General features: G+C 72.3%; 46 protein-coding genes, 1 tRNA gene, 2 rRNA genes and 3 pseudogenes (1 of these 52 cut by a window edge). 30 read left to right on the forward strand and 22 right to left on the reverse strand.

Features of this window, described 5'->3' with window-relative positions:
- From ACZ5DC_RS00005 to ACZ5DC_RS00020, 4 genes are all read left to right on the forward strand, one after another.
- A 23S ribosomal RNA gene (locus ACZ5DC_RS00005) occupies window positions 1–97 on the forward strand; the annotation flags it as partial.
- An 85-nt stretch (window positions 98–182) separates the two neighbouring features.
- Window positions 183–299, forward strand: a 5S ribosomal RNA gene (gene rrf, locus ACZ5DC_RS00010).
- 114 nt (window positions 300–413) lie between these two features.
- Window positions 414–1076, forward strand: coding sequence for a DegT/DnrJ/EryC1/StrS family aminotransferase (locus ACZ5DC_RS00015; protein WP_468649869.1), 663 nt, complete (start codon window positions 414–416; stop codon window positions 1074–1076).
- 84 nt (window positions 1077–1160) lie between these two features.
- Window positions 1161–1236: transfer RNA gene (locus ACZ5DC_RS00020), tRNA-Thr, on the forward strand.
- A 43-nt stretch (window positions 1237–1279) separates the two neighbouring features.
- On the opposite strand, the gene ACZ5DC_RS00025 is transcribed toward ACZ5DC_RS00020, so the two are convergent.
- A complete protein-coding gene (locus tag ACZ5DC_RS00025; RefSeq protein ID WP_468647755.1) occupies window positions 1280–4039 on the reverse strand; it encodes a SpoIIE family protein phosphatase in 2760 nt (919 codons plus the stop codon).
- Between the two features lie 410 nt (window positions 4040–4449).
- On the opposite strand from ACZ5DC_RS00025, the gene ACZ5DC_RS00030 reads away from it, so the two are divergent.
- The 10 genes from ACZ5DC_RS00030 to ACZ5DC_RS00075 all read left to right on the forward strand — a co-directional run bounded on the left by ACZ5DC_RS00030 (window position 4450) and on the right by ACZ5DC_RS00075 (window position 19397).
- Complete coding sequence (locus tag ACZ5DC_RS00030) at window positions 4450–9909, forward strand: HAMP domain-containing protein (protein WP_468647757.1); 5460 nt, start codon at window positions 4450–4452, stop codon at window positions 9907–9909.
- Between the two features lie 294 nt (window positions 9910–10203).
- Window positions 10204–10884 (forward strand): response regulator, encoded by a 681-nt coding sequence (locus ACZ5DC_RS00035; protein WP_366748420.1) that lies wholly within the window; start codon window positions 10204–10206, stop codon window positions 10882–10884.
- Window positions 10885–11040: 156 nt separating this feature from the next.
- On the forward strand, window positions 11041–13785 hold the full coding sequence (locus ACZ5DC_RS00040) for a DNA translocase FtsK (RefSeq protein WP_468647759.1): 2745 nt from the start codon (window positions 11041–11043) through the stop codon (window positions 13783–13785).
- A gap of 286 nt (window positions 13786–14071) precedes the next feature.
- A complete protein-coding gene (locus ACZ5DC_RS00045; RefSeq protein WP_468647761.1) occupies window positions 14072–14914 on the forward strand; it encodes a helix-turn-helix domain-containing protein in 843 nt (280 codons plus the stop codon).
- Window positions 14915–15009: 95 nt separating this feature from the next.
- On the forward strand, window positions 15010–16482 hold the full coding sequence (gene rimO / locus ACZ5DC_RS00050; RefSeq protein WP_468647763.1) for a 30S ribosomal protein S12 methylthiotransferase RimO: 1473 nt from the start codon (window positions 15010–15012) through the stop codon (window positions 16480–16482).
- Complete coding sequence (pgsA, locus tag ACZ5DC_RS00055; protein ID WP_468647765.1) at window positions 16479–17249, forward strand: CDP-diacylglycerol--glycerol-3-phosphate 3-phosphatidyltransferase; 771 nt, start codon at window positions 16479–16481, stop codon at window positions 17247–17249. Before rimO ends, pgsA begins: the two co-directional genes overlap by 4 nt.
- Window positions 17246–17791, forward strand: coding sequence for a CinA family protein (locus ACZ5DC_RS00060; RefSeq protein WP_468647767.1), 546 nt, complete (start codon window positions 17246–17248; stop codon window positions 17789–17791). The genes pgsA and ACZ5DC_RS00060 overlap by 4 nt, the downstream gene beginning before the upstream one ends.
- A 109-nt stretch (window positions 17792–17900) precedes the next feature.
- Window positions 17901–18275, forward strand: a complete 375-nt coding sequence (locus tag ACZ5DC_RS00065; protein WP_014675397.1) for a helix-turn-helix domain-containing protein — start codon at window positions 17901–17903, stop codon at window positions 18273–18275.
- Window positions 18276–18484: 209 nt separating this feature from the next.
- Window positions 18485–18955 (forward strand): Dps family protein, encoded by a 471-nt coding sequence (locus ACZ5DC_RS00070; RefSeq protein ID WP_366748414.1) that lies wholly within the window; start codon window positions 18485–18487, stop codon window positions 18953–18955.
- A 163-nt stretch (window positions 18956–19118) separates the two neighbouring features.
- Complete coding sequence (locus tag ACZ5DC_RS00075) at window positions 19119–19397, forward strand: hypothetical protein (RefSeq protein ID WP_468647769.1); 279 nt, start codon at window positions 19119–19121, stop codon at window positions 19395–19397.
- Here ACZ5DC_RS00075 and ACZ5DC_RS00080 read toward each other — a convergent pair.
- From ACZ5DC_RS00080 to ACZ5DC_RS00090, 3 genes and pseudogenes are all read right to left on the reverse strand, one after another.
- Window positions 19345–19574, reverse strand: a pseudogene (locus ACZ5DC_RS00080) (SDR family oxidoreductase); the annotation flags it as partial. The gene ACZ5DC_RS00075 and the pseudogene ACZ5DC_RS00080 overlap by 53 nt on opposite strands.
- A 32-nt stretch (window positions 19575–19606) precedes the next feature.
- Complete coding sequence (locus tag ACZ5DC_RS00085) at window positions 19607–20452, reverse strand: Fpg/Nei family DNA glycosylase (protein ID WP_468647771.1); 846 nt, start codon at window positions 20450–20452, stop codon at window positions 19607–19609.
- Between the two features lie 114 nt (window positions 20453–20566).
- Window positions 20567–25603: an ATP-dependent helicase gene (locus ACZ5DC_RS00090; protein WP_468647773.1), complete on the reverse strand. Its 5037-nt coding sequence runs from the start codon at window positions 25601–25603 to the stop codon at window positions 20567–20569.
- 170 nt (window positions 25604–25773) lie between these two features.
- Between ACZ5DC_RS00090 and ACZ5DC_RS00095 the strand changes: the two are divergent.
- A pseudogene (locus ACZ5DC_RS00095) lies at window positions 25774–25950 on the forward strand (AzlD domain-containing protein); the annotation flags it as partial.
- Window positions 25951–26068: 118 nt separating this feature from the next.
- Here the strand turns inward: ACZ5DC_RS00095 and ACZ5DC_RS00100 are convergent.
- A complete protein-coding gene (locus ACZ5DC_RS00100; RefSeq protein ID WP_468647775.1) occupies window positions 26069–27013 on the reverse strand; it encodes a hypothetical protein in 945 nt (314 codons plus the stop codon).
- A gap of 80 nt (window positions 27014–27093) precedes the next feature.
- Here ACZ5DC_RS00100 and ACZ5DC_RS00105 point away from each other — a divergent pair, with 80 nt between their 5' ends.
- Entirely contained in the window at window positions 27094–27288 is a 195-nt protein-coding gene (locus ACZ5DC_RS00105; RefSeq protein ID WP_468647777.1) for a DUF3046 domain-containing protein, read from the forward strand.
- 180 nt (window positions 27289–27468) lie between these two features.
- The gene (locus tag ACZ5DC_RS00110; protein WP_468649871.1) at window positions 27469–28719 is read left to right on the forward strand and encodes an AI-2E family transporter; all 1251 of its coding nucleotides are present in this window, start codon (window positions 27469–27471) and stop codon (window positions 28717–28719) included.
- A 73-nt stretch (window positions 28720–28792) separates the two neighbouring features.
- Here the strand turns inward: ACZ5DC_RS00110 and ACZ5DC_RS00115 are convergent.
- A pseudogene (locus tag ACZ5DC_RS00115) lies at window positions 28793–29540 on the reverse strand (hypothetical protein).
- 409 nt (window positions 29541–29949) lie between these two features.
- Between ACZ5DC_RS00115 and recA the strand changes: the two are divergent.
- From recA to ACZ5DC_RS00130, 3 genes are all read left to right on the forward strand, one after another.
- The gene (gene recA / locus ACZ5DC_RS00120; protein WP_468647779.1) at window positions 29950–31077 is read left to right on the forward strand and encodes a recombinase RecA; all 1128 of its coding nucleotides are present in this window, start codon (window positions 29950–29952) and stop codon (window positions 31075–31077) included.
- A 3-nt stretch (window positions 31078–31080) separates the two neighbouring features.
- Window positions 31081–31953 (forward strand): recombination regulator RecX, encoded by an 873-nt coding sequence (gene recX / locus ACZ5DC_RS00125; RefSeq protein ID WP_468647781.1) that lies wholly within the window; start codon window positions 31081–31083, stop codon window positions 31951–31953.
- A gap of 253 nt (window positions 31954–32206) precedes the next feature.
- Entirely contained in the window at window positions 32207–34735 is a 2529-nt protein-coding gene (locus tag ACZ5DC_RS00130) for an ABC transporter permease (RefSeq protein WP_468647783.1), read from the forward strand.
- Between the two features lie 267 nt (window positions 34736–35002).
- Here ACZ5DC_RS00130 and ACZ5DC_RS00135 read toward each other — a convergent pair whose 3' ends face one another.
- From ACZ5DC_RS00135 to ACZ5DC_RS00170, 8 genes are all read right to left on the reverse strand, one after another.
- The gene (locus ACZ5DC_RS00135; protein WP_468647785.1) at window positions 35003–35443 is read right to left on the reverse strand and encodes a rhodanese-like domain-containing protein; all 441 of its coding nucleotides are present in this window, start codon (window positions 35441–35443) and stop codon (window positions 35003–35005) included.
- A complete protein-coding gene (locus ACZ5DC_RS00140; protein WP_366748403.1) occupies window positions 35440–35991 on the reverse strand; it encodes a cupin domain-containing protein in 552 nt (183 codons plus the stop codon). The genes ACZ5DC_RS00135 and ACZ5DC_RS00140 overlap by 4 nt, the downstream gene beginning before the upstream one ends.
- Window positions 35992–36064: 73 nt before the next feature.
- A complete protein-coding gene (locus ACZ5DC_RS00145) occupies window positions 36065–36151 on the reverse strand; it encodes a putative leader peptide (RefSeq protein ID WP_381281530.1) in 87 nt (28 codons plus the stop codon).
- Between the two features lie 166 nt (window positions 36152–36317).
- Window positions 36318–37976, reverse strand: coding sequence for an FAD-dependent monooxygenase (locus tag ACZ5DC_RS00150; RefSeq protein ID WP_468647788.1), 1659 nt, complete (start codon window positions 37974–37976; stop codon window positions 36318–36320).
- Between the two features lie 177 nt (window positions 37977–38153).
- Complete coding sequence (locus tag ACZ5DC_RS00155; protein ID WP_468647790.1) at window positions 38154–39086, reverse strand: amino acid ABC transporter permease; 933 nt, start codon at window positions 39084–39086, stop codon at window positions 38154–38156.
- On the reverse strand, window positions 39083–39748 hold the full coding sequence (locus tag ACZ5DC_RS00160; protein ID WP_366748400.1) for an amino acid ABC transporter permease: 666 nt from the start codon (window positions 39746–39748) through the stop codon (window positions 39083–39085). The genes ACZ5DC_RS00155 and ACZ5DC_RS00160 overlap by 4 nt, the downstream gene beginning before the upstream one ends.
- Window positions 39749–39822: 74 nt before the next feature.
- Complete coding sequence (locus ACZ5DC_RS00165) at window positions 39823–40662, reverse strand: glutamate ABC transporter substrate-binding protein (protein WP_468647792.1); 840 nt, start codon at window positions 40660–40662, stop codon at window positions 39823–39825.
- Between the two features lie 116 nt (window positions 40663–40778).
- Complete coding sequence (locus ACZ5DC_RS00170) at window positions 40779–41555, reverse strand: amino acid ABC transporter ATP-binding protein (protein WP_366748398.1); 777 nt, start codon at window positions 41553–41555, stop codon at window positions 40779–40781.
- Between the two features lie 296 nt (window positions 41556–41851).
- Here ACZ5DC_RS00170 and ACZ5DC_RS00175 point away from each other — a divergent pair, with 296 nt between their 5' ends.
- Complete coding sequence (locus ACZ5DC_RS00175; protein ID WP_468647795.1) at window positions 41852–42538, forward strand: response regulator transcription factor; 687 nt, start codon at window positions 41852–41854, stop codon at window positions 42536–42538.
- A gap of 9 nt (window positions 42539–42547) precedes the next feature.
- A complete protein-coding gene (locus ACZ5DC_RS00180; RefSeq protein ID WP_468647797.1) occupies window positions 42548–43978 on the forward strand; it encodes a sensor histidine kinase in 1431 nt (476 codons plus the stop codon).
- 74 nt (window positions 43979–44052) lie between these two features.
- Here ACZ5DC_RS00180 and ACZ5DC_RS00185 read toward each other — a convergent pair whose 3' ends face one another.
- The gene (locus ACZ5DC_RS00185; protein ID WP_366748396.1) at window positions 44053–45051 is read right to left on the reverse strand and encodes a TAXI family TRAP transporter solute-binding subunit; all 999 of its coding nucleotides are present in this window, start codon (window positions 45049–45051) and stop codon (window positions 44053–44055) included.
- A gap of 129 nt (window positions 45052–45180) precedes the next feature.
- Between ACZ5DC_RS00185 and ACZ5DC_RS00190 the strand changes: the two genes are divergently transcribed.
- Complete coding sequence (locus ACZ5DC_RS00190; protein ID WP_468647800.1) at window positions 45181–45612, forward strand: pyrophosphohydrolase domain-containing protein; 432 nt, start codon at window positions 45181–45183, stop codon at window positions 45610–45612.
- 12 nt (window positions 45613–45624) lie between these two features.
- Here the strand turns inward: ACZ5DC_RS00190 and ACZ5DC_RS00195 are convergent, their stop codons facing one another.
- The 3 genes from ACZ5DC_RS00195 to ACZ5DC_RS00205 form a co-directional block, all read right to left on the reverse strand.
- On the reverse strand, window positions 45625–46068 hold the full coding sequence (locus tag ACZ5DC_RS00195; RefSeq protein ID WP_366765679.1) for a MarR family winged helix-turn-helix transcriptional regulator: 444 nt from the start codon (window positions 46066–46068) through the stop codon (window positions 45625–45627).
- Between the two features lie 59 nt (window positions 46069–46127).
- Complete coding sequence (locus ACZ5DC_RS00200; RefSeq protein ID WP_468647802.1) at window positions 46128–46487, reverse strand: DUF6204 family protein; 360 nt, start codon at window positions 46485–46487, stop codon at window positions 46128–46130.
- Between the two features lie 242 nt (window positions 46488–46729).
- A complete protein-coding gene (locus tag ACZ5DC_RS00205) occupies window positions 46730–48106 on the reverse strand; it encodes a lectin (RefSeq protein ID WP_468647804.1) in 1377 nt (458 codons plus the stop codon).
- A gap of 242 nt (window positions 48107–48348) precedes the next feature.
- On the opposite strand from ACZ5DC_RS00205, the gene ACZ5DC_RS00210 reads away from it, so the two are divergent.
- A complete protein-coding gene (locus ACZ5DC_RS00210; RefSeq protein WP_468647806.1) occupies window positions 48349–49185 on the forward strand; it encodes an SDR family NAD(P)-dependent oxidoreductase in 837 nt (278 codons plus the stop codon).
- Window positions 49186–49380: 195 nt separating this feature from the next.
- Here the strand turns inward: ACZ5DC_RS00210 and ACZ5DC_RS00215 are convergent, their stop codons facing one another.
- The gene (locus ACZ5DC_RS00215) at window positions 49381–50529 is read right to left on the reverse strand and encodes an MAB_1171c family putative transporter (RefSeq protein ID WP_468647808.1); all 1149 of its coding nucleotides are present in this window, start codon (window positions 50527–50529) and stop codon (window positions 49381–49383) included.
- A complete protein-coding gene (locus ACZ5DC_RS00220) occupies window positions 50522–51043 on the reverse strand; it encodes a regulator component (protein WP_468647810.1) in 522 nt (173 codons plus the stop codon). Before ACZ5DC_RS00220 ends, ACZ5DC_RS00215 begins: the two co-directional genes overlap by 8 nt.
- A gap of 308 nt (window positions 51044–51351) precedes the next feature.
- Between ACZ5DC_RS00220 and miaB the strand changes: the two genes are divergently transcribed.
- From miaB to ACZ5DC_RS00235, 3 genes are all read left to right on the forward strand, one after another.
- Window positions 51352–52881, forward strand: coding sequence for a tRNA (N6-isopentenyl adenosine(37)-C2)-methylthiotransferase MiaB (miaB, locus tag ACZ5DC_RS00225; protein ID WP_468647812.1), 1530 nt, complete (start codon window positions 51352–51354; stop codon window positions 52879–52881).
- Window positions 52882–52955: 74 nt separating this feature from the next.
- Window positions 52956–53225, forward strand: coding sequence for a hypothetical protein (locus ACZ5DC_RS00230; protein WP_468647814.1), 270 nt, complete (start codon window positions 52956–52958; stop codon window positions 53223–53225).
- A 36-nt stretch (window positions 53226–53261) separates the two neighbouring features.
- Entirely contained in the window at window positions 53262–53975 is a 714-nt protein-coding gene (locus tag ACZ5DC_RS00235; RefSeq protein WP_468647816.1) for a class III extradiol dioxygenase subunit B-like domain-containing protein, read from the forward strand.
- A 149-nt stretch (window positions 53976–54124) separates the two neighbouring features.
- On the opposite strand, the gene ACZ5DC_RS00240 is transcribed toward ACZ5DC_RS00235, so the two are convergent.
- Both ACZ5DC_RS00240 and ACZ5DC_RS00245 read right to left on the reverse strand, forming a co-directional pair.
- A complete protein-coding gene (locus tag ACZ5DC_RS00240) occupies window positions 54125–54412 on the reverse strand; it encodes an antitoxin (RefSeq protein WP_468647818.1) in 288 nt (95 codons plus the stop codon).
- 24 nt (window positions 54413–54436) lie between these two features.
- Window positions 54437–54721, reverse strand: a complete 285-nt coding sequence (locus ACZ5DC_RS00245) for a hypothetical protein (RefSeq protein ID WP_468647820.1) — start codon at window positions 54719–54721, stop codon at window positions 54437–54439.
- A 182-nt stretch (window positions 54722–54903) separates the two neighbouring features.
- Here ACZ5DC_RS00245 and miaA point away from each other — a divergent pair, with 182 nt between their 5' ends.
- The 3 genes from miaA to dapF all read left to right on the forward strand — a co-directional run.
- Entirely contained in the window at window positions 54904–55842 is a 939-nt protein-coding gene (gene miaA, locus ACZ5DC_RS00250; protein ID WP_468647822.1) for a tRNA (adenosine(37)-N6)-dimethylallyltransferase MiaA, read from the forward strand.
- Between the two features lie 341 nt (window positions 55843–56183).
- Window positions 56184–56651 (forward strand): hypothetical protein, encoded by a 468-nt coding sequence (locus ACZ5DC_RS00255; protein WP_468649873.1) that lies wholly within the window; start codon window positions 56184–56186, stop codon window positions 56649–56651.
- A 98-nt stretch (window positions 56652–56749) separates the two neighbouring features.
- Window positions 56750–57058: the 5' portion of a diaminopimelate epimerase gene (dapF, locus tag ACZ5DC_RS00260; RefSeq protein WP_468647824.1), read on the forward strand. It continues 561 nt past the right edge of the window; only the first 309 of its 870 coding nucleotides appear in the window; it begins with the start codon at window positions 56750–56752; its stop codon lies off the right edge, out of view.

Here is a 57058-nt window from a genome sequence, read left to right on the forward strand (position 1 = left end):
GTAAGGCTCCCAGTAGACGACTGGGTTGATAGGCCAGATATGGAAGCCTGGTAACGGGTGGAGTTGACTGGTACTAATAGGCCGAGGGCTTGTCCTCAGACGCTCGCGTTCACTGTGTTGGTTCTGAAACCACGACCATGTCGCCCTCTTTGTGGGCGTTCCGGTTGTTTGTTTCATAGTGTTTCGGTGGTCATAGCGTGAGGGAAACGCCCGGTTACATTCCGAACCCGGAAGCTAAGCCTCACAGCGCCGATGGTACTGCAGGGGGGACCCTGTGGGAGAGTAGGACGCCGCCGAACAAATCTTGAAAAGGTCGGATCCTGAACTTCGGTTCGGGGTCCGGCCTTTTTTTGTTGTGCTTAACGTGTCGTTCACGTTGCGAGCCCAGCATCCCAGGCATGGGAACTGCAGCAATGCTCAGGGCCGCCGGCGTAGGAGTCGGTGACGAGGTCGTCGTGCCGGCCTTCGGGAACGTCGAGGTCGCCGAGGCCGTGACCCTGGCGGGCGCGCTCCCGGTGTTCGCCGACATAGATCCCGTGACCTACTGCCTCGACCCGGACGCGGTCGAAGCGGCCGTAACCGCCCGTACGGCCGCGGTGGTTGCCGTGCACCGCTTCGGACGCCGGGCCGACATCGGCCGGTTGCACGCGCTCGGGCAGCGGCACGGGCTGCTGGTGCTGGAGCAGGGCGAGTCCGAGGCGCCGTACGACGAGATAGCGCAGCGCCGGCAGCGGGCGGCCTACCTCGACGCCAAGTTGAAGGGCGTACGGACGCCGGACGGTGGGGACGGGCACACCTATCAGCAGTACGTCGTGCGGGTGCCGGGGAACGGCCGGCCTGACCGGGACGCTTTCGCACGGGCCGTGCGGGCCAAGGGAGTCGAGTGCCGGGTGCCGGTGAAGACGCCCGTGCACCGGCTGCCGGAGTTCCGCCGGTGCGTGTCGTTGCCGCAGACCGAGCTGGCCGCCGACGTGACGCTGGCGCTGCCCGTGGACGCCGCGCTCACCAAGCGGGAGATGCACCGCGTGGTGTCCGCCTGCAACGCCCTGGGCGGTCTGCTTCAGCCCGCCTTCTGACCGGGCAGCGTACGAATTTGGGAACTCGGGCCTGCTCGGGGTACAGTTTCTTCGTCGCCGCGAGGGAAACCTCGAAAACGACAGGCCCCTATAGCTCAGTCGGCAGAGCGTCTCCATGGTAAGGAGAAGGTCAACGGTTCGATTCCGTTTGGGGGCTCCAGAAAAAGGCCCCACCCTTCCGGGTGGGGCCTTTTCGTGTTTCCTCAAGCTTCCTTGTGGATTCCCGGGACCCGCATCGCCAGAATCGCCATGTCGTCGGACGGGGCGTCGGTGGCGAAACGCTCGACCGCGCGCATGATGCGTGCCGCGACCGCGCCCGCCGTCAGACCCGTGCAGGCAGTGAGGACGTCGGCGAGGCCGTCGTCACCCAGCATGCGCGTGCCCTCCCGGCGCTCGGTGACGCCGTCCGTGACGCAGAGCAGCACGTCGCCGGGGTCGAGGGTGACCGTCTCCTCGTACAGCTCCAGGTCCTCGATGACGCCCAGCAACGGCTGGGGTTCGGCCGCGGCCGTCACCGTGCCGTCCTGACGCAGGCGCAGCGGGAGCGGGTGACCGGCGCAGACCACCTTCAGCTCCGCGCTGCCGTCCTCCTGCGGGCGCAGCTCGCCGTAGAGGAGGGTCAGGAAGCGGCTGCGGTCGCCCTCGTCGAGGATCGCGGAGTTCAGGCGCTCCAGCACGGCCGGGCCGGACAGGCCCTCGCGGGCCAGCAGGCGCAGGGCGTGCCGGGCCAGTCCGGTGACCGCCGCCGCGTTGGGGCCCGTACCGCAGACGTCGCCGATGGCGAAGCCGTACGCGCCGTCGCCGATGGGGAAGAGGTCGTAGAAGTCACCGCCGACCTCGTTGCCCTCGCCGGCCGCGCGGTAGATGACCTCGACCTCGACGCCGTCGATGTGCGGCAGGCCCGGCGGGAGCAGGCTGCGCTGGAGGGACTGGCTGATGGCCGTGCGCTCGGAGTACAGGCGGGCGTTGTCGAGGGCGAGGGCGGCCCGTCGGCTCAAGTCCTCGGCGAGTTCCAGGATCTCCTGGCGGAAGTGCTCGTCGGTGGGCTTGCCGAGGGTCAGCATGCCGATGACGCGGTTGCGGGCGACGAGCGGCAGGACGACCGTCTCGCCGCCGACCGCGGAGGCCGTCGCCAGCGTCGGGCCGATGCCGGAGGCGACCTGGTGCGTGCGGCCGCCGGCCAGGCCCAGGCTGCGCATGGAGGTGCGCAGGGCGGCCCGGTGGGCGATCTCGGCGGGGGCCGTCCACACGCGGGCGCCGGGGGTCGGCACCGGATCCGGTGCGGGGACCTTCGACAGCAGTGACTTGATGCCGTCGATGAGTTCCTCGTCCTCGTGCAGGACGTATGACAGGTACGGCTCGGATGCCTGGTCGGCGATCGTGTAGACCGCGCACCAGGTGGCCAGCGTCGGGACCGTCATCTGGGCCATCAGGGCGAGGGTCTGGTCCCGGTCCAGGGTGCCGGCCAGCAGGTCGGAGGCCTCGACGAGGAAGCTCAGGGAGCCGCGGCGCAGCCGTTCCAGTTCGCCGAGGCGGGCCGACTCCACGGCCAGGGCGATGCGGTCGGCGGCGAACTGGAGGCGCAGCGCCTCCTCGTTGGTGTACCGGCCGGGCGCCTCGGCCGCGACGCCGAGGGAGCCGGTGAGGCGGCCCTCCACCTTGAGCGGGACGGTGACGACGGAGCGCATGCCGGTTCCGGCGAGCAGGGGTACGGCCCCGGGGACGGCGACGAGGTCGTCGTGGACGGCGGGCATGCGGGCGGAGCCGTAGCGTCCGGGGCCCGCTTCGACGGGCACGCGGGCGAAGCGCTGGCGGGCGGAGGGCAGGCCGGTGGAGGCGCGGACCTCCAGTTCCGTCTCGTCGTCGGTGGCGAGCAGGAGGAAGGCGGAGTCGCCGTCGAGCATGTCGCGGGCGCGTTCCACCGTGCGCTGGAGGAGGCCGTCGAGGTCGTCCGGGGCGGGGGAGCCGATGAACACCTCGAAGGGGTCGGTGCTCTGCCCGTCGGCGGACGGGGCGGGGTCGGCAGCCGGGACGCGGGAGGGGGTCTGCAGGACGGCGCGCTCGTGGTCGCGGACGAGGAGACAGACGGTGGAGGGTTCGCCTCCGGTGTCGCGGACCCGGAGGTGGGAGGCGTAGACCTGGGCCACGCGGCCATCGGCGCCGCGGATGCCGTAGGTGCCCTCCCAGCGGGAGAGCTGGAGAGCCTCGGCGATGCCGGTGCCGGTGCCGGGGGTGTGCGGCCAGGCGGCCAGCTCGGTGAGGGGTTTGCCGATGACGTCGGACGCCGGGTAGCCGAACAGATCCTCGGCGTCCTCGTTCCAGGCGCTGATGCCGCCCTTGCGGTCGACCTGGAGGACGGCGACGCGGACGCGGCCGTCGGCCAGCGGCAGGAGATCGGCGGGCAGGGCAGGGCCGGCGGTGCGGGTGCCGACGGGGCGTTCGGGCAGGTCGAGCTGGAACCAGACGTTCTTGCGGGTGGGGGTGTAGTCCACGCCCCAGCGGGTGGCCAGGGCCGCGCAGAGCTGGAGGCCGCGGCCGCCCTCGCGGTCGGGGCTGCTCATGGCCACGGCGGAGCTCTGGAGGGGCACCTCGCGCTCCGGGTAGCGGTCGGAGACCTCGATGCGCACGCCGTCCTCGGCGCGCAGGCACAGCACCTCCGCGTGGGTGCCCGCGTGGACGACGGCGTTGGTCACCAGTTCGCTGGTGAGGACGACCGCGTCGTCGACGACGTCGGCGAACCCCCAGCCCTGGAGGGTGTCGCGGACGAAGGACCGGGCGGTCGCTACCGATCGTCCGACGGGCTCGAAACTGGCAGCCGCGCGCGCGGTGATCACAGAACTCCTCGGCCGGTTGTCGACATGCAGGGCTGCGTGGCCGGCCGGCTCGCTCCGCTGCTGCGGCATCAGCTCGCCCGTCGGCTGTGGCTCCGGGGGCTGTGCCCCGGGGATCAGTCCGGTGGTCATGGTGTCCGGCCGCCCCTCCGATGCCCGCTCGTACTCGTGCCACCGCCCAGACCGGTCGGACCGGTGCGGCTGGACAGCCGCATGCAAGGTTACTTACCTTCGCGGTCCGCGCGGATGCCGGTCGCCGGTGTTTACGCCCCCAGGGTGTGCGGACGATGTGCGAAGCTGCCGAACTGTTATGGCCTGGTTGGGCCGGGGTGAAACACTGGGCAGGCTTCTGACGGAGGTCGGGTCGCGCTGCGTGTGTTCGGTGTAAGGCGGGCAGCAGCCCTAGGTGAGGCCGGATCTCGTCTGGCAGGAGAACGCAGCAGTGATCGGTACGCGTGAGCGACCGGCAGGCCGATGACCGGCAGGCCGGGCCGAAGCGGCCGAGTACAGCAGGAACGGTCTACCCCTCCGGGAGGGACACAGTGGAGTCTGGCGCGGCGACGCGAGGCACGAGGACGCGCGCGAAAGGCGAATCGTCCCTGGGCAGGAGCGGCGGCACCACCACGGTGGACACCGCTGCCCTGAACCGGCTGCTGGCGGCTCTCGTGTCGATGCGCGACGGGAACTTCCGCAAGCGGCTCACGGTCTCCGGGGATGGCGTGATGTCGGAGATCGCGGCCGTCTTCAACGAGGTGGCCGACCGGAACCTGCATCTGACCGGTGAGCTGTCGCGGGTGCGGCGCATGGTGGGGCGTGAGGGAAAACTCACGGAGCGGCTGGAGACGGGGGCCTGCGAGGGCTCCTGGGCGACGGCCATCGACAACTCCAACGCGCTGGTGGACGACCTCGTGCGGCCGGTCTCGGAGGTCGGCCGGGTGCTCACGGCGGTCGCCGAGGGCGATCTGTCGCCGCGGATGGAGCTGCGGACGCAGGCGCCGGACGGCGGTACGGGGCATCCGCTGCGGGGTGAGTTCCTGAAGGTCGGCCGTACCGTCAACAACCTGGTCGACCAGTTGTCGACGTTCACGGACGAGGTCACGCGCGTGGCCAGCGAGGTCGGCACCGAGGGCAAGCTCGGCGGCCAGGCCCGGGTGCGCGGCATGTCGGGTTCGTGGAAGGACCTGACCGAGTCCGTCAACACCATGGCGGACCGGCTGACCGCCCAGGTGCGGGACATCGCCCTGGTGACCACGGCGGTGGCCAAGGGCGACCTGTCCCGGAAGGTCACCGTCCATGTCGCCGGCGAGATGCTGGAGCTGAAGAACACCGTCAACACGATGGTGGACCAGCTCTCGGCGTTCTCCTCCGAGGTGACGCGGGTGGCCCGGGAAGTGGGCACGGAGGGCATCCTGGGCGGCCGGGCGCAGGTGCCCGAAGTGGCCGGGGTGTGGAAGGAGCTGACGGACTCCGTCAACACCATGGCGGGCAACCTGACCGCGCAGGTGCGCGGGATCTCCCAGGTGACCACCGCGGTGGCCAACGGCGATCTGTCGCAGAAGGTGACGGTTCCGGCGCGCGGCGAGGTGGCGCAGCTCGCCGAGACGATCAACCAGATGACCGAGACGCTGCGGATCTTCGCGGACGAGGTCACACGGGTGGCGAACGAGGTCGGCGCGGAGGGGCGGCTCGGCGGGCAGGCGAACGTGCCGGGCGCGGCGGGTACGTGGAAGGACCTGACGGACTCCGTCAACACGGTGTTCCGGAACCTGACCACCCAGGTGCGGGACATCGCGGCGGTGACGACCGCGGTGGCCAGCGGTGACCTGTCGCAGAAGGTCACCGTCGACGTGGCCGGCGAGATGCTGGAGCTGAAGAACACCGTCAACGGCATGGTGGACCAGCTGTCGGCGTTCGGTGCCGAGGTGACGCGGGTCGCGCGGGAGATCGGTGTCGAGGGCGAGCTGGGCGGCCAGGCGCAGGTGCCGGGGGCGGCCGGCACCTGGAAGGACCTGACGGACTCCGTCAACACCGCGTTCCGCAACCTCACCGGGCAGGTGCGCAACATCGCCCAGGTGACCACGGCGGTGGCCAACGGCGACCTGTCGCAGAAGGTCACCGTGGACGTCTCCGGTGAGATGCTCCAGCTGAAGAACACCGTGAACACGATGGTGGACCAGCTGTCGAGCTTCGCCGACCAGGTCACGCGGATGGCCCGGGACGTGGGTACGGAGGGCCGGCTGGGCGGTCAGGCCCGGGTGGACGGCGTCTCCGGCACCTGGAAGGAGCTGACGGACTCCGTCAACTTCATGGCCGGGAACCTGACGTCCCAGGTGCGGCAGATCGCCCAGGTGACGACGGCCGTGGCGCGCGGTGACCTGTCGCAGAAGATCGACGTCGACGCGCGCGGCGAGATCCTCGAGCTGAAGAACACGATCAACACGATGGTCGACCAGCTGTCGGCCTTCGCCGACCAGGTGACCCGCGTGGCGCGGGACGTGGGTACGGAGGGCCGCCTGGGCGGGCAGGCGCAGGTGCCCGGTGTGGCCGGTGTGTGGCGGGACCTGACCGACTCCGTGAACGGCATGGCCGGCAACCTCACGGCCCAGGTGCGCAACATCGCGCAGGTCGCCACCGCCGTGGCGCGCGGTGACCTGTCCCAGAAGATCACCGTGGACGCGCGCGGGGAGATCCTGGAGCTGAAGAACACCCTGAACACGATGGTCGACCAGCTGTCGTCGTTCGCCCAGGAGGTCACGCGCGTGGCCCGTGAGGTGGGTACGGAGGGCATGCTCGGCGGCCAGGCCGAGGTGCAGGGGGTCTCCGGCACCTGGAAGGACCTCACGCAGTCCGTGAACTTCATGGCGAACAACCTGACGATCCAGGTGCGCAACATCGCCGAGGTGACGACGGCGGTCGCGAAGGGCGACCTGTCGAAGAAGATCACGGTGGACGCGAAGGGCGAGATCCTCGAGCTCGTCACGACGGTCAACACGATGGTCGACCAGCTGTCCAGCTTCGCAGAGCAGGTGACGCGGGTGGCCCGTGAGGTGGGCACCGAGGGCATCCTGGGCGGCCAGGCGCACGTACCGGGCGTCACGGGCATCTGGAAGGACCTGAGCAACAACGTCAACCTGATGGCCAACAACCTGACCATGCAGGTGCGGAACATCTCCCAGGTGGCCGCGGCCGTCGCCAACGGTGACCTGACGCGGCAGGTGACGATCGAGGCGCGCGGCGAGGTCGCCCAGCTCGCCGACACCATCAACACCATGGTGAAGACGCTGAGTTCGTTCGCCGACCAGGTCACCAAGGTGGCCCGTGAGGTGGGCACGGACGGCATCCTGGGCGGCCAGGCGCACGTGCCGGGCGTGGCCGGCACCTGGAAGGACCTCACCGAGTCGGTGAACCAGATGGCGTCCAACCTGACCGGTCAGGTGCGCAACATCGCCATGGTCACCACGGCCATCGCCAAGGGTGACCTGACGAAGAAGATCGACATCGACGCCCGCGGTGAGATCCTCGAGCTGAAGACGACGATCAACACGATGGTCGACCAGCTGTCCAGCTTCGCCGAAGAGGTCACGCGCGTGGCCCGCGAGGTGGGTACGGAGGGCCAGCTCGGCGGTCAGGCCCGTGTGCGGGACGTCGACGGCACGTGGCGGGACCTCACCGAGTCGGTGAACGAGATGGCCGGGAACCTGACCCGGCAGGTGCGGGCCATCGCGCGCGTGGCGACCGCGGTGACCCGGGGCGACCTGAACCTGAAGATCGACGTGGACGCGTCCGGCGAGATCCAGGAGCTCCAGGACTACATCAACAAGATGATCGCCAACCTGCGCGACACGACGATCGCCAACAAGGAGCAGGACTGGCTCAAGGGCAACCTGGCCCGGATCTCGGCCCTCATGCAGGGCCGCCGGGACCTGGAGGACGTGGCCTCGCTGATCATGAGCGAGCTGACGCCGGTGGTGTCGGCGCAGCACGGCGCGTTCTTCGTGGCGATGCCGCTCATGGAGGGCAAGGGCGTCGGCAACGGCGAGGACGACTACGAGCTGCGGATGCTCGGTTCGTACGGCTACTCGATGGGCTCCATGCCGACGTCGTTCCGGCCCGGTGAGGCGCTGGTCGGCACGGCCGCGCAGGAGAAGCGCACGATCCTGGTGTCGGACGCGCCGAGCGGCTACCTGAAGATCTCCTCGGGGCTCGGCGAGGCGCCGCCCGCGCAGGTCATCGTGTTGCCGGTGCTGTTCGAGGGCAAGGTGCTCGGTGTGATCGAGCTGGCGTCCTTCACCCCGTTCACGCAGATCCAGAAGGACTTCCTCAACCAGATCGCCGAGATGATCGCGACCAGCGTCAACACCATCTCGGTCAACACCAAGACCGAACAGCTGCTCAAGCAGTCGCAGGAGCTGACCGAGCAGCTGCGGGAGCGGTCGGCCGAGCTGGAGAACCGGCAGAAGGCGCTCCAGGCGTCCAACGCCGAGCTGGAGGAGAAGGCCGAGCTGCTGGCCCGGCAGAACCGGGACATCGAGGTGAAGAACACCGAGATCGAGGAGGCCCGGCAGGTCCTGGAGGAGCGTGCCGAGCAGCTCGCGGTGTCGATGCGCTACAAGAGCGAGTTTCTCGCCAACATGTCCCACGAGCTGCGCACCCCGCTCAACTCGCTGCTGATCCTGGCGAAGCTGCTCGCCGACAACGCCGAGGGCAACCTCTCGCCCAAGCAGGTGGAGTTCGCCGAGACGATCCACGGCGCAGGCTCCGATCTGCTCCAGCTGATCAACGACATCCTCGACCTGTCGAAGGTCGAGGCGGGCAAGATGGACGTCTCGCCGACGCGGATCGCGCTCGTCCAGCTGGTGGACTACGTGGAGGCCACCTTCCGGCCGCTGACGGCGGAGAAGGGCCTGGACCTGTCCGTGCGGGTCTCCCCGGAGCTTCCGGCCACCCTGCACACCGACGAGCAGCGGTTGCTGCAGGTGCTGCGCAACCTGCTGTCCAACGCGGTGAAGTTCACCGACTCCGGGTCGGTGGAGCTGGTGATCCGGCCCGCCGGCGCGAGCGTGCCGCAGTCGATCCGGGAGCAGCTGCTGGAGGCCGGTTCGCTGCGCGATCCGGGCGGCGAGCTGATCGCGTTCTCGGTGACCGACACCGGTATCGGCATCGCGGCCAGCAAGATGCGGGTGATCTTCGAGGCGTTCAAGCAGGCGGACGGCACCACCAGCCGCAAGTACGGCGGCACCGGTCTCGGCCTGTCGATCTCGCGGGAGATCGCGCAGCTGCTCGGCGGTGAGATCCACGCGCAGAGCGAACCGGGCCGTGGCTCGACGTTCACGCTCTACCTGCCGCTGCACCCGAGCGAGCTGCCGCCGCAGGGCTACCAGCAGTCCGTGCCCGCGCTGGAGGCCGGCGACCTGGTGGCCTCCGAGGCGCACCTGTCCTCGGAGCTGTCCGCGGTGGAGATCGAGACGCCGGCCGAGGTGAAGTCGTACCAGGAGACGCAGAACGGCGCCGCCGCGCTCTTCAGGCGCCGGCGGCGGAGCCTGCCGGAGGGCGGGCAGCGCCCCGAGCAGTGGACGGCGGTGCCGGAGCAGGAGCGCGCGCCGCAGCAGGGCCGCGTGGTGCGGTTCGGCGGCGAGAAGGTGCTGATCGTCGACGACGACATCCGCAACGTGTTCGCGCTGACCAGCGTCCTGGAGCAGCACGGCCTGTCGGTGCTGTACGCGGAGAACGGCCGCGAGGGCATCGAGGTGCTGGAGCAGCACGACGACGTGGCGGTCGTCCTGATGGACATCATGATGCCGGAGATGGACGGGTACGCGACGACCACGGCGATCCGCAGGATGCCGCAGTTCGCGGGGCTGCCGATCATCGCGCTGACCGCGAAGGCGATGAAGGGCGACCGGGAGAAGGCGATCGAGTCGGGAGCCTCCGACTATGTCACCAAGCCGGTCGATCCCGATCACCTGCTGACGGTGATGCGTCAGTGGATGACCGCGGAGTGACCGCGGAGTGACCATGGTGAACGGATCGGACGGGTGTGCGGTGAACGTCGGGGGAATCTCCGGCGGAGGCGGGGAGTTGCTGCATGATGAAGAGCGGAAACGCGGCGGAAGCCTGGATTCCGGGAACCATCCGGGGTCTCGCCGCGTTTCCGCTGTGTGCACAGTGACATCGCGGTGACAGGGTGTGTCGACAGGCGGGGTGCGGCTACGATGACCGGCACAAGGACGGGCGGCGAAAGGGAGTCGTCCCCTGGGGCGGCGCCCGGTGTACCGCCGGGGCGAGGAGGGCGGGCCATGGTGCAGAAGGCCAAGATCCTCCTGGTCGATGACCGGCCGGAGAATCTGCTGGCGCTGGAGGCCATCCTCTCTGCGCTCGATCAGACGCTGGTGCGGGCATCGAGCGGGGAGGAAGCGCTCAAAGCACTGCTCACGGACGACTTCGCGGTCATTCTGCTGGACGTCCAGATGCCGGGCATGGACGGGTTCGAGACCGCCGCGCACATCAAGCGGCGCGAGCGCACCCGGGACATCCCGATCATCTTCCTCACGGCGATCAACCACGGCCCGCACCACACCTTCCGGGGCTACGCGGCGGGCGCGGTGGACTACATCAGCAAGCCGTTCGATCCGTGGGTGCTGCGTGCGAAGGTTTCGGTCTTCGTCGAGCTGTACATGAAGAACTGCCAGCTGCGGGAGCAGGCGGCGCTGCTGCGGCTCCAGTTGGAGGGCGGTGGCAAGGGCGGAGCCGCCGGCAAGGAGCCGGCCGGGCTCCTCGCCGAGCTGTCCGCGCGGCTCGCGGCCGTCGAGGAGCAGGCGGAGGCGCTGTCCAAGCAGTTGGACGACGACTCCGCGGACGCCGCCGCGGTGGCCACGGCGGCCCATCTGGAGCGCAAGCTCACCGGGTTGCGCCGTGCGCTCGACGCCCTGGAGCCGGGCGCGGGCGGCGCCGGTACCTCGGTGCCCTCGCAGAACTGACGGTCAGACGGAACTGACGCACGGGCGGAACTGGCGTACACCGGGCCGGGGTCCCGGATGAGTGTGCGTCAGTTCCGGTCCCCGGCAGGCACGACACGAACGGGTGAAGCTGTGGGCACGCGTGTCCGCTGTCGTCTCCCCCGGTAACCTCACACCATGGCCTCACGTCCCTCCGCAGCCAAGAAGCAGCCCGCCAAGAAGGCGGCGGCTCCCGCGAAGGCTCCGGCGAGGAAGGCCGCCCCGAGGAAACCCCCGGCCAAGAAGGCTCCCGCCAAGAAGGTCCCGGCGAGGAAGGCCGCGCCCGCGCGGCCGGCGCCCGGCCCGACCGGGGGCCTGTACCGGATCGTGCGCGCCCTCTGGCTCGGCCTGGCGCACGCCGTCGGCGCCGTCTTCCGCGGCATAGGGCAGGGCGCGAAGAACCTCGACCCGGCCCACCGCAAGGACGGCATCGCGCTGCTACTGCTCGGCATCGCCCTGATCGTCGCCGCCGGCACCTGGGCGGACCTGCGCGGCCCCGTCGGCGACCTGGTCGAGATCCTGGTCACCGGTGCCTTCGGCCGGCTCGACCTGCTGGTGCCGATACTGCTGGCGGTGATCGCCGTACGGTTCATCCGGCACCCGGAACAGCCGGAGGCCAACGGGCGGATCGTGATCGGCCTGTCCGCCCTCGTCGTCGGCGTGCTCGGCCAGGTCCACATCGCCTGCGGCTCGCCCGCGCGCAGCGACGGCATGCAGGGCATAAGGGACGCCGGCGGCCTCATCGGCTGGGCGGCGGCCACCCCGCTGACGTACACCATGACCGAGGTGCTCGCCGTACCGCTGCTGGTGCTGCTGACCGTCTTCGGGCTGCTCGTAGTGACCGCCACCCCGGTCAACGCCATCCCGCAGCGGCTGCGGACGCTCGGCGTGCACCTGGGCGTGCTGCGCGACCCGGAGGAGGACCGGTACGGGGAGGAGTACTACGACGACGAGTGGCGCGAGGCGACGCCCGCGCGCCCCCGCCGGCGTGCCGCCGCCCCGCACGCGTACGACCCCGACAGCGCCGAGGAAGAGGCCCTCACGCAGCGCCGCGGGCGCCCCAGGCGTTCCGCGGTGCCACAGCCGGACCCGCAGCGTCAGATGGACGCCGTGGACGTCGCGGCGGCCGCCGCCGCCGCGCTCGACGGCGCCGTCCAGCACGGCATGCCGCCGTCCCCGCTCGTCGCCGACCTCACCCAGGGAGTGAGCGCGGGCGAGCGCGAGGACACCACCCCGGTGCCCGCGCCGGCCCCCGCCGCCGAACCGGCCCCCGCTCCCGCACCCAGGCCGGTCCCGGCGGCCCGTCCCGAGCAGCAGAAGCCGGCGACCGGCTCCGTCCCGGACCTCACCAAGAAGGCCCCCGAGGAACCCCGCGAGCTGCCCGCGCGCGCGGAACAGCTCCAGCTGTCCGGCGACATCACCTACGCGCTGCCCTCCCTGGACCTGCTCCAGCGCGGCGGCCCCGGCAAGGCCCGCAGCGCCGCCAACGACGCCGTCGTCGCCTCGCTCACCCAGGTCTTCACCGAGTTCAAGGTCGACGCGCGCGTCACCGGCTTCACCCGCGGCCCGACGGTCACCCGCTACGAGGTCGAACTCGGCCCCGCCGTGAAGGTGGAGCGGATCACCGCGCTGACCAAGAACATCGCGTACGCGGTGGCCAGCCCGGACGTGCGGATCATCAGCCCGATCCCCGGCAAGTCCGCGGTCGGCATCGAGATCCCGAACACCGACCGGGAGATGGTCAACCTCGGTGACGTGCTGCGCCTCGCGGAGTCGGCGGAGGACGACGACCCGATGCTGGTCGCCTTCGGCAAGGACGTCGAGGGCGGGTACGTCATGCACTCACTGGCGAAGATGCCGCACATGCTGGTCGCCGGCGCCACCGGCTCCGGCAAGTCGTCCTGCATCAACTGCCTGATCACCTCGGTCATGATGCGGGCGACCCCCGAGGACGTCCGGATGATCCTGGTCGACCCCAAGCGCGTGGAGCTGACCGCCTACGAGGGCATCCCGCACCTGATCACGCCGATCATCACCAACCCCAAGCGGGCCGCCGAGGCGCTGCAGTGGGTCGTCCGCGAGATGGACCTCAGGTACGACGACCTGGCCGCCTACGGATACCGGCACATCGACGACTTCAACCGCGCGGTGCGCGAGGGCAAGGCCAAGCCGCCCGAGGGCAGCGAGCGCGAGCTTCAGCCGTACCCGTACCTGCTGGTGATCGTGGACGAGCTGGCCGACCTCATGATGGTCGCGCCGCGGGACGTGGAGGACGCGATCGTGCGCATCACGCAGCTCGCGCGCGCGGCCGGCATCCACCTGGTGCTCGCCACCCAGCGCCCCTCGGTCGACGTGGTCACCGGTCTGATCAAGGCCAACGTGCCCTCCCGGCTCGCCTTCGCCACCTCCTCGCTGGCCGACTCCCGGGTCATCCTCGACCAGCCCGGCGCCGAGAAGCTGATCGGCAAGGGCGACGGCCTGTTCCTGCCGATGGGCGCGAACAAGCCCACGCGTATGCAGGGCGCCTTCGTGACCGAGGAGGAGGTCGCGGCCGTCGTCCGGCACTGCAAGGAGCAGATGGCGCCGGTCTTCCGGGACGACGTCACCGTGGGCAGCAAGCAGAAGAAGGAGATCGACGAGGACATCGGCGACGACCTCGACCTGCTGTGCCAGGCGGCCGAGCTGGTCGTCTCCACCCAGTTCGGCTCGACGTCCATGCTCCAGCGCAAGCTGCGCGTCGGCTTCGCCAAGGCCGGACGGCTCATGGACCTGATGGAGTCCCGCAACATCGTGGGGCCGAGCGAGGGCTCCAAGGCACGTGACGTCCTGGTCAAACCCGACGAGCTGGACGGCGTGCTCGCCGTGCTCCGCGGGGAGTCGTAGGGGTGAGTCGAAGGGCCGTTCGGCGGACGCGGCTTACGCCGGGTGGCGGGATCGCCGTGACCCACCCGTTAGCGACCGGCGGGCAACCGTTTCCCTTTGTCGTACGTCCAGTTGAGCGAAAGGACAGGTAGCCGCCCCATCATGGGGTACCAGCCTGTCAAACCATCGGATTGTCCGGCCATCCCGATGGCGCACGAATGTCCTACCGTCCGGTTGTCCCACCCTTTCGTACCCCCCCTAGACTGAGCTTCCAGCACAGGTGGCTACACGCTCGAAAGGCGCCCCCGTGTCCATCGGCAACTCCCCTGAAGACGAGCGTCCGTTCCGAGACGAGCCCCAGGAAGCCCGGCCTTCCGTGGGCCGCGCGCTTCAGCAGGCGCGGATCGCGGCCGGGCTCACCGTGGACTACGTCAGCAGTGCCACTCGTGTCCGTATCGCCATCGTGCGCGCCATCGAGGCGGACGACTTCGCCCCCTGTGGCGGCGATGTGTACGCCCGTGGCCACATCCGCACGCTGGCCAAGGCCGTGCACCTAGACCCCGAGCCGCTGATCGCCCAGTACGACGCCGAGCACGGCGGCCGGCCCGCGCCCACCCCCGCCGCACCCCTGTTCGAGGCGGAGCGGATCCGGCCCGAGCGGCGCGGCCCGAACTGGACCGCCGCGATGGTCGCCGCGATCGTCGTCGTGATCGGGTTCGTCGGGTTCACCGCGTTCAAGGGCGGCGGAGCCTCCAGTGACGCGAAGTCGCAGGTCGCCGGGGGCGGGACGCCCGCGCCCGGCAAGTCCGCCGCGCCGACGCCGCAGAAGGCGACGCCGGCCGCACCGACCGGCGAGCCCTCCGACAGCGCCATCGCCGCCGCCCCGCAGGACAAGGTCACCGTCCAGGTCAGCGCGCCCAACGGACGCAGCTGGATCTCGGCCAAGGACCACAACGGCCGGATGCTCTACGACGGGCTGCTGAAGAAGGGCGAGTCCAAGACGTTCCAGGACAGCTCGAAGATCAACCTGATCCTCGGCGACGCCGGTGCGATCGAGCTGTACGTCAACGGCAAGAAGATCGAGGACACCTTCCGGCCGGGCGCGGTGGAGCGCCTCACCTACACGAAGGGCGACCCGGTCGCGGGCTGACGAGGGGCCCGCGGGACGGACGTGTGACGGAGTCGGCCGCAATCGGCCAACCCCGTCGACGTGGGCCGTCAGTGAGACAAAGTAGTCTTGAGCCCATGCCTGAACGCCGTACCGTCGCACTCGTCACTCTCGGCTGCGCTCGTAACGAGGTGGATTCCGAGGAGCTCGCAGGCCGTTTGGAGGCGGACGGCTGGCAGCTCGTCGAGGACGCCGCGGACGCCGACGTAGCCGTGGTCAACACCTGTGGCTTCGTGGAGGCCGCCAAGAAGGACTCCGTCGACGCGCTGCTGGAGGCCAATGACCTCAAGGGCCACGGCAGAACCCAGGCCGTCGTGGCGGTGGGCTGCATGGCCGAGCGGTACGGCAAGGAACTGGCCGAGGCGCTGCCCGAGGCCGACGGCGTCCTCGGCTTCGACGACTACACGGACATCTCGGACCGCCTCCAGACCATCCTCTCCGGCGGCGTCCACGCCGCCCACACCCCCCGCGACCGGCGCAAGCTGCTGCCGATCAGCCCCGCCGAGCGCCAGGAGTCGGCAGCGTCCGTCGCGCTGCCCGGACACGGCCCGGCCGATCTCCCGGAGGGCGTCGCGCCCGCCTCGGGCCCCCGTGCGCCGCTGCGCCGCCGTCTCGACGGCTCCCCGGTCGCCTCGGTCAAGCTCGCCTCGGGCTGCGACCGGCGCTGCTCGTTCTGCGCCATCCCCTCCTTCCGCGGCTCCTTCATCTCCCGCCGCCCCAGCGACGTCCTGAACGAGACCCGCTGGCTGGCCGAGCAGGGCGTGAAGGAGGTCATGCTGGTTTCCGAGAACAACACCTCCTACGGCAAGGACCTGGGCGACATCCGCCTGCTGGAGTCCCTGCTGCCGGAGCTTGCGGAGGTCGACGGCATCGAGCGGGTACGGGTGAGCTACCTCCAGCCGGCCGAGATGCGCCCGGGACTCGTCGACGTCCTGACCTCCACCCCCAAGGTCGCCCCGTACTTCGACCTGTCCTTCCAGCACTCCGCGCCCGGCGTGCTGCGCGCCATGCGCCGCTTCGGCGACACCGACCGCTTCCTCGAACTGCTCGACACCATCCGGAGCAAGGCGCCCCAGGCCGGCGTGCGCTCCAACTTCATCGTCGGCTTCCCCGGCGAGTCCGAGTCCGACCTCGCCGAACTGGAGCGCTTCCTGAACGGCGCCCGGCTGGACGCCATCGGTGTCTTCGGCTACTCGGACGAGGAGGGCACGGAAGCGGCGACGTACGAGAACAAGCTGGACGAGGACGTCGTCGCCGAGCGCCTGGCCCACATCTCCCGGCTCGCCGAGGAACTCGTCTCGCAGCGCGCCGAGGAGCGCGTCGGCGAGACCGTCCAGGTCCTGGTGGAGTCCGTGGACGAGGAGGAGGGCGTCCACGGCCGCGGCGCGCACCAGGCGCCGGAGACCGACGGCCAGGTGCTCCTCACGAGCGGCGCGGGCCTGAGCGTCGGACGTATGGTCGAGGCGAAGGTGGTGGGCACCGAAGGTGTCGACCTGGTGGCCGAGCCGCTGACCGGCTCGCTCGCGTGTAGTGAGGAGGCGGGCAGATGACCGGAGTGCCGGCATCCGCCGCGGGCGGCTCCTCCGGCGCGCAGGGCGCCCGGGGCTCCGCAGCCGCTGCCGACGGCGGAACCCCGGCCGAGGTCTCCGGTTCTGCTTCGGGCCCGGCCACGGCTCCCGAGGGCGGCAAGTCCCCGCGCGGCGGGAAGATCGCGGCCGCGGCCGTCAACCAGGCGAGCGTCTGGAACGTCGCCAATCTGCTGACGATGCTCCGCCTGGTCCTGGTGCCGGGCTTCGTGGCACTGATGCTGGCCGACGGCGGTTACGACCCGGCCTGGCGCTCCCTGGCCTGGGCGGCCTTCGCCATCGCCATGATTACCGATCTGTTCGACGGGCACCTGGCGCGCACCTACAACCTCGTCACCGACTTCGGGAAGATCGCCGACCCCATCGCCGACAAGGCGATCATGGGTGCGGCGCTCGTCTGTCTGTCCGCCCTCGGCGATCTGCCGTGGTGGGTGACGGCCGTGATCCTCGGCCGGGAACTCGGCATCACCCTGCTGCGTTTCCTGGTCATTCGCTACGGTGTGATCCCCGCCAGCAGGGGCGGCAAGCTGAAGACGCTCACCCAGGGCGTGGCCGTCGGGATGTACGTCCTGGCCCTCACCGGGTGGCTCGCCAGCCTGCGCTTCTGGGTGATGGCCGCGGCGGTCGTCCTCACCGTCGTCACGGGCCTCGACTACGTAAGACAAGCCATTGTGCTGCGCCGCCGGGGAATCGCCGAGCGCGCGGCAGCGTTGGAGGGGAAGGAAGCGTGAGTTCCACGGCCACCGAACTGGTGCGACTACTGACCGTGAGGGGCGAGACCCTCGCCGTCGCGGAGTCGCTGACCGGTGGCCTGGTAGCGGCGGAGATCACCGGGGTACCCGGAGCGTCCCGGGTGTTCCGGGGCTCGGTCACCGCATACGCCACCGAACTGAAACATGAGCTGCTGGGTGTCGACGCCACCCTGCTGGCCCAGTGCGGAGCGGTGGATCCGCAGGTCGCGGGCCAGATGGCGGCCGGAGTCCGCAAAGCACTGGGCGCGGACTGGGGCATCGCGACCACCGGGGTCGCCGGCCCCGATCCGCAGGACGGCAAGCCCGTCGGGACGGTCTTCGTGGCCGTCGACGGCCCCCTCGGCGTCCGGTCCGGTTCTGCCGGTGGCGGAAAAGTCGAGGGCCTGAGGTTGAACGGCAGCCGTACGGAAATTCGTATGGAGAGTGTACGGAGCGTACTCGCAGTGCTCCTGGAGCAGCTTGCGGGCGAACAGACTGGGAATGAGCGGGCACAGGATACGGAACGGAACGGGGGGTTTTGATGTTTGCAGCCCTGAGTGAACACGACATCGCTCCCCGCACGGCCGCGGCGCAAGGCGGTACGGTGGGGCGAGAAGGATGCGGCTACGCGGTCCGAGGAGGGAGCCACCGATGATTCTGCTCCGTCGCCTGCTGGGTGACGTGCTGCGTCGGCAGCGCCAACGCCAGGGCCGTACTCTGCGCGAAGTCTCCTCGTCCGCCCGAGTCTCACTCGGCTATCTCTCCGAGGTGGAGCGGGGGCAGAAGGAGGCTTCCTCCGAGCTGCTCGCCGCCATCTGCGACGCGCTGGACGTACGGATGTCGGAACTGATGCGAGAGGTGAGCGACGAACTGGCGCTCGCCGAGCTGGCCCAGTCCGCCCGGGCCACCGAGCCCGTGCCCACACCGGTCCGGCCGATGCTGGGTTCCGTCTCGGTGACCGGCGTGCCACCGGAACGGGTGACCATCAAGGCGCCCGCGGAAGCGGTGGACGTCGTCGCCGCGTGAGGTTCGTGCGCGCGGTCTGACGATCCGGGACGAGTGACGATCCGCCACCGTCCGATACGGCTTGAGCCCCGGCCGGCTTCTCCAGGAAGACCTGGGAGGCCGGCCGGGGCTTTTCGCGCTCTTTGCCCGAGATGCGCCCGTTTGCCGGTGTGGTGGGGTGCGGTCATCGTGGGAGGGACGTGACGGCGCCTGAACACCGGAGGAAGCGGATGTACGTCGTGAAGAGCCCGTTGGCCGAAGGGGACCTGAAGACCGTGTCCGGGGCGCTCCAGGGCGCCCTCGTCGATCTGGTGGACCTCTCGCTGGTCGCCAAGCAGATCCACTGGAACATCGTCGGCCCCCGCTTCCGCTCCGTCCACCTCCAGCTGGACGAGGTGGTCGACTCCGCCCGCACGCATATGGACTCGGTGGCCGAGCGGGCCTCGGCGCTGGGCGTGCCGCCCGACGGACGCGCCGGCACGGTGGCCTCCGGCAGCGGGATAAAGACCACCCCGGCCGGATGGATCAAGGACACGGACGCGGTCGGGGCGATGGTGGACGCACTGGGCTCGGTGATCACCCGGATGCGTGAGCGGGTGGAGGCGACCGGGGAGCCCGACCCGGTCTCCCAGGACATGTTCATCGGGATCACCGCGGACCTGGAGAAGCATCACTGGATGTTCCAGGCGGAGAACGCGTAAGCGGTGTGGCCGGGGCCGGATCCCCGCGCGGGAGAGCCGGTGGGAGCGCCGGGCGGGCCGGCTGCCTCCGGGCGCTGCACCGGTGAGCCCTCGGTGCGCCCTCGGTGCGCCTCCCGCGCGGTCGCGGCGGCGGTCTAGCGTCCGGCTGGAGGTGATGGCGGGCATGGCGGGACGGACAGTGCGCCGCGGACTGGCGCTCGCCCTGGGAGCGGTGTGGTGGTGGGCCGTGCTGCGGCTCGCCCTCGGAGAGGGCTCGGGCGTGCTGGAAGGGGCCGTCGCCGCCGGCGGCTGGGGACTGAGCCTGCTGCCCGTGCACTGTGTGCCCAAGGGGCGCGCGACCGGCGCCGTGCACCCTGGGCGCTGGGTGGCCGCCTGGCGGGCGGGAGACGTCACCAAGGCATCGCGACGCCCCAGTTCGGGCGAAGTGTCCGGGCCGTCATGAACACCGACGCGTCCGACGCCGGGTACAGCACCGCGCGCGCCACGTCGTCCGGTTCGCCGACCCGCCCCAGCGGGGTCATCCGGGTCGTCGTGGCCTCCGTGTGCGCCTGGGCCTCGGGGTCGTGCCGGTCGGTCATGGGGTGCGGATTCACCCCGGCGCGACCGCGTTGACCCGGAGCGTGGGTGGGGCCGGTTGGCGGGGCGGGTCGGTCAGCCGGTGCGGCGCGGGTACTTGTCGCGCCAGCGCTGGGGAGCGCCGGGTGCGGGGGCGGGGCCCGACTGGCAGGTGGGGCACCAGTAGGTGGGGCGTTCCTGGGAACCGTCGCCCTGGTCGGCCACCCGCACAGGGGTGTGGCAGCGCAGGCAGGGGCGGGGTGCGCGGCCGTAGACGAACAGGTCGTACCGGTGCAGGCCGGTGGTCTGCCGGACCGGGCGGTCGCGGTTGGCCTCCAGCAGCCGCTTGGCCAGTCCCGGCAGCCGCCGGGCGAGGTCCGCGGGCAGCGCCCCGGCCGGAAGCCAGGGGGTGACGCCGAGGAGGAAGCACAGCTCGCTCTTGTAGACGTTGCCGATGCCGGCCAGATTGCGCTGGTCCAGCAGGGCCTCGCCGAGCTCGCGGGCCGGGTCCGACAGGACGTTGGCCAGGGCGCGCTCGGGGTCCCAGTCCGGGCCGAGCAGGTCCGGGCCGAGATGGCCGACGACCCGCTCCTCCTCGGTCGTGTGCAGCAGCTCCAGGACCGGGAGCCGGTAGCCGACGGCCGTGCGGTCGGCGGTGCCGAGAACCGCACGGATCTGGTACGCCGGTCCGCCCCGCCAGCGCTCGCCCGTGCCGAACACCTTCCACGAGCCCTCCATGCGCAGGTGGGTGTGCAAGGTGAGGCCGCCCTCGAACCGGGTGAGGATGTGCTTGCCGCGCGGAACGGTGTTCAGCACCCCGCGGCCGGACAGATCGACCGTCGCGTACTTCGGCACGCGGAAGTCGCTGCGGGTCAGCGCCTTGCCCGCGAGGGCCTCGTGCAGCCGCCGCGCGGCCTGCCAGACCGTGTCACCTTCGGGCATGGGTCAAGGGTGCCACGGTGGGGTGAGAGGGGGCCGGGGGCAGCGGGCGAGGGTCGACGGGACCGGGGCCGGCCCCGTGTCGGCGTCGGCCGCCGCTGCCTGGCGTACCGGGCCTCACGCTCTCAGGCGCAGGCCGCGCGGTGTCGCCACGAATCCCGCCCCCTCCAGGAGAGTGCCCAGGGGGGAGGTCAGGGCCTGGGCGCCGTTGATCCGCTCGACCGTGACCGTGCCGAGCGAGCCCGCGCGGGCCGCCCCGGCCAGTGCCTCGGCGGCCGTGCGCAGGCGGGGATCGTCCGTCGCGGCCGTGTCCGGGGCGGTCGGCCAGGCCAGCAGCGTCTTGCCACCGCGTTCCATGTACAGCGTCAGCTCGCCCTCCACCAGGACGACGAGCGAGCCCGCCTTGCGGCCCGGCTTGTGCCCGGCTCCGGCCGGCGGTTCCGGCCAGGGCAGCGCGGAGCCGTAGGCGTTCGCGGGATCGGCCGCGGCGAGGACCACGGCGCGGGGGTCGGGCGTGGCGCTGCCCGGCCGGCCGTTGCCCTGGCCGCGGTACGGGGCCGCGCCGTAGGCGGGGCCGCCGCCGCGGGGGCCGCCGTAGCCGGGGGAGGCGAACGGGTCGGCGAGGTCGCGGGCCGCCGGGGTGCCGTCGCCCCCGGAGGGGCCCTCCGGCGGCCAGGTGAAGTCGCCGTCCAGGCCGGGGTGGCCGAAGCCGCCCTCGGCTCCGTCGAAGGCACCGGGGGGCGTGTGGCCGTGCGGGGTGCCGGTGGCGCCGCCGGGACCGTCGGGGCCGTCGAACGGGTTCGGGAAGTCCGGCCCGGCGAAGCCGGTCACGGCATCCGGGGCGCCGAAGCCGTTCGCCGTACCAAGGGCACCGAAGCCCTGCGGCCGGGCCGGGGCCGGCAGGCCCTCCGTCCGCTCGCGGGCGTTCGCCACCGCGCGGAGGCGGTCCACCGCGCCGTCCATGGCGAACTGGGCCGCGCCCAGCCCCTCGACCACGTAGCCGCGCCGGGCCTGACCGCTGTCCTCGAACGCCGACAGCACCCGGTACACCGCTGAGAAGCCGCCCTCGACGCCCTCCGCGGCGACCGCACCCCGGGTGACCACACCGTGCCGGTCCAGAAGCGTGCGGGCCAGCGCGTGCGCGCGCACGGTGGCGTCCGGCTCGGCGGCGGGCAGCAGTGACCAGCGGCCCGCGACGGTCGGCGGGCCGGTGCGGGAGGCGGTGCGCGCGGCGGCCGTCAGCGAGCCGTAGCGCCCGCGCGGGACGGCACGCTTGGCACGGTGGGCGGTCGAGCCGGCCGTACGGCCCGAACCCAGCAGGGAGCGCATCGGCGCCAGGGTGTCGTTGGTGAGCCGGCCCGACCAGGCCAGGTCCCACAGGGCGTCGGCCAGGTGCGGGTCGGTGACGTCGGGGTGCGTGGTGGCGCGGACCTGGTCGGCGATCTGCCGGAAGAACAGGCCGTAGCCACCGGAGAGGGCGTCGAGGACCGACTGGTGCAGCGCGGTCAGCTCCAGCGGGTGCGGTGCCGGGAGCAGCACCGGGGCCGCGTCCGCCAGATAGAGGGAGACCCAGCCGTCCTTGCCGGGCAGGGCGCCCGCTCCGGCCCACACCACCTCACCCGCGGCGGTCAGCTCGTCCAGCATCGAGGGCGTGTAGTTCGCCACGCGGGAGGGCAGCACCAGCTTCTCCAGCGCGGAGGCCGGCACGGAGGCGCCCTGCAACTGTTCGACGGCCCGCACCAGCCCGTCGACGCCCCGCAGCGCATGACCCCTGCCGATGTGCTGCCACTGCGGCAGGAACTGGGCGAGCGCGGCGGGCGGCACGGGCTCCAGCTCGTGCCGCAGGGCCGCCAGGGACCGGCGGCGCAACCGGCGCAGCACGGCCGCGTCACACCACTCCTGGCCGATGCCCGCCGGATGGAACTCGCCCTGCACGATCCGGCCGGCCGCGGCCAGCCGCTGCAGCGCCCCCTCGGTGACCGCCACACCCAGGCCGAACCGGGCCGCCACGGTGGCCGAGGTGAACGGTCCGTGGGTACGGGCGTACCGCGCGAGGAGGTCGCCCAGCGGGTCCTTGACCGGCTCGGTGAACGCTTCGGGGACACCGACCGGCAGCGCCGTGCCGAGCGCGTCGCGCAGCCGGCCCGCGTCCTCCACGGCCGCCCAGTGCTCGGCGCCCGCGATCCGCACCCTGATCGCCCGGCGGGCACCGGCCAGCTCCCGCGCCCACTGCGGGTCCGCACCGCGCGCGACCAGTTCCGCGTCGGTCAGCGGGCCGAGCAGGCGGAGCACGTCGGCGACGCCCTCGACGTCCTTGACCCGGCGGTCCTCGGTGAGCCACTGCAGCTCGCGCTCCAGCTCGGTCAGCACCTCGGCGTCGAGCAGCTCGCGCAGCTCCGCCTGGCCCAGCAGCTCGGCCAGCAGCCGCGAGTCCAGGGACAGCGCGGCGGCGCGCCGCTCGGCCAGCGGGGAGTCGCCCTCGTACAGGAACTGGGCGACGTACCCGAAGAGCAGGGAGCGGGCGAACGGGGACGGCTCCGGGGTGGTCACCTCGACCAGGCGCACCTTGCGGGACTCGATGTCGCCCATCAGCTCGACCAGCCCGGGCACGTCGAAGACGTCCTGGAGGCATTCGCGGATCGCCTCCAGGACGATCGGGAACGAGCCGAACTCGCTCGCCACCTGGAGCAGCTGCGCCGCCCGCTGGCGCTGCTGCCACAGCGGGGTGCGCTTGCCGGGATTGCGGCGCGGCAGCAGCAGCGCGCGGGCGGCGCACTCCCGGAACCGGGAGGCGAACAGGGCCGAGCCGCCGACCTGGTCGGTGACGACCTGGTCGACCTCGCCCTTGTCGAAGGCGACGTCGGCCGCGCCGACCGGGGCCTGGTCGCCGTCGTACTCGGTGCCGGCCTTCACGGGCTCCCGGTCGAGCAGGTCCAGGCCCATCAGGTCGGCGTCGGGCAGGCGCAGCACGATGCCGTCGTCGGCGTGCATGACCTGGGCGTCCATGCCGTACCGCTCGGACAGGCGGGCGCCGAGGGCGAGGGCCCAGGGCGCGTGGACCTGGGCACCGAACGGGGAGTGGACGACGACCCGCCAGTCGCCCAGCTCGTCGCGGAACCGCTCCACGACGATCGTGCGGTCGTCCGGGACGTGACCGCAGGCCTCGCGCTGCTCGTCCAGGTACGACAGCACGTTGTCCGCCGCCCACGCGTCCAGGCCCGCCGTCAGCAGCCGCAGCCGGGCGTCGTCCTTGGGCAGCGAGCCGACCTCGCGCAGGAACGCGCCCACCGCGCGGCCCAGCTCCAGCGGACGGCCCAGCTGGTCGCCCTTCCAGAAGGGCAGCCGGCCCGGCACGCCCGGCGCCGGCGAGACGAGGACGCGGTCGCGCGTGATGTCCTCGATCCGCCAGGAACTCGTGCCCAGCGTGAAGACGTCCCCCACCCGGGACTCGTAGACCATCTCCTCGTCCAGCTCGCCGACCCGGCCGCCGCCCTTCTTGGGGTCGGAACCGGCGAGGAAGACGCCGAACAGGCCGCGGTCCGGGATCGTGCCGCCGGAGGTGACGGCGAGGCGCTGGGCGCCCGGACGGCCGGTGATGTCGCCCGTGACGCGGTCCCACACCACGCGCGGGCGCAGCTCCGCGAACGCGTCCGACGGATAGCGGCCCGCCAGCATGTCCAGCGTCGCCGTGAACGCCGACTCGGGCAGCGAGGCGAACGGGGCCGCCCGGCGGACCACGGCGAGCAGGTCGTCGAACTGCCAGGTGTCCAGCGCCGTCATGGCGACCAGCTGCTGCGCGAGCACGTCCAGCGGGTTCGCGGGCACCTTCAGCGACTCGATCGCGCCCGTGCGCATCCGCTCGGTGACCACGGCGGCCTGGACCAGGTCGCCCCGGTACTTCGGGAAGACCACGCCCGTGGAGACGGCACCGACCTGGTGTCCCGCGCGGCCCACCCGCTGGAGACCGGAGGCGACCGACGGCGGGGACTCGACCTGCACCACCAGGTCCACGGCGCCCATGTCGATGCCGAGTTCCAGGCTGGAGGTGGCCACCACCGCGGGCAGCCGCCCGGCCTTGAGGTCCTCCTCGACGAGGGCACGCTGCTCCTTGGAGACCGAGCCGTGGTGCGCGCGGGCGATCACCGGCGGCGCGCCCTGGGCCGCGCCGGAACCGCCCATCAGCTGGGCGGGGGAGTGGTGCTCGTCCAGGGTCTCGCCGGTGGCGCGCTCGTACGCGATCTCGTTGAGCCGGTTGCACAGGCGCTCCGCCAGGCGGCGCGAGTTGGCGAAGACGATCGTGGACCGGTGGGCCTGCACCAGGTCGGCGATCCGCTCCTCCACGTGCGGCCAGATCGACGGCCGCTCCCCGCCCTCGGAGGCGTCGGCGGCCGGGGCGCCCGACAGCTCGCCCATGTCCTCGACGGGGACGACCACGGAGAGGTCGAACTCCTTGCCGGACTCGGGCTGGACGATCTCCACCTTGCGGCGGGGGGACAGATACCGGGCCACCTCGTCCACCGGGCGCACGGTCGCCGACAGGCCGATCCGGCGGGCGGGCCTGGGCAGCAGCTCGTCCAGCCGCTCCAGGGAGAGCGCGAGGTGCGCGCCGCGCTTGGTGCCCGCGACCGCGTGCACCTCGTCCAGGATCACCGTCTCCACGCCCGTGAGCGCGTCACGCGTGGCCGACGTCAGCATGAGGAACAGCGACTCGGGGGTGGTGATCAGGATGTCCGGCGGGCGCGTGGACAGGGCGCGGCGCTCGGCGGCCGGGGTGTCGCCGGAGCGGATGCCGACCCTGACCTCCGGCTCGGGCAGGCCCAGCCGCACCGATTCCTGCCGGATGCCGGTCAGCGGACTGCGCAGATTGCGTTCGACGTCGACCGCGAGGGCCTTCAGCGGGGACACGTACAGCACCCGGCAGCGCTTCTTCGGATCGGCCGGGGGCGGGGTGGAGGCGAGTTGGTCGAGGGCGGCGAGGAACGCGGCGAGCGTCTTGCCGGAGCCGGTCGGGGCGACCACCAGCACGTCCGAGCCCTCCCGGATGGCCTGCCACGCGCCCGCCTGGGCCGCGGTGGGCGCGGAGAAGGCCCCCGTGAACCAGCCGCGGGTCGCGGGGGAGAAGCCGTCGAGGGCTCGGCGTGCGGAACTGACCATGCGTCCATCCTGCACCCACCCACTGACAAACACCCTGACCTGGGCAAACGGGGCGAGTAGGGGCGTGTGACGTCGAGCGCGGGAGGTGCGGCCGGGTGCCAGGGCGCAGGGGGCTGTGGGGGACGCCGCGGCTCCGACACCACGTGGGTCCTGGGCGGGGCCGGCTCGCCGCCCTGCTCGCCGCGCTCATGGCCCGGCAGGCGCCGGCCGACGGGTACGCGCCGGTGCCGGACGCCCTGCCCGCCGGGCCCGGCGCGGCGGACCGGGCACCCGTGGTGCGCGCGCCCTTCCCGCTGGTCGTGGCGGCGGCCGGGGCGGTGACGGCGGGCGGGCGGGCCGTCGGCGGTGAGACGGTCCGTGGGCAGGGCAGGGGGACGGCCAGGGGACGTCGGCGGGTGGTCGCCGTTGGTGGCCGAGCGGGCCGTCCGCCGTGTGACGGAAGGCGCTGACCGTCGGCAGGGCCGGTCAGCCCACGAAGCGGCCGTAGGCCCGCAGGGTGCGCAGGGCTTCGATCGTCACCAGGGAGCGCGCCTCCAGGGCGGGCGCGGGGGCCCACCGGCGCCACCGTACCGGCCAGCCGCCGTCCTCCTCCTGCCCGGCGGCCAGGTGGTCCAGCGAGCGCGTCATCTCCGCGTCCGTGAACCAGGCGCGCGCGAGCGAGTCCGGGCGCGGGGCGAAGTCGTGCGGGAAGTGGTGCTCACCCGGGGCGTAGCCGGACGCGACCGGGAACGCGTCGAGCCGGTCCGGGTCCAGGGCCGCGAGCCGCTGCTCCCGCACCAGGCGGCCCAGCCGGCCGGCGGCGGCCTCCGCGCGGGTGCGGTCGGGCGCGGAGTCCAGGAAGGTCACGGCGGCCCGCACCTCGTAGGGGTGGGTCTTCTCCAGGGACTCCACCGCCTGCCAGCAGTAGTCGGTGGCCCGGAACAGCCAGGCGTGCCACACCTCGTTGCGGTGCAGCAGCCCGACCACCGGCCCGGTCGCGAGCAGGTCGCTGGGCGGATCGTCGACGACCGGGACGAACGGCGCCGTCGGGTACCCGCGCTGGCTGGGGTGGATCGCCGGCAGGGCGCCGTCCGCGGTGGACACGGAGGTCAGGTAGCGGCACACGCGCTCCACCCGCTGGCCGCCGCACCGCCCGATGGCGTCCAGCACGCGCAGGGCGTGCGCCGTGTGCAGGGGCTGGCTGACCGGTCCACGCAGATCGGGCTCCAGCGCGTGCCCGTAGCCCCCGTCCTCGTTCCGGTAGGCGTCCAGTGCCGCTTCCACCGCCTCCGGGCTGCCGCGCAGGAAGTGGTACGCGAAGAGGTGCTGCTCCAGCACGCGCGCGGTGAGCCACACGAACTGTTCGGCGCGGAAGAGCGGGGAGCGCGCCGGGGGCGTGGAGGGGGGTGGGGAAGCTCCTGTATCGGCCATGCGTCAGACCGTAGGACGGAAAGCGGTCTCGGCAGGCGCTCCCCGGCAGGGCCCACCCCCAGGGGCGGGATACTGGGGTCATGCGGTTGACGGTCTTCTGGCAGCGGATGGCGGAACACTTCGGTCCGGGGTACGCCGACACCTTCGCGCGCGATCACGTGATGACGGAACTGGGCGGACGCACCGTGAACCAGGCGCTGGACGCCGGCTGGGATGCCAAGGACGTGTGGCGCGTGGTCTGCGCGGTGATGGACGTGCCGGGCGAGAAGCGCTGAGGCACCGGGTCGGGCGCGCCGGACGTGCCGGGCGACAAGCACTGACGCGCCGGCCGAAATGCCGGGTTCGCCGTTGAAGAAGGCGACAGTACGGCACTGATCTGTCACGAAGATCGCCGCGAGGCGCCGGTTGTCGGTGGCGTGGGCGAGACTGGGCGCGTGGCACCCAACGAGGACCCCCTGGCACCCACTCCCGAGGACGGCGAGCAGTCGCGCGGGCAGGCGGCGACGGCCGATACGCTCCCGCCCGGCCGGACCCCCGCCTCCGGCACCCCCGCTCCGGGCGGCCGGATGCCGCGCTGGCTGCCGCGCGCCATGGTGCTCGCGCTCGCGCTGGTCGCCGCGTTCCAGCTGGGCAGCTGGGCCTTCCACCAGCTGACCGGGCTCCTGATCAACATATTGATCGCGTTCTTCCTGGCCCTCGCGATAGAGCCCGCGGTGAGCCGGATGGCGGCCCGTGGCATGCGCAGGGGGCTCGCGACCTTCCTGGTCTTCCTCGGCCTCACCGTCTTCACCGCAGGGTTCGTCACCCTGCTCGGGTCCATGCTGGCCGGCCAGATCATCAAGATGATCGAGGGCTTCCCCGGCTACCTCGACTCACTCATCCACTGGACCAACCAGACCTTCCACACCGACCTCAGACGGGTGGACATCCGGGAGGGCCTCCTGCACTCCGACTGGCTGCGCAAGTACGTGCAGAACAGCGCGGCCGGAGTCCTCGACGTGTCCGCCCAGGTGCTCGGCGGGCTCTTCCAGCTGCTGACGATCGCGCTGTTCTCCTTCTACTTCGCCGCCGACGGCCCCCGGCTGCGCCGCGCCCTGTGCTCCGTCCTGCCGCCCGCGCGCCAGGCCGAGGTGCTGCGCGCCTGGGAGATCGCCGTCGACAAGACGGGCGGCTATCTGTACTCGCGCGGCCTCATGGCTCTCGTCTCCGGCATCGCCCACTACGTCCTGCTGGAGGCCCTCGGCGTGCCGTACGCGCCCGTGCTCGGCGTCTGGGTGGGCCTGGTCTCGCAGTTCATCCCCACCATCGGGACGTACCTCGCGGGCGCGCTGCCGATGCTGATCGCGTTCACCGTCGACCCCTGGTACGCGCTCTGGGTGCTGATCTTCGTCGTGATCTACCAGCAGTTCGAGAACTACATGCTCCAGCCGAAGCTGACCGCCAAGACGGTCGACATCCACCCGGCCGTCGCCTTCGGCTCGGTCGTCGCGGGCACCGCGCTGCTGGGCGCGGTCGGCGCGCTGATCGCCATCCCGGCGGTGGCCACGCTCCAGGCCTTCCTAGGGGCGTACGTGAAGCGGTACGCCGTCACGGACGACCCCCGGGTGCACGGCCGCCGCGGCAGCGGTCCGGGCGGTCCCGGGATGCTGACGCGCGCGCGCCGGCTATGGTCCGGCCGCCGCCCCGACGGGGCACAGCAGCCGTAGCCCGCCGGGCCGGCCGCCGCCCGGGCAGGGCACAGCAGCCGTAGCCCGCCCGCGCACGACGGTGCCGCCCGCCTCAGTACGTCAGGACCGCCCACACGGCGGCCACGGCGACGGCTGCCGTGCAGCTGCCCACCGCCACGGCCACGATCCGCCGGCGCGTCCGCTCGTCCCACGGCGTGCGGGTCAGCAGCCGGGCCGGCAGGGGCAGGACGAGGACCGCGTGCAGGCTCACGGCGTGCAGCGGCTTGAGCGGGGCCGTCGAGCGATAGGCCGCCTCCTGGTGGCCGGTCCGGGTCAGGACGACCCCGCGCGCGATCATCGCCGCGCCGGAGTCCAGCGCGACCAGCAGGAGCGCGAAACCGGAACGCCTGGCCAGGGACATGCCGGCGGGGCCCGTCGGCCGGCGCCGGAAGGACGCGACGGCGAAGACCGTGAGCACGGCCACCAGGACACCGTCGCCCACCGCGAGCGTCATGGACACCGCCGTGTCGAAGGGGGGCTGCCTGTTCAGGTGCGAGGGCACCCGGCGCCACGCCTGGAGGGTGATGCCGCCCACCTCCACCACGCAGTCGGCGGCGAAGACCAGCAGCAGGACAGAACGCAGCCGGTCATCGGTCCGCAGGTACGACGTGACCCACGTGACCGCGATCAGGGTCTACCCCGAACGAGAGCCCGAACGTGACGGGCTTGCGCCAGGAGACGGGACCGTCCCAGGGACCGCCGTCGACCGCGAACACCACCAGGTGGGCGAGGCCGGACAGGACGAGGAGCAGCCCCGTCGCGTGGCAGAGGCGGTCGACGGCGGCGCGCGGGTTCTTCATGGGCCCAAGGCTTCCGGGCACGGCCCGCGCGATCGTCGTCCTGCCGGAGACACCCGTGGTACGCCGCCGGGAGCAGGCCCGCGCGCGTCGCAGTGGTCGAAGAACCGGTCCACCAGGTCGCGTGGCCCCCGTCGGCGAGCCGGGTCACACCGTCGTACACGCCGTCGCGCACGGCGTCGTCCAGGTTGTCGTGGTCGCCGGGCGCCGGGGTGGCGCGCTTGACACGAAAATCGAACATCCATTCTTATGGAGGCTCAGGCGAGGCTTTCGGCTGGGGATTTCGCCCCGATTCGCGGGTAGATGTCCCTCGGTTATCCACAGGCTGGGCCTGCGTCGGGGCGCATTGTCAGTGGCAGGCGTTAGCGTCTTTGACGTGAAGCGATCGACTCAAGCAAACCGGGTGGAACCCATGGCAGGAACCGACCGCGAGAAGGCGCTCGACGCCGCGCTCGCGCAGATTGAACGGCAATTCGGCAAGGGCGCTGTCATGCGCATGGGCGAGCGGTCGAAGGAGCCCATCGAGGTCATCCCGACCGGGTCGACCGCCCTCGACGTCGCCCTCGGCGTCGGCGGCCTGCCGCGCGGCCGTGTCGTGGAGATCTACGGACCGGAGTCCTCCGGTAAGACGACCCTGACCCTGCACGCCGTGGCGAACGCACAGAAGGCCGGCGGCCAGGTCGCCTTCGTGGACGCCGAGCACGCCCTCGACCCCGAGTACGCGCGCAAGCTCGGCGTCGACATCGACAACCTCATCCTGTCCCAGCCGGACAACGGCGAGCAGGCCCTGGAGATCGTGGACATGCTGGTCCGCTCCGGTGCCCTGGACCTCATCGTCATCGACTCCGTCGCCGCGCTCGTCCCGCGTGCGGAGATCGAGGGCGAGATGGGCGACAGCCACGTGGGTCTGCAGGCCCGTCTGATGAGCCAGGCCCTGCGGAAGATCACCAGCGCGCTCAACCAGTCCAAGACCACCGCGATCTTCATCAACCAGCTCCGCGAGAAGATCGGCGTGATGTTCGGCTCGCCGGAGACCACGACCGGCGGCCGGGCGCTGAAGTTCTACGCCTCGGTGCGTATCGACATCCGCCGCATCGAGACCCTGAAGGACGGCACGGAGGCGGTCGGCAACCGCACGCGCTGCAAGGTCGTCAAGAACAAGGTCGCGCCGCCCTTCAAGCAGGCCGAGTTCGACATCCTCTACGGCCAGGGCATCAGCCGTGAGGGCGGTCTGATCGACATGGGCGTGGAGCACGGCTTCGTGCGCAAGGCCGGTGCCTGGTACACGTACGAGGGCGACCAGCTCGGCCAGGGCAAGGAGAACGCGCGCAACTTCCTCAAGGACAACCCCGACCTGGCCAACGAGATCGAGAAGAAGATCAAGGAGAAGCTGGGCGTGGGTGTCCGGCCGGAGGAGCCCGCCGCCGAGCCGGGCGCCGACGCCGCGGTCACCGCGACGGCCGACGACCCCGCCAAGTCCGTCCCCGCCCCGGCAGCCGCCAAGGCCACCAAGCCCAAGGCCGCCGCAGCCAAGAGCTGACCCGTGACACGACGAACCGACTGGGCCGAGTACGAGTACGCCACCGGCGCCCCACGGGGGAGGGGCACCGGTGGCCACCCGGACTCCACCCCGGAGGGGGACGCCGGACATCGGGACGACGGGTTCGGCGGCGCGTACGGCGGACCTGACGCGTACCACGGGGCCGGCGGCGACGGGGGTGCTGCTGGCCTGGGGGACGAGGCCGGCGAGCCGTACGGGGGCGGTTCGCCGGGCGGTCGTGGGTCCGGGCGGTCCGGGGGAGCGCGCAGCGGCCGTCGGGGGCGTGGCCGGCGGCGCGGGTTCGGCGACGCGTCCGGGCCCGGTGAGGACGAAGGCGCCCCTTCCTCGGCGAGGGACGAGCGGGGGGAGTCTTCAGGGGACCCGGTGGAGCGGGCCCGGGCGATCTGCCTGCGCCTGCTCACCGGGACCCCGCGCACCCGCAAGCAGCTCGCGGACGCCCTGCGCAAGCGGGAGATCCCCGAGGACGCGGCCGAGGAGGTGCTGTCGCGGTTCGAGGAGGTCGGGCTCATCGACGACGGCGCTTTCGCGGACGCCTGGGTGGAGTCCCGGCACCATGGCCGGGGGCTCGCGCGCCGCGCACTCGCCCGGGAACTGCGCACCAAGGGGGTCGACTCGGCAGTGATCGAGGACGCCGTCGCCCAGCTCGACTCCGAGCAGGAGGAGGAGACCGCGCGCGAACTCGTCGCCCGCAAACTGCGGGCCACCCGTGGCCTCGAACGGGACAAGCGGATCCGCCGGCTCGCGGGCATGCTGGCCCGCAAGGGCTACCCGGAGGGCATGGCCCTCAGGGTCGTCCGCCAGGCCCTGGAGGAAGAGGGCGAGGACACGGAGTTCCTCGGGGACGGGGACTTCTGACGGGCTTCGGGACGAGGGCTCCCTGAGGACGAGGGGCGCGACGGCTGCCCGGGACACAGGCGGCCGACGGTCCAGTCGGAGGCGGGTGACAGGCGCCCGGGGTGGGGTCAACCCCCGCTGCCGGCGGTAGGGGTGGCCCCCGTCCCAGGACGCCGGGCCACCGCAGTGCTCTCCCACCCCCGCACCGGCGAGTCTGTACGCACGCCCAGCGCACGACACAACCGGATGCGTACAACAGAAGAGAGCCCGTCCCATGATGCTGCGTTACGCCCTGCAGTCGGTCCGCGCCCGCAAGGCGGGCTTCCTCGGCGCCTTCCTGGCCCTGCTGTGCGCGGCCGCTCTGATCACCGCGTGCGGCACCCTCCTGGACACCGGCCTGCGCGGCACCATCCGGACCGAGCGCTACACCGCCGCTCCCGTCGTGGTCTCCGCCGACCAGTACGTGCACCGGACCACCGTCAAGCACAAGAAGGGCAAGACCAAGGTCAAGCACAAGGCGAAGCCCCTCGCCGAGCGTGCCTGGCTGCCCGAACGTCTGCGCGGCACCCTCGCCCACACCCCAGGGGTGGCCCGGGTCGTCCCCGAACTCACCTTCCCCGCCCAGCCGTCGACCCCGGCCGGCACCGGTGGCCGTACCGCCTACGGCCATGCCTGGGACTCCGCCGCGCTGACCCCGTACCGGCTGACAGCGGGCGGTGCCCCGCGGGCCGCCGGCGACGTCGTCATCGACGGCGATCTCGCCGCGCGGAACCGGCTGCGGCCCGGCGACCGGCTCACCGTGCAGTCCACCCAGGCCCCGCGCACCTACCGGGTCACCGGTATCGCCATCCCGGCCACCGCCGTACGCCACCAGACGTCCCTGTTCTTCTCCTCAGGTGAGGCCCGCAGGCTGGCCGCGCACCCCGGAGAGGTCACCGCGTTCGGTGTGCTGCCGGCGAAGGGGGCGGACCCCGAGCGGGTGCGCCGGAGCGTGGCGCGGGCGCTGCACGGCACCACGGCACAGGTCAGCGCCGGGGACGCCCGCGGGCCCGTGGAGTTCCTCGACGCGGCCGCGGCCCGTACCCGGCTGGTCAGCATGGGCGGGGCCATGGGCGGCACCTCGCTGCTGGTGGCGGTGCTCGTGGTCGTCGGCACCTTCGCGCTCACCGTCCAGCAGCGCCACCGCGAACTCGCCCTGCTGCGGGCCATCGCCGCCACATCCGGGCAGATCCGCAAGCTGCTCGGCGGGGAGGCGCTGATCGTCGGCGCTGCGGCGGGCACGGCCGGCGCCCTGCTCGGACTGCCGCTCGGCGGCTGGCTGTACGGGAGGTTCGTCGCCCTGGGCGCCGTACCCGACACGCTCGACCACACCGTCAGCGTCTTCCCGCCGCTCGCCGCTCTCGCCGCCGCCCTCCTCGGAGCCTGGGCGGCGGCCCGGATCGCCTCCCGCAGGATCGCCCGGATCCGCCCGGCCGAGGCCCTGGCCGAGGCCAGGACCGAGCGCACCCGGCCGGCCTGGGGCCGCATCGCCGCCGGTCTGTTGCTCCTCGCCGGCGGGGTCGTCCTCGTCGTCGTCCTCGCCTCCCTGCGCACCGAGCCCGCCTCGACCCCCGTGACCTTCCTCGCCGTCATCGTCCTGTCCGCCTCCGTCGCCCTGCTCGGTCCCCTCCTGGTCAAGGCCGCCGCGCTGCTGCTGGCCGGCCCGCTCCGGCTCACCGGTCACGGCGGCAGGCTGGCCACCGCCAACCTGCGCGGCAACGCCGCCCGCATGGCCTCCGTCGTCACCCCCCTCACCCTGCTCGTCGGCATGACCTGCACCGTCCTGTTCGTCCAGGACACCCTCGGCGACGCCGCCCGCGCCCAGGTCCGCGAGGGCGTCCGGGCCGACTGGGTCGTCGCCGCCCAGGGCCCCGGTGTTCCCGGCGAGGCCGCCGAGCGACTGCGCGCGGGGCACGACACCGTCACCGAGGTGGTCCGTACGACAGTCCGCGTCGGCCTCGACAAGTACCCCGCGCAGGGCGTCACCCCGGCGGGTCTGACCCGCACCTGGGACCCCAAGGTGACCGCCGGCTCCCTGGACCGGCTCGGCCCCGGCACCGTCGCCGTCAGCGAACTGGCCGCCGAGCAGCAGCATCTGACGCCGGGAAGCACTCTGAGACTCGCGCTCGGCGACGGCACGCCCGCCACGCTGACCGTCGCCGCCGTCTACGCCCGGGGTCTCGGCTTCGGCGACCTCACCCTCGCCCACGACCTCGTGGCCCACCACGTGGACAATCCGCTCGCCTCCTCCGTCCTCGTCCGCACGACCCGTACACAGACACAACTCGCGACTACGCTCCGTGAGTTCCCGGGCGTGAGAATTCTTTCGCCGGCCGCCGCCGACGCCCTCCAGGCCGATCGGCAGCAGGCGAACGCCGAGGTCAACTACCTGGCCATGGGACTCGTCCTGGCCTTCACCGCCATCGCCGTCGTGAACACGCTCGCCATGTCGGTCGCCGAGCGTGTCCGGGAGTTCGCACTGCTCCGTCTCGCCGGCGCGACGCGCCGCCAGGTGCTGCGCATGCTGCGTACCGAGGCGCTGTCCGTCCTGCTCCTCGCCACATCGGTCGGCAGCGGAATCGCCCTCGCCGTGCTCACCGCGTTCAGCGTCGGCATGACGGGCCGGGCCGCACCGACGGTCACCCCGCTGCTCTACTTGGGCGTCGTCGCGGTCGCAGGCCTCCTCGCACTCGTCGCCAGTGCCGTACCGGGACGGGCGGCGCTCCGGGTGCGGGCGGTGACCGTGGCCACGGCGAAGGAGTAGGACCGGCCCCTCGTGCCTATGGGTTTCCGGTCGGTGCAGGTCAGGGCTTCCAGTCGGTGCAGGTCAGGGCTTCCGGTCCGGTCAGGCGCCAGTCGCGGGCAGGGCGCCCGGCCTCGGCCAGGGCGTCAAGGCCGGACCAGGGCGTCAAGGCCCCGCCAGGACCCCCGGTCCCGGTCAGGGGACCCGGTCCCGGTCAGGGCGCCCCGCCTCGGGCAGGGCGCCCCGTCCCGGTCGTGCGGTCCGTGCCGGCACGGCATCCGGTGCCGGTCAGGCCGTGGCCGGGTTCACCGGCAGGCCCTGCGCGCGCCACGCCTGGAAGCCGCCCACCAGGTCCGTCGCCCGGTGCAGACCCAGCTGGTGGAGGGAGGCGGCGGCGAGGCTGGAGGCGTAGCCCTCGTTGCAGATCACCACGACCCGCAGGTCGTGGCCGGTGGCCTCGGGGAGTCGGTGGCTGCCCTGGGGGTCGAGTCGCCACTCCAGTTCGTTGCGCTCGACCACGACGGCGCCCGGGATGAGCCCGTCCCGGTCGCGCAGGGCGGCGTACCGGATGTCGACCAGGAGCGCGTCGCCGGACCGCGCCGCCTCATACGCCTCCCGTGCCTCGACGCGCCGGTAGCCGGCACGCACGCGCTCCAGCCACTCGTCGATGCCGAGCGGCCGCTCGGAGGCCGTCCCAGCGGCCGTCGGCTGTTCGATCGTGCCGCTCACTGCCAGTCCTCCGGGCGCTCGACCTGCTCCAGGCGCAGCACCTGGCCCGTGCGACTGTAACGACGGATCCGGGGCAGCGGCGGGTAGTAGGCGTGGACGGAGACCGCGTGTCGCTCGCGGGACTCGTTGAGCACCTCGTGCACATGGTGGCGGCCGAAGGCACGGCCCTGCCCGGCGGGCAGCCGGCGTACGCGGTCCACCCCCGCGGTGAGCTCCAGGGTCTTCCAGCCGTCGGTGGGCAGCCGGGCGGCGAGGGAGTTCTCGGTGAGTTCGCCCGAAGCGGTGAGGAAGGCGCCGACCGAGTCGGCGTGGTCGTGCCAGCCGGTGCCGGTACCGGGAGGCCAGCCGATGAGCCAGGCCTCGCTGCCGCCGGGGCCCTGGAGCCGCACCCAGGTGCGGCCCTCGGGGTCGAGCGGCAGCGAGGCGATCAGCTCGGCGTCGGCCGCCGTACGCCGGACGAAGTCCAGGAGTTCCGCCTGGGTGGGCGCCGGTCCGGCGGCAGGGGACACGGACGCGGGCAGGGAAGGGGAGGGGGAGGGGACAGACACGTGCACCGTCCTGAGGAGCGTTCGCGGAACGGGCGCGCGACGGCGCCCGGAGAAGGGGGGTGAGGGTGCGAATTCAGCAGGACGGGCGACACACGCAGCCCGCATAGCGGATGAGGTCCACATGGACCCTCCGCCACAGGCGCACACAGGTGTCGGTCACGATCCGGAGTACAGCATTGCCGCCGCTCCGCGGTCAACCGGGTGTCATCTTGTGGACGGGGGTGCGAGGGGTGCGGCGGGCGCGTGCGGGAGCGGGTCGCGGAGCACGGTCGGCGCGCGGGAGCCGTACACCGCCGACCGCCGCCGGCGTACGGGCGAATCCGCCGTCAGCGTGCGCTCGAGCCGGCCTCCGCCGCCCTCTTCTCCTCGTGCCCGTCCCTCTCCCTCTCCTTCTCCTCCTGCTGTGTCTCCCGTGCCCGCGCCGCGCCCCCCACCGTGGCCTCGGCCGCCGCGTACAGGTCGGCCGGACGGACCCCGCTCAGGGCGGTGACCAGGTGGCCGTCGGGGCGGACGAGCAGCACGCTGTGCGCCGGCGCCCCCGGGTAGCTCTCGGCCACCAGGAGTTCGGCGGGGTGCGGCAGCGCGGTCACGGCCGCCGCGAGCCGTGGCATCACCCCGGCGGACATCCAGTGCTTGCGGTCCCAGACACCCGTGCCGGGCGCGATGAGCACGACGAGCAGCGCGCCGCGGCCGAGCCGGTCGCGCAGCTGGACGAAGGCCCCGTCCTCCGCCGTGACCCGGACGTCGGTGACCGGCGCGCCGGGCGGGGTGCCGACCGGGATCTCCCCTTCCAGACCTCGGGGTGCGAGCGGTGAGCCGGCGTACGTGCCGGACCCGCCCAGCGGACCGCGGCCCAGGTGGCCGTCGGTGAGCAGCGCGTCGTGGTTGCGGGCCGAGCCTGGGACGATGTGACGCAGCGCGCCCCCGCCGCGCAGCACCGGCAGGGCCTGGTCGGCGGCGCGCAGCCGGGCGGAGACCTGGGCGCGCCGCTCGGTCTGGTAGCTGTCCAGCAGGGCCTCGTGCGGGCCGTGGTGCCAGGCCGTGGCCAGCTTCCAGGCGAGGTTGTCGGCGTCCCTGAGGCCCTCGTCGAGCCCCTGGGTGCCGAGCGCGCCGAGCAGGTGGGCCGCGTCCCCGGCGACGAAGACCCGGCCGGCGCGCCACCGGCGGGCGAGGCGGTGGTGCACCGTGTGGACGCCGGTGTCGAGCAGTTCGTACGCCGGTGTGGGGCTGCCCGTCCAGCCCGTGAGGGTCTCGTGGATCCGGGCCAGCAGGATCTCGGGGGTGACCAGGTCCTTGCCCGGCGGCAGCAGCCAGTCCAGGCGCCACACGCCGTCCGGGAGGGGGCGGGCGGTCACCTCCCCGGCCGAGGGCCCGGACGACCGCCACGGCGGCATCCGATGGAGCAACGCGTGACCCGCCCACGGAAGTTCCGTGCGCAGCGCGGCGACCGCGTGCCGCTCCACCGCCGTACGGCCCGGGAAGCGGATGTCCTGGAGTTTGCGCACGGTCGAGCGGGCACCGTCGCAGCCGACCAGGTAACTGCCGCGCCACCAGGTGCCCTGGGCGCCACGGGTGCGCGCGGTGATGCCGGAACGCTCCTGCTCGATCGCGTCCAGGCGGCTGTCCACCGCCGTCTTCACCAGGGGCTCGGCCGCGATGGCACCGCGCAGCAGGCCCGTGAGCACGTGCTGGGCGATGTGCAGGGGCGCGGGTTCCGTCTCGGCGAAGGTGATCTCGCTCATCACCTGCTTGCGCCTGACGGACCGCCAGCCGGCCCAGCGCACACCGTGCTCCGTGAGCGCCGCCCCGGTCAGGCGCTCCAGCAGGGCGGTCGTGTCGTCGCGCAGGACGACGGTGCGCGCCGGACGGGGCTCCTCCTTGCCGGCGCCCTCGTCCAGCACGACGGACGGCACCTGCTGACGCGCCAGCGCCAGGGCGAGCGTGAGCCCGACGGGCCCCGCTCCGACGATGATCACCGGGTCCACGGTGTGGCGCCCCCTGCTCGCGGCGATGCCTTGACGGAGACAAGTGAACAGGAAGGTGAAGCGGGGTGCACGATCACACAACGTATGCAACCCATTGGCAGAGTTTGCGTCAAGCGAACGGAGGCAGTGGCGATCATGCCACTGCCTCCGGACGGAGTCATGCCACCTGACTGGTCGTCACTTCCTCGCGCCGTCGACGTCGCCGACGCCCGCGGCGGCGCCGGCCGGGTCGGCTCCGGCCGCCGTGCCCGCGATGTCCGCCACGTCCTGGGCGCCGAGCACCGCCCCGGTCGACTTCTTGCCGCGCCGCAGCCGGCCCTCCAGCCAGCTCGCGAACGAGGTCAGCGAGAAGTTGACGATCACGAAGATGACGCCCACGACGGCCAGGGAGGCGATGGTGTTGCCGTAGTAGCCGGCCATCGTGTTGGCCGAGGCCAGCAGTTCCGGGAAGGTGAGCACCGCACCGCCGAGCGCGGTGTCCTTCACGATGACCACCAGCTGGCTGACGATCGCCGGGAGCATCGTGGTGACCGCCTGCGGCAGCAGGACGAGCCGCATCACCTGGTTCTTGCGCAGACCGATGGCCATGGCCGCCTCGGACTGGCCCTTCGGCAGGGCGAGGATTCCCGCGCGGACGATCTCGGCGAGCACCGACGCGTTGTACAGCACCAGACCGGTGACGACCGCGTAGAACGGACGGTCGTCCGAGCTGACGTCGGTGTACTGGGCGAAGAGCGCGAGCCCGAAGATCATCAGGACCAGCACCGGGATGGCGCGGAAGAACTCGACCACGACCGCGGCCGGGACCCGCACCCACACGTGGTCCGAGAGCCGCGCTATGCCGAGGACGGCACCCAGCGGAAGCGCGATGACCATGGCCAGCGCCGCTGCCTTCAGGGTGTTCCGCAGACCGGGCCAGATGTACGTCGAGTACGCCTCGGTGCTGCTGAAGAAGGGCTTCCACAGGGCCCAGGCCAGCTGGTCCTTGTCGTCGAGCGCCTTGTACACCCACCAGACGAGGGCCGCGAGGACCACCAGGAAGACGGCCGTGTACAGGACGTTGCGCCGCTTGGCGCGGGGCCCCTGGGCGTCGTACAGAACGGAGGTCATCGCTTCACCGCCATCTTCTTGCCCACCCAGCCGAGGATCAGCCCGGTCGGCAGGGTCAGGCACACGAACCCGAAGGCGATGACTGCCGAGATCACCAGCAGTTCCGCCTCGTTCTCGATCATTTCCTTCATCAGGAACGCGGCTTCCGCCACACCGATCGCGGCGGCCACCGTCGTGTTCTTCGTCAGCGCGATCAGCACGTTGGTCAGCGGGCCGATGGCCGCGCGGAACGCCTGCGGCAGCACGATCAGGCCGAGCACCTGGGTGAAGCTCAGACCGATGGCACGCGCGGCCTCGGCCTGGCCGACCGGCACGGTGTTGATGCCGGAGCGGATCGCCTCGCAGACGAAGGCCGAGGTGTAGAGGATCAGACCGAGCACGGCCAGCCGGAACCCGCGGACCTGGAAGTCGTCCGCACCGAGCGTGACGCCCAGCGTGTTGCTGAGGCCGAGCGAGGAGAACAGGATGATCACCGTGAGCGGGATGTTCCGCACGATGTTCACGTAGGCGGTGCCGAAGCCGCGCATCAGCGGCACCGGGCCCACCCGCATACCGGCCAGCAGGGTGCCCCAGACCAGGGAGCCGACGGCCGACAGCAACGTGAGCTGCACGGTCGTCCAGAAGGCGCCCAGTACGTCGTAACGTCCAAGAAAGTCGAACACGATCTCCCGCGCTTCCGCGTGTAGGGATGCCCCGGTGCGCCGCCGTCAGGGGCGGCGCACCGGCGGGCATTGCCTCAGCTCTTGATGTCGCCGATCTTCGGGGCGGGCTCGTTCTTGTAGTTCGCCGGGCCGAAGTTCTTCTTCACGGCAGCATCCCAGGAACCGTCGGAGACCATGTCCTCGAGCGCCTTGTTGATCTTGGCCTTGAGGTCGCTGCCCTTCTTGACGCCGATGCCGTAGTTCTCGTTGGTCATCTTGAAGCCGCCCAGCTTGAACTTGCCCTTGAACTGGGACTGGGAGGCGTAACCGGCGAGGATCGAGTCGTCCGTGGTCAGGGCGTCGATGGCCCCGCTCTGCAGACCGGACAGACACGCCGAGTAGGTCGGGTACGTCTGGAGGTTCGCCTTCGGGGCCAGCGTCTTCTTGACGTTCTGCGCCGAGGTGGAGCCGGCCACCGAACACAGCTTCTTGTTGTTCAGGTCCGCCGGCGACTTGATGGTGTTCTCGTCCGCGCGCAGCAGCACGTCCTGGTGGGCCAGCAGGTACGGGCCGGCGAAGTCGACCTTCTGCTGACGCTCCGGCGTGATCGAGTAGGAGGCGGCGATGAACTGGACGTCACCGCGCTGCAGCATGGTCTCGCGGTCCGCGCTCTTCGACTCCTTCCATTCGATCTGGTCCGCGCTGTAACCGAGCTTCTTGGCGACATAGGTGGCCACGTCGACGTCGAAGCCCGAGTAGCCCTGCGGGGTCTTCTGGCCGATGCCCGGCTGGTCGAACTTGATGCCGACGGTGATCTTCTTGCCGCCGCCGGAGGAGCCGTTGTCGTCCTTCTTGTCGTCGCCGCCGCAGGCGGTGGCGGCCACGGAGAGGGCGAGGAGGACGGCCGAGGCGGCGGTGACCTTGCGGAGCTTCATGGTGAACATCCTTCTGAGTGGTGAGGAACGAGTCCCTGAGGCAGGGGTGGCGCGGACCGGGGCGGCCGTACGGCGGGAGCGGCCGGGCGGGCGGTGCGGGCGGTCCGGCGGTGCCGTCAGTGGTGCAGGATCTTGGACAGGAAGTCCTTGGCCCGGTCGCTGCGCGGGTTGCTGAAGAACTGGTCGGGCGTGGCCTGTTCGACGATCCGGCCGTCCGCCATGAAGACCACCCGGTTCGCGGCCGATCGAGCGAAGCCCATCTCGTGGGTGACCACGATCATCGTCATGCCCTCGCGCGCGAGCTGCTGCATGACCTCCAGGACCTCATTGATCATCTCGGGGTCGAGGGCGGACGTCGGCTCGTCGAACAGCATGACCTTCGGGTCCATGGCCAGTGCCCGCGCGATCGCCACCCGCTGCTGCTGGCCGCCGGAGAGCTGGGCGGGGTACTTGTCGGCCTGCGTGCCCACGCCGACCCGGTCCAGCAGCGCCCGGGCCTTCTCCTCGGCCTGCTTCTTGTCGGCCTTGCGGACCTTGAGCTGACCCAGCATCACGTTCTCGAGCACGGTCTTGTGCGCGAAGAGGTTGAACGACTGGAACACCATGCCCACGTCCGCCCGCAGCCGCGCCAGCTCGCGGCCCTCGTGCGGCAGCGGCCTGCCGTCGATCGTGATCGTGCCCGAGTCGATCGTCTCCAGGCGGTTGATGGTGCGGCACAGGGTCGACTTCCCGGACCCGGAGGGCCCGATGACCACGACGACCTCACCGCGGGCGATCGTCAGGTCGATGTCCTGGAGCACGTGCAACGCGCCGAAGTGCTTGTTGACGCTCCTCAGGACGACCAGTTCGTCGGACGTGACCACATCTTCCTTGGCCACCGATACATTGGTCATCGCTCTCAGGCTCCGTCCTCCTCGGGTTTCCGAGGACAGTAGTGAGGCGCTGTGACCTGCGTCATCACATCTGAGGGAGATCTGAGCATCACGATCCGATAGCAATCGGACACATGTCGTAGCACTTGTCGCCGGTGCGCGTATCGGCCGGATAACGGAAGCGACGGGCAACCGGAAGCCTCTTGACGCCGTCCTTGTCCATCAGCGTCACTGCCATGGTGCACGCGCGGGTGCGCGTGATCTACGCGCGCGACGCGAACCGAGACCGTACGACCGCTGAACCGGAGGGGGCCGGGATGAGACTGCTCCTCGTCGAGGACGACAACCACGTCGCCGCGGCGCTGTCCGCCGTTCTCGCGAAGCACGGATTCCAGGTCACCCACGCGCGCAGCGGCGAGGAAGCGCTGCGGGCGCTCGTCCCCGAGGTCGACGGATTCGGTGTCGTCCTGCTCGACCTCGGCCTGCCCGACCAGGACGGCTACGAGGTCTGCGGCAAGATCCGCAAGCGCACCAGCACCCCGGTGATCATGGTCACCGCGCGCTCCGACGTCCGTTCCCGCATCCACGGGCTCAACCTGGGCGCCGACGACTACGTCGTGAAGCCGTACGACACCGGGGAACTGCTCGCCCGGATCCACGCCGTCAGCCGGCGCACCGCTCACGAGGACCCGGCGACCGGTGGCGAGGGCGCGCTGCTCCTCGGCCCGGTCCGGATCGAACTGCCCACCCGCCAGGTCAGCGTGGACGGTTCGGTCGTCCAGCTGACCCGCAAGGAGTTCGACCTGCTCGCCCTGCTCGCCCAGCGGCCCGGCGTGGTCTTCCGGCGCGAACAGATCATCAGCGAGGTCTGGCGCACCAGCTGGGAGGGGACCGGCCGCACCCTGGAGGTGCACGTCGCCTCCCTGCGCTCCAAGTTGCGGATGCCCGCGCTGATCGAGACCGTACGCGGCGTCGGCTACCGGCTCGTCGCCCCGGCCGCCTAGCGGGGACGGGTGCGCACACGCCTCCTGCCGCTGCTCATCGTCCTGCTGGCGGCCGTCCTGCTCGCGCTCGGCGTCCCGCTCGCCGGCAGCGTGGCCGCCGCGCAGCAGCAGCGGGTCGTCGTCGACCGGATAGACGACACCGCACGCTTCGCGGCGCTCGCCCAGTTCGTCACCGACGGGCCCAGCGGACCCCACCGCACCGCCAGGGACGAGCGCGGGGAGACCCTGCGCAGCGAACTGGAGAGCTACTACGGCGTCTACGGCATCCGCGCCGGTGTCTTCTACCGCAACGGTTCCGCGATGGCCAACGCCCCCGGCGACTGGTTCGTACCGCGGACGGGTGAGGTCCGCAGGGCGTTCGACGAGGCGCTGCTCAGCCGGCGCAGCCACGACCCGCGGCAGGTGTGGCCCTGGCAGCGCGGTTGGCTCGTCGTCGCCTCACCGGTGATCCGGGACGGGGACGTCGTCGCGGTCGTGGTCACCGACTCGCCAACCGGACAGCTGCGTTCGCGGATCCTGCGCGGCTGGCTGTTCATCGGGGCAGGCGAGATCGCGGCCATGCTGCTCGCCGTCGGCGCCGCGCTGAGGCTGACCGGGTGGGTGCTCCGCCCGGTCCGGGTCCTGGACGCCACCACCCACGACATCGCCACCGGGCGCCTGAAGTCCCGGGTCGCGGTCGCCGGCGGGCCGCCGGAACTCAGACGGCTGGCCCGCTCGTTCAACGAGATGGCGGACAACGTCCAGGCGGTGCTGGAGCAGCAGCGCGCCTTCGTCGCCGACGCCTCGCACCAGCTGCGCAACCCGCTCGCGGCGCTGCTGCTGCGCATCGAGCTGCTCGCCCTCGAACTGCCCGAGGGCAACGAGGAGATCGCCTCGGTCCGCACCGAGGGCAAGCGCCTCGCGCAGGTCCTGGACGACCTGCTCGACCTGGCGCTGGCCGAGCACGCCGAGGCCGACCTCGTGCTGACCGACATCGGCGCCCTGGCCGAGGAGCGGGTGGCCGCCTGGGCACCGGCCGCCCGGACCAAGGGCGTCCGGCTGACCGGCGACTGCCCGCCCACCACCGGCTGGGCCGACCCGATCGCCCTGTCCAGCGCCCTGGACGCGGTGATCGACAACGCGGTGAAGTTCACCCCCGAGGAGGGGACGGTCGAGGTCACCGTCGCCGCCGACGGCGACACCAGCACCGTCGTCGTCACGGACACCGGCCCCGGGCTCACCGACGAGGAACTCGCGCGTGTGGGCGACCGTTTCTGGCGCAGCGGCCGGCACCAGAACGTGAAGGGCTCGGGCCTCGGGCTGTCCATCACCCGCGCGCTGCTCGGAGCGGGCGGCGGCTCGATCGACTACGCCCACCACGAGCCGCGGGGGCTGCGGGTGACGGTCCGTGTGCCCCGGCACGCGGAGACCGGGCCGGACGCGGCGGACCCCGTCTCCTAGGCTCCGCCGAGCCGGTGCCGGCTCCGGGATTCCCGTGGCCGGCTTCCTTCGGCCGTCGCTTCGCCGGGAGGCCCTTACGGCTTGACCGACCGGTAGTACCGCCGGGCGCCCTCCTGCAAGGGCAGTGGGTCGGTGTAGATGGCGGTGCGCAGATCGACGAGCTGGGCGGAGTGGACATGGGCGCCGATGCCGTCCCGGCTCTTGATCACCGTACGGGTCACCCACTCGGTCAGCCGGGGGTCCACGTCCGTGCGGGTCATCAGCAGGTTGGACACGGCGATCGTAGGAACCTGCACCCCCTGCTGCAGGTTGGGGTATGCCGACTCGGGGATGTTGGTGGTCCGGTAGTACCGCGCGCCCTCGCCCTGGCCGTGCAGCCGCGTGACGAGGCCGTCGTCGATCGGCAGGAACCGGAACCCGCCCTGCCGTGCCAGCGCGGCCAGCCCCTTCGTGGGCAGGCCCCCGGACCAGAAGAAGGCGTCGATCTTCCCGTCCCGCAGCCGCGCGGGCCCGGTGTCGATGCCGTCCGCGACCGGCGTGATGTCCTTGCGCGGGTCGATGCCGGCGGCCCGCAGCACCCGCTCGGCTATCAGCCGCACACCGGAATCGGGCAGTCCGGTCGCCACCCGCTTGTGCCGCAGGTCGGCGATGCTCCGGACGTCCGAGTCGCGGGGCACGATGAGGTGCACGTAGTCGTCGTAGAGCCGGGCCACCCCGCGCAGCCGGCCGGCGCCGCTGCCGTGCCCCAGCTCGTACGCCGCCACCGCGTCGGCCGCCGCGATGGTGAAGTCGGCCTTGCCGGTCGCCACCCGCTGGACGTTCTCCTGGGACCCGGCGCTGGTGAGCAGCTTCACCTTCAGGCCCGGCATGTCCCTGCCCAGCTCGGTGCGCAGCCGCTCGCCGTACTCCTGGTAGACCCCGCGGGACGTACCGGTGCTGAACACGATCGTCCCGCTCGGCGGCTTCTCGCCCAAGGGCAGCAGCCACCACAGCAGCAGCGCGAGGGCGACGGCACCGACGGCCGCGCCCTGCAGCGCTCGGCGCCTGCCGAGCCGGGGGAACACCTTGGACATGCGGCGATCCTGCCAGGCGACGCGCGCCACTGACCAGGGCCGTGGGCCACTGCGGGGCCCACGGGGCGGATGCGGCCGGGTCCGCGGGGGCCGAAGGGCGTTGTCAGTGGCCGCCGTTACAGTCGCCGTATGACCACTTCGCCCCCCGACCGCACGAGCACGTCACCGGCCGTCCTCGTCCGTGAGTTCCACCGCGCCTTCGGTCTCGACGCCCGCAGCACGCCGACGGAGGTGGACCCCGGGCTGGCCGCCCACCGCGGTGAACTGCTCGCCGAGGAGGCCGCGGAGGTCGCCGAGGTCGCGGTGGAGGGGCCGCTGGACCGGCTCGCGCACGAGCTGGCCGACGTGGTGTACGTGGCCTACGGCACGGCTCTGGTGCACGGCATCGACCTCGACGAGGTGATCGCCGAGATCCACCGCGCCAACATGAGCAAGAGGGGCCCGGACGGGACGGTCGCCCGCCGGGCCGACGGCAAGGTGCTCAAGGGGGAGCACTACCGGGCGCCGGACGTGTCGGCCGTACTGCGCCGCCAGGGCTGGATACCGGGCGGCGCGGCCTGACGGCGCCGGGACTCAACGCCCCGTCAGGCCCGTGCCGCCGAGACGGGTCAGCAGGTCCGCGAGGCGGGCGATGTCCGCCGCGGGCCACGCCGGGCCGGCGAAGACCTCGGCGGCGGTCTCCTCCGCCGTGGTCCGCATCTCCGCCAGCCGGCGCCGGCCCGTCCCGGTCAGCGCCGCGTACGCCACGCGCGCGTCCCGGGCGTCCGTCTCCCGGGTGACCAGGCCGATCCGCTCCAGCGGAGCGAGCCCCCGCGTCACGCCCGAGGCGGTCAGCCCCAGGGCTTCGGCGAGGTCCACCCGGCGCATCCGGCCGCCGGGCGCCTGCTCCAGCCGCAGCAGCAGGGTGAAGTCGGCCAGGCTGACGCCGTGCAGGCCGCCGAGCCGGGCGTCGAAGCGTCGCACGAGCGCCGACTGGGCCCGTACCAGGCGCAGCGCCGCGTCCAGACCCTCGCCCATGGCCCGCTCCCTCCCGTGTCCCTTGCCTTGTCCTTGAGTGCTCAAGTTCAGGGCGGACGTCACTGGCCGCTCGTACGGGCGGCGCGGCGCTGCCGTGCACCCAGGGGCGCCTGCGAGAGGTCCTCCGCGGACGACCGCAGCTGCTTGTAGCCGTACCCGCGCGCCGCCAGCCAGGACTTCGCCGCCTCCTCGGCCCGCTCGGTCGCCTCCAGGACGTCCTCCTCCTTCTCCCCCGTCGCGGAGAAGCGGAAGACGAAGGCGGGCCGGGCGGCGATGTCGTAGGTGAGGGTGCCCTCGGGGGTGAAGGCGGCGCGCAGGACGTCGTGTTCGGCGGCGTCGGCGAGCAGGGCGGCGCGCTGGTCGTCGGTGAGGGCGTCGAAGGCGCCGCGGACGGTGATGCGGAAGGTCCGTGCAGTCATCCCGCGACCCTAGGCACAGCGCGGGTGACTCCTCCACCGGGTTTCCCGCTCCGGGCGCCGCCCCGGGTGCTGTTGTCCCGTCGGTGCGGGCGATGACGGGAGGGGCGGGATCCCCCCGAGTGGAAGGCGGCGGACAGGCGGGAACGGGAGGCGCCGAACGCGTCGAGCGCCTCCCGTGAGGTCACCGCTTGAGCCCCGGGCCGGCCCTGGCCGGGCCCGCGGCCGGTTCCGGGGCCGGGCGGTCAGCCGGTGTAGCCGGCGAAGACCCGCGTGTAGTCCCAGGCGTTCTGGCTGACGCCGGAGCAGCTGTCGGCGGGCCCGCCGGTGCAGGGACGGTCCCGGTTGGCGGACCAGAAGGTCAGCCGGGCCAGGTGGTGCTGCTGGGCGTAGCCGAGGATGGTGCGGAAGTCGGCCACCGTGACGGTCTCGTTCTGGTCGGTGATGCCGTTCATGGACGAGATGCCCATGTCCCGGTAGGCCTGGTCGTCGCTGTAGTGGTAGGCGTTCTTCAGGGCGTTCTTCAGGCCCTCGGCCGCCTGCACGGTCAGGTTGCCCATGTTCTGGCCCGCGCCGCCGAAGTCGAACGGCATGATGGCCCAGGCGTCGGCGGTCAGCCCGGAGGCGGCGGCCCGGTTGATGAGGCTGGTGTCGGGACCGCTCTGCCCGGTTCCGATGGTGATGTACACCTTCAGGCCGGGGTTGTTGGCCTTCACGGTCTTCAGTGCGTCGACCGTGCGCTGCTGGACGGTGCCGTTGCTGTAGGCGTCGGCCTCCAGGTCGATGTCGATCGCCTTCAGGCCGTAGGCGTTGACGACCTTCTGGTAGGCGGCGGCGAGCTCGCCGGCGCTGGAGCAGGAACTCTCCAGCTTGTTGCCGCTGTAGCCGCCGAAGGACGGGATGACGTCACCGCCGTTCGCCCGCACGGTGTTGACCGTCTGCTGGTCCACTCCGCCGGTCAGCGGACGGCTGCCGTCCCACTGGGGGTTGCAGTAGCCGTTGCTCAGCACGAAGGCGAGCGTGAACCACTTGACGCCCGTGGCCTGGGTGATGGTGGTCGGGCTGGGCGGGCTGCCCCAGCCGTTGTACAGGTAGGGGGCCACCGCCATCGGCGCCGAGGGGGTGCTGCCGCCGCCGGCCGCGGGCGCGTTCCACTTCTGGTTGGCGGCGCCGGTGCAGCTCCAGATCTGTGTCCGGGTGCCGTTGGCGGAGTTGTTGTCGGTGACGTCCAGGCACTTGTCGGCCTGCGGGTTGACGATGTCGTGGGCGGCGGTGACGGTCCACTTCTGGTTGGCGCCGCCGGTACAGGTCCACAGCTGCGCCTTGGCGCCGTCGGCGGTGGAGTTGCCGGTGACGTCGAGGCACTTGCCGAGGGCGCGGATGGTGCCGTCGCTGCCGACCGTCCACTGCTGGGCGTTGGTGCCGTTGCAGTCGTAGAGCTGTACGGCGGCGCCGTCGGCGGAGCTCGCCCCGGCGACGTCGAGGCACTTGCCGGCCAGGCCGGTGATCGTGCCGGTGGCGGCCTGCGCGGGGGAGGCGGCCAGCAGCCCGGTGGACAGGGTGAGAGCGGCGACCGCCAGCGCGGCGGAAGCGGACGGGGGGAAGGACCTGGTTCTGGGCATGGTGGGGGCGCCCTTTCCTGGGGTGTGGGGTGGTCGCCCGGCGAAAACTAGAGGTACAGACCACTTCCGTCAAGGTATGAAGTAAGAAGTGAGGGAAGGCGGTTGCCGTGCCGCCGAGGACGCCGGCGGCGGACCGGGCGCTGGCCGGAAGTCGCCCCGGCCGCTGCGGCGGGTCCTAAGCTCGGTCGCGCTTGACGATCTCGGTGTCGCTCGGTGATCACGGTGAAGGGGCCTGAACTGCGGTGGAAGACAAGCGCGTTGTCATCGTGACCGGCGCGGGCTCGGGCATCGGCCGGGCGACGGCCCGGCTGCTGGCCGAGGCGGGTCACCAGGTCGTCGTCTCCGGGCGCCGGACCGAACCCCTGGAGCAGCTCGCGCGGGAGACGGGCGCGCTGGCGCACCCGTCCGACGTCGGGGACCCCGACGCCGTCGAGGGGCTGGTCCAGGCGGCCCTCGCCGCGTACGGACGGCTCGACGGGCTGGTGCTCAACGCGGGCATCGGGCGCGGCGGAGCCGTGGGCGACATGTCGCTGCGGGACTGGGACGAGGTGATGCGCACCAACGTGACCGGTCCGCTCCTCCTGCTGCGCGCCTCGATCCCGCACCTGCTGGCGTCCCGGGGGGCGGTGGTCGCCGTCGCGTCGGTGTCCGCGCTGCGCAACGGCACGAGCAACGCGCCGTACGCCACCTCCAAGGCCGCCCTGCTCCAGCTGTGCCGTTCCGTCGCCGTCGACTACGGCCGCCAGGGGGTGCGGGCCAACATCGTGTGTCCCGGCTGGGTGCGCACCGAGATGGCCGACCGGCGCATGGCGCGCTTCGCCGCGGAGGCGGAACTGCCGGGCGACGGGGTCGAGGCGGCCTACGCGGAGGCCACGAGGCTGCTGCCGCAGGGGCGCCCGGGTGAGCCGCGCGAGGTGGCGGAGGCGATCGGCTGGCTGCTGTCCCCGGCGGCGTCGTACGTCAACGGCGCGGTGCTCACCGTGGACGGCGGCGCGACCGCCCTCGATCCGGGAACGCTCGCGTTCGACTACCGGATCACGCCCCGCGGCGGTGAGGACGACGCCGGGGCTGCCCGCTGAGCGGGCTTCAGGACGACGGGGTTCGTCGCCGCTGGACGTCTTTCGGCGGGCCGAGGAAGCGTCGGTGCTGCTGGGCCGGTATGCCGGCGGGGCCGAGGGGTCTCGGCACAGTCGGGCCCTGAGCAGGGCGGCCCGGCCCCGACGCCGCTCCGGCGTTCAGCATGCCCGGCCACGCTCCCGGCGGCCGGCCCGGCTTCAGCGCCGCCGGGCCGGCGGGGTCCGGTCGGGGCAGGGAAGCGCGCTGGTCATCGCGGGCCACATCCGGGCGATGCCGAGCAGGGTCCCGGTACTGCCGTGCGTCACCCCCGGCAGGGGCTGGGGGTCGGCCGGTGGCACGCCGGCGAGGACGGCCCGCCGGGCCTGGTCCACGGCACCGGCGAGCGCGGCGGACGCCAGACGGTCGTCCGGTACCCCCGCCCGCCTGGCGTACCGGTACGCGCTCTCGTAGGCGTCCGGCCGCACGTACTGCTGGAGTGTCAGAAGGGCGTCGTACGTCTCGATGGTCTGCCGGTGTGCCTGCAGGGCTGGTGGGAGGCGCGGCCACAGCACCTCCTGGAGCCGGGACCGCCGCGGCCTGGCGAGGGCCACGTCGGGCACCGCCGTCACCAGGTCGCGCCACAGCGGCCACAGCCGCCAGACCGTCCGCAGCGCGCCGGCCGACCGGACGAGGGCGCTCGCGCTGGGGGCCAGCAGGGACGCCGCCCGCAGGAAGCCGTGCACACTCATGATCACGGTCAGGTAGGGGAGCAGGCGCGGGGCACGGTCGTAGAGGTGCCACAGGTAGCCGGACCAGAAGGCGAGGGCGAGCACGCTGCCGGCCGCGAACAGACGCAGCGACCACACCAGATCGCGCTCGGCCGTCCGCAGGCTGTACCGCCAGCAGACCACGAGGGCGACGGCGTCACCGGCGAGATGGGCGGCGATGAGGATCAGCCAGTAGGCGGACGCGCCGGACGCGGGCCCCTGGGCGGACGCCGTTCCCCTTCCGACGTGCAGCAGGTCCAGGACGAGCAACGAGACGAGGGCCGCCGTCATCCCCACCGCCACGTGGCGGCGCAGCCGCGGAGGACCGCTGGAGTCGACCACGAAGAGCAGGACCAGCCCCGCGCTGAGCACGCCGATCAGATTGCGGACGAGGGACACGGTGTGGACGTCGAGGCCGGCCGACGTGAGCGGGCCGACGATCCGGGGCTGGAAGAGGGTGATCGCGATGGTGGCCGCCAGCACGGTGAGCCAGAGCCCCCGCTGCTGGGAGTGGCGCAGTGCCGGCCGGGCCCGCCAGACGAGGGCGGACCACAGGGCGAGGACGCCGGCGAGTCCGGCCCTGGCCGCCAGCTCATTCACCGGCGCCGGCCGTCACCCCGAGGAACGCGCCGAGCCGGCCCACGGGCCCGGCGGCCCGGCCCGCGGTCCCGGCGCTCTGGATCAGGGTGGCGATCATCTCGGCTTCCTGTTCCTCGGTGTTCGTGTAGCTGGTCCTGGCCCTGAACCGGGTGACGCCGTGCGGCTGGAGCCCGACCAGGAGGTCACCGGCCGGCTGCTCGCCGTCGTCCGTGAGGCTCCGGTGGTGGTCGCACAGCACGTGGCCGATCTCGTGGAGGATGATGTGCTCCCGGTGCAGCGGGGCGGTCCGGGCCTCGTAGAAGACGTAGTCGGCCTTGTCGGTGGCCATCCAGAGGCCGCAGGCCCCGGCGGCCGCCACCTCCTCGGGCAGCTCCCTCAGCACGAGGGGACGGCCCCGGAGTTCCTCCACCCGCTCGACGACCGCGTCCAGGGACAGCGACCGGGGCACCCCGAGATCGCGCAGGATCGCGGTGCACCGGCGCCGTAGCGCGGTGTACTCGCCCGTTCTCCTCACCTGCCGTGTCACCCCGTTCGGGCGAGAAAGCACTTCCCGTCATCAGCGGACAAACCGTGGCTCACACCTAAGCAGGTCGCGCGCCCTCTTGCACACGCCTGCCCGGAAAATCGGTCGCCCTTTGGCCTGAACCTTCTGCCGCGCCCAGCGGGTTCCCGGGCAGGCGGCCCCGCACACACGGGGTTTCGCCGGGACCGGCGCCGCGGGGACTCGTCGCGGACAGCGCCGGAACCCCCGCGGGAGCGGGCCCGGGGCCGCCGGGCGGCCGGGCCGCCGTCGCTCCCTCCGGGACCGCCTACCCTTGACGCATGACCAGCAGCAGCGACCGGAGCCCGGCAGTGGACGTTCAAGGATCCAAGAGTTACGAAATCCGCACCTACGGGTGCCAGATGAACGTCCACGATTCCGAGCGATTGGCCGGGCTGCTCGAAGAGGCCGGGTACGTGCGCGCCCCCGAGGGCTCGGACGGTGACGCCGACGTCGTCGTCTTCAACACCTGCGCGGTCCGGGAGAACGCCGACAACCGGCTCTACGGCAACCTCGGCCGGCTCGCGCCGAAGAAGGTCTCCCGCCCCGGCATGCAGATCGCCGTCGGCGGCTGTCTGGCGCAGAAGGACCGGGACACCATCGTGAAGAAGGCGCCCTGGGTGGACGTCGTCTTCGGCACGCACAACATCGGCAAGCTGCCCGTCCTGCTGGAGCGCGCCCGGGTCCAGGAAGAGGCGCAGGTCGAGATCGCCGAGTCCCTGGAGGCCTTCCCCTCCACGCTGCCGACCCGTCGCGAGAGCGCCTACGCGGCCTGGGTGTCGATCTCCGTCGGCTGCAACAACACGTGCACCTTCTGTATCGTCCCGGCCCTGCGCGGCAAGGAGAAGGACCGCCGCCCCGGCGACATCCTCGCCGAGATCGAGGCCCTGGTCGGCGAGGGCGTCTCCGAGATCACCCTGCTCGGCCAGAACGTCAACGCCTACGGCTCCGACATCGGCGACCGCGAGGCCTTCAGCAAGCTGCTGCGCGCCTGCGGGACCATCGAGGGCCTGGAGCGGGTCCGCTTCACCTCCCCCCACCCGCGCGACTTCACCGACGACGTCATCGCCGCCATGGCCGAGACGCCGAACGTGATGCCGCAGCTGCACATGCCGCTCCAGTCCGGCTCGGACACCGTCCTGAAGGCGATGCGCCGCTCGTACCGCCAGGACCGCTACCTGGGGATCATCGAGAAGGTGCGGGCGGCCATCCCGCACGCCGCGATCACCACCGACATCATCGTGGGCTTCCCCGGCGAGACCGAGGAGGACTTCGAGCAGACGCTGCACGTCGTCCGCGAGGCCCGCTTCGCGCAGGCCTTCACCTTCCAGTACTCCAAGCGCCCCGGCACGCCCGCCGCGACCATGGAGGGCCAGATCCCCAAGGAGGTCGTCCAGGCGCGCTACGAGCGGCTGGTCGCCCTTCAGGAGGAGATCTCCTGGGAGGAGAACAAGAAGCAGGTCGGCCGCACGCTGGAGCTGATGGTCGCGGAGGGCGAGGGCCGCAAGGACGGCGCCACCCACCGTCTCTCCGGCCGCGCTTCCGACAACCGCCTCGTCCACTTCACCAAGCCGGACCAGGAGGTGCGCCCCGGCGACGTCGTCACCGTCGAGGTCACGTACGCCGCCCCGCACCACCTCCTCGCCGAGGGCCCCGTCCTCGGGGTGCGCCGCACGCGCGCCGGGGACGCCTGGGAGAAGCGCACCGCCGCGGCGGCCGCCAAGCCGGCGGGCGTCATGCTCGGCCTGCCGAAGATCGGCGTCCCGGCGCCGATGCCGGTGGCCACGGCGAGCGCCTGCGGCTGCGACTGAGGTCCTGGCACACTGCGGGACGGGAGGGAGCGGCACGCTCCCGGCACACCGCGCGGGGCGGGAAGGAGCACCACGTGTTGCCGTACGGCGTCGAGTTCACCGAGCGGGCCGCCCGCGTGCGTGACAGCCTGCCCGCCGACCGGCGCGACGCGCTGGAGCGCGGACTGGCCATCCTGGTGTCCGACCCACGGCACAAGCTCTCCCACCCCGTCGGGGGTGACGAGGCGACGCGGGAGATCGCGCTCTCCCGCAACCTCTTCGTCGAGTACGTGATCAGCGACGGCAAGCTCGTGGTGCTGGTCCTGACGGTGATCGACCTGACGGACGTGCTGATCGAGGAGTGACACGCGCTCTCCGCTCGCGGGGTTACGCTGCCGATCATGCTTGTCGCCGCCGCAGTCTGTCCCTGCCCGCCGCTGCTCGTGCCCGAGGTCGCCGCGGGTGCCGCACCGGAACTGGACACCGCCCGCACCGCCTGCACGGACGCGCTCGGCGTGCTCGCCGCCGCCCGCCCCGAGCTGCTGGTGGTCCTCGGCACCGCCGAGGAGGGCGGACGCGGCCCGTTCCCGCAGGGCGCCCCGGGCACCTTCCGCGGTTTCGGGGTCGACCTGGACGTGCGCCTGGGGCCCGCCGGACACCCCGCCCCGGAGCGTCGCCTGCCGGCTTCCCTGGCCGTCGGCGCCTGGCTGCTGGAGCGGACCGGCTGGTCCGATGCCCCGATCGAGGGACTGGGGGTCGCGGACACGCTGGAGCCGGAGCGGTGCGCCGAGACCGGACGGGAGCTGGCCGGCCGGGCCGGGCGGGTGGCCCTGCTGGTGATGGGGGACGGCAGCGCCTGCCGCTCGCTCAAGGCGCCCGGCTACCTGGACGAGCGGGCGGCGCCCTTCGACGCGGAGGCCGCCCGGGCGCTCGGCGCGGCGGACCTGGCCGCCCTGCGCGCACTGGACCCGGCCCTGGCGCACGAACTGAAGGCCGCGGGCCGCGCGCCCTGGCAGATCCTGGCAGGCGCGGCCGAGGACGCGGACCTCACCGGGGCACTGCTGTACGAGGACGCGCCGTACGGCGTGGGGTACATGGTCGCGACCTGGTCCTGAGCTGGGTCCGAGGACCGGACTGCCGTACGGCTGCCGTACGCGCGCGTAGGGCGCTCCCGGCGCCCTCAAGTGGACAGCGCGCGCCCGGGGCGCCCCGCGGATCACGGGGCGCCCCGGGCGCGCGGTCACTCAGGACGGCCGCCGGCTCGTCAGGAAGCCGGTGGCGGGCTCTCCGGGGGGGCCGGACGGGTCGGGGGCATGGGGTCGTGGGGCGCCGCCTCGGGGCCGCCCTTGTGCGCGAGGCGGTCCATCGCCTCCTTGGCCTTGCCCGTGCCCGCGTGGATCTTGTCGCTGTACTTGCCCTTGGTCCGTTCGTCGACGGCCTTCGCGGCCTTGTCGATCCCGTGCTGGACCTTGTCCCCGTGCTGCCGCGCGAGGTCCGACACCTTGTCCTTGGCCGGGCCCAGCTTGGCCTTCATGTTGTCCATCAGACCCATGGTCCACCTTCCCTCGCGGGACAATCACCTGTGGGCGCTGTCGCCGGCCTCGCTGTCGACGGCCCCGCCCGCGGACTGCTGCCGGGGGATCCCGGCGCCCTCGGACGCGTCGTCCGTGCCGGAGTCCCGGCGCGCGGTCCCGTCCTCCTGCTCGTCACCGGACGCGTCCTTCGCCTCCGCCGGCCCGGTTCCCGTCGCCTCGGCCGCCTCCCCTTCGGTCCCTTCCGGCTCCGTGCCGGCACCCGCCGCCGTGGCCGACGCCTCCGGAGCCGCCTTCGATCGGCCGAGAAGCCGTGCAAACACGCCCATGTCCACTCCATACGGTACTCGTGCGGGCGAATTCCCGCGTCACCCGGTGCGTAAGGTTGCGCCGCCCGGGTCACCGCCCCCGGCAGCCCGGCGGGCGGCACCTCGCACGGGCAACGACCCGGGACGTACGCCGTCACGTAACTCGTTCGAGACCTCACCGGGAGGTTTGCGAGACTGGTGCGGTGAGCAGTGCACCCCCCGCCCCCCGCGTCATCGCCGTCGTCGGTCCCACCGCGGCCGGAAAGTCCGATCTCGGCGTCTTCCTGGCCCAGCGGCTCGGCGGCGAGATCGTCAACGCCGACTCCATGCAGCTGTACCGAGGGATGGACATCGGTACCGCCAAGCTGACGCCCGAGGAACGCGGAGGCGTCCCGCACCACCTGCTGGACATCTGGGACGTGACGGTCACCGCGTCGGTCGCCGAGTACCAGAGACTGGCCCGCGCGCGGATCGACGCACTGCTCGCCGAGGGCCGCTGGCCCATCCTGGTCGGCGGCTCCGGTCTGTACGTCCGGGGCGCCGTCGACAATCTGGAGTTCCCCGGCACCGACCCGGAGGTCCGGGCCCGCCTGGAGGAGGAGCTGGCGCTGCGCGGTTCGGGCGCGTTGCACGCCCGGCTGGCCGCCGCCGACCCGGAGGCCGCCCGCGCGATCCTGCCCGGCAACGGCCGCCGTATCGTCCGCGCCCTGGAAGTGATCGAGATCACCGGGCAGCCCTTCACGGCCAACCTGCCCGGTCACGACTCCGTCTACGACACCGTCCAGATCGGTGTCGACGTGGCTCGTCCGGAACTGGACGACCGCATCGCGCGGCGCGTCGACCGCATGTGGGAGGCGGGCCTCGTGGCGGAGGTGCGCGCACTGGAGGCGCAGGGCCTGCGCGAGGGGCGCACGGCGTCGCGCGCGCTCGGCTACCAGCAGGTGCTGGCGGCCCTCGCCGGGGAGTGCACCGAAGCGGAAGCGCGGGCCGAGACCGTCCGTGCCACCAAGCGCTTCGCGCGCCGCCAGGATTCATGGTTCAGGCGCGATCCCCGGGTGCACTGGTTGAGTGGGGCGGCGGTGGACCGCCGGGAACTTCCGCAGCAGGCCCTGGCGTTGGTCGAACGACCGGTCACAGCCTGATCACGTCATGGCATCGGGATGCGCCGCCGGTCATCGCGGCCTCGGGCGCCGTGCCATCATCGAGCTTCGATCGACCAAGTGGAGCCTAGTTGGGAGGGCGCGTGGCGATGGAGGCCGGCCCTCGCGACACCGCACGAAGTGCCGAGCACGTCACCACCGAGGGTGACGGACCGGGCCGGAGCGGCCCGGACCCCGGTGAGGACCGTCCACGGGTGAACGGGCGCGCCGACGGACGGGCGTGCGACAGCGGCCTGCTCGACGCCGCCGCCTCCGACGACGGCCTCGGCGAGGACTACCTGCGCGAGGACCACCTGACGGAGATCACCCTCTCCGACGGCCGGCTGTCCGGGGCTGGCGGTCTCTCCGGCGACCGCCTGCCCGAGGACCCCCTGGCCGACGACGGGCCCGACGACACCGTGGGCGGGGTGACCGCCGACGGGCCGGCGCCCGAGGAGATGTACCCGGGCGGACCGGAGGTCGAGGTCGAGCTGCGCCCGCAGCGCCGGCTGCGCATCTGGCAGCTCGCCCCCATCGTGGGTCTGGCCGCCGTCGGCTCCCTGATGTTCGCCTTCCCGCTCGCCTTCGACTTCGGCGACAGCGGCGCGGTCATCGCCATGCTCGGGCTGCTGATCTGCTCCTGCGCGGCGGGTTGGGGCATGATGGCCGCCCGCCGGGTGGGCTACACCTGGCCCGGCCTGCCTCCGCGCGGCTCCGGCCGCCGCCCCGACTGGCGGGTCGTGCTCGGGTACGTGCTCCTGGTGGTCGTGGTCGTCGTGCTCGCGGTGTGGCGGGTGGCGCGCCTGCGCTAGCGCCCGCGGGTGAAGCCGGGGCCGCCCGGAAAGAGCCCGCAGGTGAAGCCGGGACCGCCGGAACGGGCACTGTCGTACCCACCCCGTACGATCGAGGGATGAGCACACGGATCGCCTTCCTCAAGGGTCACGGCACCGAGAACGACTTCGTGATCGTCCCGGACCCCGAGAACGCCGTCGAGCTGTCCCCGGCCGCCGTCGCCGCCCTGTGCGACCGCCGGGCGGGCCTCGGTGGTGACGGTGTGCTGCACGTCGTACGGTCCGCTGCCCACCCGGAGGCGCGGGGCATGGCAGCCGAGGCCGAGTGGTTCATGGACTACCGCAACGGCGACGGCTCGGTCGCCGAGATGTGCGGCAACGGCGTCCGTGTGTTCGCGCGCTACCTCCAGCACGCCGGACACGTCGCC

It is taken from the genome of Streptomyces sp. NPDC031445, assembly GCF_055581365.1.

What these genes read in the sequence shown, in the direction of transcription:
- ACZ5DC_RS00155 (WP_468647790.1), bottom strand. Translation starts at nt 39,086, where the DNA reads ATGACCTCCGTTCTGTACGACGCCCAGGGGCCCCGCGCCAAGCGGCGC.
- ACZ5DC_RS00035 (WP_366748420.1), top strand. Translation starts at nt 10,204, where the DNA reads ATGGTGCAGAAGGCCAAGATCCTCCTGGTCGATGACCGGCCGGAGAAT.
- ACZ5DC_RS00195 (WP_366765679.1), bottom strand. Translation starts at nt 46,068, where the DNA reads ATGGGCGAGGGTCTGGACGCGGCGCTGCGCCTGGTACGGGCCCAGTCG.
- ACZ5DC_RS00085 (WP_468647771.1), bottom strand. Translation starts at nt 20,452, where the DNA reads ATGCCCGAAGGTGACACGGTCTGGCAGGCCGCGCGGCGGCTGCACGAG.
- ACZ5DC_RS00025 (WP_468647755.1), bottom strand. Translation starts at nt 4,039, where the DNA reads ATGACCACCGGACTGATCCCCGGGGCACAGCCCCCGGAGCCACAGCCG.
- ACZ5DC_RS00190 (WP_468647800.1), top strand. Translation starts at nt 45,181, where the DNA reads ATGACCACTTCGCCCCCCGACCGCACGAGCACGTCACCGGCCGTCCTC.
- ACZ5DC_RS00170 (WP_366748398.1), bottom strand. Translation starts at nt 41,555, where the DNA reads ATGACCAATGTATCGGTGGCCAAGGAAGATGTGGTCACGTCCGACGAA.
- ACZ5DC_RS00100 (WP_468647775.1), bottom strand. Translation starts at nt 27,013, where the DNA reads ATGGCCGATACAGGAGCTTCCCCACCCCCCTCCACGCCCCCGGCGCGC.
- ACZ5DC_RS00205 (WP_468647804.1), bottom strand. Translation starts at nt 48,106, where the DNA reads ATGCCCAGAACCAGGTCCTTCCCCCCGTCCGCTTCCGCCGCGCTGGCG.
- pgsA (WP_468647765.1), top strand. Translation starts at nt 16,479, where the DNA reads ATGACCGGAGTGCCGGCATCCGCCGCGGGCGGCTCCTCCGGCGCGCAG.
- ACZ5DC_RS00015 (WP_468649869.1), top strand. Translation starts at nt 414, where the DNA reads ATGCTCAGGGCCGCCGGCGTAGGAGTCGGTGACGAGGTCGTCGTGCCG.
- ACZ5DC_RS00090 (WP_468647773.1), bottom strand. Translation starts at nt 25,603, where the DNA reads ATGGTCAGTTCCGCACGCCGAGCCCTCGACGGCTTCTCCCCCGCGACC.
- ACZ5DC_RS00130 (WP_468647783.1), top strand. Translation starts at nt 32,207, where the DNA reads ATGATGCTGCGTTACGCCCTGCAGTCGGTCCGCGCCCGCAAGGCGGGC.
- ACZ5DC_RS00245 (WP_468647820.1), bottom strand. Translation starts at nt 54,721, where the DNA reads ATGGGCGTGTTTGCACGGCTTCTCGGCCGATCGAAGGCGGCTCCGGAG.
- ACZ5DC_RS00105 (WP_468647777.1), top strand. Translation starts at nt 27,094, where the DNA reads ATGCGGTTGACGGTCTTCTGGCAGCGGATGGCGGAACACTTCGGTCCG.
- ACZ5DC_RS00065 (WP_014675397.1), top strand. Translation starts at nt 17,901, where the DNA reads ATGATTCTGCTCCGTCGCCTGCTGGGTGACGTGCTGCGTCGGCAGCGC.
- rimO (WP_468647763.1), top strand. Translation starts at nt 15,010, where the DNA reads ATGCCTGAACGCCGTACCGTCGCACTCGTCACTCTCGGCTGCGCTCGT.
- ACZ5DC_RS00040 (WP_468647759.1), top strand. Translation starts at nt 11,041, where the DNA reads ATGGCCTCACGTCCCTCCGCAGCCAAGAAGCAGCCCGCCAAGAAGGCG.
- ACZ5DC_RS00235 (WP_468647816.1), top strand. Translation starts at nt 53,262, where the DNA reads ATGCTTGTCGCCGCCGCAGTCTGTCCCTGCCCGCCGCTGCTCGTGCCC.
- ACZ5DC_RS00185 (WP_366748396.1), bottom strand. Translation starts at nt 45,051, where the DNA reads ATGTCCAAGGTGTTCCCCCGGCTCGGCAGGCGCCGAGCGCTGCAGGGC.
- ACZ5DC_RS00240 (WP_468647818.1), bottom strand. Translation starts at nt 54,412, where the DNA reads ATGGGTCTGATGGACAACATGAAGGCCAAGCTGGGCCCGGCCAAGGAC.
- miaB (WP_468647812.1), top strand. Translation starts at nt 51,352, where the DNA reads ATGACCAGCAGCAGCGACCGGAGCCCGGCAGTGGACGTTCAAGGATCC.
- ACZ5DC_RS00070 (WP_366748414.1), top strand. Translation starts at nt 18,485, where the DNA reads ATGTACGTCGTGAAGAGCCCGTTGGCCGAAGGGGACCTGAAGACCGTG.
- ACZ5DC_RS00175 (WP_468647795.1), top strand. Translation starts at nt 41,852, where the DNA reads ATGAGACTGCTCCTCGTCGAGGACGACAACCACGTCGCCGCGGCGCTG.
- ACZ5DC_RS00200 (WP_468647802.1), bottom strand. Translation starts at nt 46,487, where the DNA reads ATGACTGCACGGACCTTCCGCATCACCGTCCGCGGCGCCTTCGACGCC.
- recA (WP_468647779.1), top strand. Translation starts at nt 29,950, where the DNA reads ATGGCAGGAACCGACCGCGAGAAGGCGCTCGACGCCGCGCTCGCGCAG.
- ACZ5DC_RS00075 (WP_468647769.1), top strand. Translation starts at nt 19,119, where the DNA reads ATGGCGGGACGGACAGTGCGCCGCGGACTGGCGCTCGCCCTGGGAGCG.
- ACZ5DC_RS00165 (WP_468647792.1), bottom strand. Translation starts at nt 40,662, where the DNA reads ATGAAGCTCCGCAAGGTCACCGCCGCCTCGGCCGTCCTCCTCGCCCTC.